31 protein-coding genes and 1 pseudogene (1 of these 32 running past the window's edge) are annotated in these 57,671 nt (G+C 58.6%); 19 read left to right on the plus strand and 13 right to left on the minus strand.

What is annotated here, in order from left to right:
• Positions 1 to 72: 72 nt before the first annotated feature.
• From F455_RS0109860 to F455_RS0109865, 3 genes are all read left to right on the plus strand, one after another.
• A complete protein-coding gene (locus F455_RS0109860; protein ID WP_245539981.1) occupies positions 73 to 11,172 on the plus strand; it encodes an IPT/TIG domain-containing protein in 11,100 nt (3,699 codons plus the stop codon).
• Positions 11,173 to 11,194: 22 nt separating this feature from the next.
• Positions 11,195 to 11,749 (plus strand): hypothetical protein, encoded by a 555-nt coding sequence (locus tag F455_RS22930; RefSeq protein ID WP_157578707.1) that lies wholly within the window; start codon positions 11,195 to 11,197, stop codon positions 11,747 to 11,749.
• Between the two features lie 137 nt (positions 11,750 to 11,886).
• On the plus strand, positions 11,887 to 12,291 hold the full coding sequence (locus tag F455_RS0109865) for a hypothetical protein (RefSeq protein WP_018973124.1): 405 nt from the start codon (positions 11,887 to 11,889) through the stop codon (positions 12,289 to 12,291).
• Between the two features lie 522 nt (positions 12,292 to 12,813).
• On the opposite strand, the gene F455_RS23450 is transcribed toward F455_RS0109865, so the two are convergent.
• Positions 12,814 to 13,110 carry a hypothetical protein gene (locus tag F455_RS23450; RefSeq protein WP_018973125.1) on the minus strand — a complete coding sequence of 99 codons (297 nt, stop codon included), beginning with the start codon at positions 13,108 to 13,110 and terminating at the stop codon, positions 12,814 to 12,816.
• On the opposite strand from F455_RS23450, the gene F455_RS22460 reads away from it, so the two are divergent.
• The 3 genes and pseudogenes from F455_RS22460 to prpD all read left to right on the plus strand — a co-directional run.
• Positions 13,103 to 23,143, plus strand: a complete 10,041-nt coding sequence (locus F455_RS22460) for an IPT/TIG domain-containing protein (protein ID WP_245539982.1) — start codon at positions 13,103 to 13,105, stop codon at positions 23,141 to 23,143. The genes F455_RS23450 and F455_RS22460 overlap by 8 nt on opposite strands.
• Before the next feature lie 8 nt (positions 23,144 to 23,151).
• On the plus strand, positions 23,152 to 23,598 hold the full coding sequence (locus F455_RS0109940; RefSeq protein WP_026293255.1) for a DUF4265 domain-containing protein: 447 nt from the start codon (positions 23,152 to 23,154) through the stop codon (positions 23,596 to 23,598).
• Positions 23,599 to 23,817: 219 nt separating this feature from the next.
• Positions 23,818 to 23,997 (plus strand): annotated as a pseudogene (gene prpD / locus F455_RS23585) (2-methylcitrate dehydratase); the annotation flags it as partial.
• A gap of 193 nt (positions 23,998 to 24,190) precedes the next feature.
• On the opposite strand, the gene F455_RS0109950 reads toward prpD, so the two are convergent.
• From F455_RS0109950 to F455_RS22470, 4 genes are all read right to left on the minus strand, one after another.
• A complete protein-coding gene (locus F455_RS0109950; RefSeq protein ID WP_026293256.1) occupies positions 24,191 to 25,351 on the minus strand; it encodes an IS30 family transposase in 1,161 nt (386 codons plus the stop codon).
• A 209-nt stretch (positions 25,352 to 25,560) separates the two neighbouring features.
• Positions 25,561 to 29,055 carry a patatin-like phospholipase domain-containing protein gene (locus F455_RS22935; RefSeq protein WP_211212308.1) on the minus strand — a complete coding sequence of 1,165 codons (3,495 nt, stop codon included), beginning with the start codon at positions 29,053 to 29,055 and terminating at the stop codon, positions 25,561 to 25,563.
• 181 nt (positions 29,056 to 29,236) lie between these two features.
• Positions 29,237 to 30,790 (minus strand): amidohydrolase family protein, encoded by a 1,554-nt coding sequence (locus F455_RS0109960; RefSeq protein WP_157578711.1) that lies wholly within the window; start codon positions 30,788 to 30,790, stop codon positions 29,237 to 29,239.
• 179 nt (positions 30,791 to 30,969) lie between these two features.
• The gene (locus tag F455_RS22470) at positions 30,970 to 32,634 is read right to left on the minus strand and encodes a S1 family peptidase (protein WP_157578713.1); all 1,665 of its coding nucleotides are present in this window, start codon (positions 32,632 to 32,634) and stop codon (positions 30,970 to 30,972) included.
• A 629-nt stretch (positions 32,635 to 33,263) separates the two neighbouring features.
• Between F455_RS22470 and F455_RS21585 the strand changes: the two genes are divergently transcribed.
• On the plus strand, positions 33,264 to 34,946 hold the full coding sequence (locus tag F455_RS21585) for an AAA family ATPase (protein WP_169337323.1): 1,683 nt from the start codon (positions 33,264 to 33,266) through the stop codon (positions 34,944 to 34,946).
• A 79-nt stretch (positions 34,947 to 35,025) separates the two neighbouring features.
• The gene (locus tag F455_RS22005) at positions 35,026 to 35,472 is read left to right on the plus strand and encodes a hypothetical protein (protein WP_157578715.1); all 447 of its coding nucleotides are present in this window, start codon (positions 35,026 to 35,028) and stop codon (positions 35,470 to 35,472) included.
• 228 nt (positions 35,473 to 35,700) lie between these two features.
• Here the strand turns inward: F455_RS22005 and F455_RS0109975 are convergent, their stop codons facing one another.
• The gene (locus tag F455_RS0109975) at positions 35,701 to 37,125 is read right to left on the minus strand and encodes a phospholipase effector Tle1 domain-containing protein (RefSeq protein ID WP_018973145.1); all 1,425 of its coding nucleotides are present in this window, start codon (positions 37,123 to 37,125) and stop codon (positions 35,701 to 35,703) included.
• A gap of 31 nt (positions 37,126 to 37,156) precedes the next feature.
• Complete coding sequence (locus F455_RS0109980) at positions 37,157 to 38,068, minus strand: helix-turn-helix transcriptional regulator (protein ID WP_018973146.1); 912 nt, start codon at positions 38,066 to 38,068, stop codon at positions 37,157 to 37,159.
• Between the two features lie 133 nt (positions 38,069 to 38,201).
• On the opposite strand from F455_RS0109980, the gene F455_RS0109985 reads away from it, so the two are divergent.
• The 6 genes from F455_RS0109985 to F455_RS23640 all read left to right on the plus strand — a co-directional run bounded on the left by F455_RS0109985 (position 38,202) and on the right by F455_RS23640 (position 44,860).
• On the plus strand, positions 38,202 to 39,368 hold the full coding sequence (locus F455_RS0109985) for an anti-phage 6A-MBL system MBL-fold protein (RefSeq protein ID WP_018973147.1): 1,167 nt from the start codon (positions 38,202 to 38,204) through the stop codon (positions 39,366 to 39,368).
• Between the two features lie 2 nt (positions 39,369 to 39,370).
• Complete coding sequence (locus F455_RS0109990) at positions 39,371 to 41,626, plus strand: anti-phage 6A-MBL system cap2_3 protein (protein ID WP_018973148.1); 2,256 nt, start codon at positions 39,371 to 39,373, stop codon at positions 41,624 to 41,626.
• Positions 41,627 to 41,628: 2 nt separating this feature from the next.
• Positions 41,629 to 42,219 carry a YkgJ family cysteine cluster protein gene (locus F455_RS22010; protein ID WP_018973149.1) on the plus strand — a complete coding sequence of 197 codons (591 nt, stop codon included), beginning with the start codon at positions 41,629 to 41,631 and terminating at the stop codon, positions 42,217 to 42,219.
• A gap of 125 nt (positions 42,220 to 42,344) precedes the next feature.
• Positions 42,345 to 43,121, plus strand: a complete 777-nt coding sequence (locus tag F455_RS0110000; protein ID WP_018973150.1) for a hypothetical protein — start codon at positions 42,345 to 42,347, stop codon at positions 43,119 to 43,121.
• A gap of 162 nt (positions 43,122 to 43,283) precedes the next feature.
• Positions 43,284 to 44,156: a hypothetical protein gene (locus F455_RS0110005; protein ID WP_018973151.1), complete on the plus strand. Its 873-nt coding sequence runs from the start codon at positions 43,284 to 43,286 to the stop codon at positions 44,154 to 44,156.
• Between the two features lie 437 nt (positions 44,157 to 44,593).
• On the plus strand, positions 44,594 to 44,860 hold the full coding sequence (locus tag F455_RS23640) for an HNH endonuclease (RefSeq protein WP_425413742.1): 267 nt from the start codon (positions 44,594 to 44,596) through the stop codon (positions 44,858 to 44,860).
• A gap of 213 nt (positions 44,861 to 45,073) precedes the next feature.
• Here F455_RS23640 and F455_RS0110010 read toward each other — a convergent pair whose 3' ends face one another.
• On the minus strand, positions 45,074 to 46,153 hold the full coding sequence (locus F455_RS0110010) for a site-specific integrase (protein ID WP_018973152.1): 1,080 nt from the start codon (positions 46,151 to 46,153) through the stop codon (positions 45,074 to 45,076).
• A 102-nt stretch (positions 46,154 to 46,255) separates the two neighbouring features.
• Here F455_RS0110010 and F455_RS22015 point away from each other — a divergent pair, with 102 nt between their 5' ends.
• Entirely contained in the window at positions 46,256 to 47,062 is an 807-nt protein-coding gene (locus F455_RS22015) for a DNA-binding protein (RefSeq protein ID WP_018973153.1), read from the plus strand.
• A gap of 344 nt (positions 47,063 to 47,406) precedes the next feature.
• On the opposite strand, the gene F455_RS0110020 is transcribed toward F455_RS22015, so the two are convergent.
• Both F455_RS0110020 and F455_RS0110025 read right to left on the minus strand, forming a co-directional pair.
• Positions 47,407 to 47,712 carry a Dabb family protein gene (locus tag F455_RS0110020; RefSeq protein WP_018973154.1) on the minus strand — a complete coding sequence of 102 codons (306 nt, stop codon included), beginning with the start codon at positions 47,710 to 47,712 and terminating at the stop codon, positions 47,407 to 47,409.
• Positions 47,713 to 47,853: 141 nt separating this feature from the next.
• Positions 47,854 to 48,825: a LysR family transcriptional regulator gene (locus F455_RS0110025; protein WP_018973155.1), complete on the minus strand. Its 972-nt coding sequence runs from the start codon at positions 48,823 to 48,825 to the stop codon at positions 47,854 to 47,856.
• 125 nt (positions 48,826 to 48,950) lie between these two features.
• Here F455_RS0110025 and F455_RS0110030 point away from each other — a divergent pair, with 125 nt between their 5' ends.
• The 4 genes from F455_RS0110030 to F455_RS0110045 all read left to right on the plus strand — a co-directional run bounded on the left by F455_RS0110030 (position 48,951) and on the right by F455_RS0110045 (position 52,332).
• Positions 48,951 to 49,652, plus strand: a complete 702-nt coding sequence (locus F455_RS0110030; RefSeq protein ID WP_026293259.1) for a pirin family protein — start codon at positions 48,951 to 48,953, stop codon at positions 49,650 to 49,652.
• Positions 49,653 to 49,817: 165 nt separating this feature from the next.
• Entirely contained in the window at positions 49,818 to 50,648 is an 831-nt protein-coding gene (locus F455_RS0110035) for an alpha/beta fold hydrolase (protein WP_018973157.1), read from the plus strand.
• Between the two features lie 96 nt (positions 50,649 to 50,744).
• The gene (locus F455_RS0110040; protein WP_018973158.1) at positions 50,745 to 50,930 is read left to right on the plus strand and encodes a hypothetical protein; all 186 of its coding nucleotides are present in this window, start codon (positions 50,745 to 50,747) and stop codon (positions 50,928 to 50,930) included.
• Positions 50,931 to 51,069: 139 nt separating this feature from the next.
• The gene (locus tag F455_RS0110045) at positions 51,070 to 52,332 is read left to right on the plus strand and encodes a BaiN/RdsA family NAD(P)/FAD-dependent oxidoreductase (RefSeq protein WP_018973159.1); all 1,263 of its coding nucleotides are present in this window, start codon (positions 51,070 to 51,072) and stop codon (positions 52,330 to 52,332) included.
• Positions 52,333 to 52,354: 22 nt separating this feature from the next.
• Here the strand turns inward: F455_RS0110045 and F455_RS0110050 are convergent, their stop codons facing one another.
• The 3 genes from F455_RS0110050 to F455_RS0110060 all read right to left on the minus strand — a co-directional run.
• Complete coding sequence (locus F455_RS0110050) at positions 52,355 to 54,019, minus strand: NAD(P)/FAD-dependent oxidoreductase (RefSeq protein ID WP_018973160.1); 1,665 nt, start codon at positions 54,017 to 54,019, stop codon at positions 52,355 to 52,357.
• Between the two features lie 178 nt (positions 54,020 to 54,197).
• Complete coding sequence (locus tag F455_RS0110055) at positions 54,198 to 55,220, minus strand: serine hydrolase (protein WP_018973161.1); 1,023 nt, start codon at positions 55,218 to 55,220, stop codon at positions 54,198 to 54,200.
• Positions 55,221 to 55,301: 81 nt separating this feature from the next.
• Positions 55,302 to 57,671: the 3' portion of a hypothetical protein gene (locus F455_RS0110060; RefSeq protein ID WP_157578717.1), read on the minus strand. 684 nt of this gene lie beyond the right edge of the window; only the last 2,370 of its 3,054 coding nucleotides appear in the window; its start codon lies off the right edge, out of view; the stop codon is at positions 55,302 to 55,304.

Below are 57,671 nucleotides of genomic sequence, written 5' to 3' on the forward strand. Positions count from 1 at the left end.
GCGTTTTCGGTCACTGTGCCGGTGCCGACGATCACGGGCTTCAGTCCATCGATCGGTCCGGTGGGCACGTCGGTGACCATCACGGGAACCAATTTCAGCGCGACCGCAGCCAACAATGTGGTGAAGTTCAATGGCACCGCAGCCGCGGTGACGGCGGCGAGCGCGACGAGTTTGACGGCCACGGTGCCGAGCGGAGCAACAAGCGGCAAGATCTCCGTTACGGTCAGCAGCTCGCAATCGGGTATCAACAGCCAGACAGCGACGAGCGCGGCCGACTACACAGTGGGTTATCCGCCAGTGACGATCAGCGGATTTTCGCCAACGAGCGGTCCATTCGGAACGACGGTCGTCGTCAGCGGCAGCAACTTCGGTGCGAGCCAAGGCATCGGCAACCTTCAGCTCAACGGCGTGATGATATCGCCAACGAGTTGGTCGGACACCTCGATCACCTTCACCGTGCCTGATGGCGCAACGGATGGACCGATCACGGTAGTCGCTGCGACCCGGCAAAGCGCCACCACTGCCACCCCATTCACGATCACCAATCCGCCGCCGGTGATCACGGGATTCACGCCGGTCAGCGGTCAAGTGGGCGATACGGTGACTATCACCGGCACCGGCTTCAGCTCGGCGAACCTTTCCAACATCGTGAAGTTCAACGGCATAGCGGCGATGGTGGTGGGGGCGAGCGCGACGAGCCTGACCGTGACGGTGCCGACCGCCGCAACAAGCGGCAAGCTGTCCGTGACCGTGAATGGCAAAACCGGCACGAGTGCGAGTGACTTCACCGTGGTTCCTACGCCGATCATCACCAGCATCACGCCTTCCAGCGGTCCGATGAATTCCGTTGTCACCATCGATGGTTACAACTTCGATCCCGTATTGGCGAACAATGCTGTTTCGATCAACGGCGTACAGCAGTCGTTGTTCTATGCCTCCCCGACCAAGCTGCGCTTTCAAATCGTGCACGGCACGACCACCGGGCCGATCGTAATCTACCGTGCAGGCCCGCCAGTGATTTCGGTTGTCGGCCCTACATTCACTCTCACGAATCCTCCGACGATCGCTCAGATTTCGCCGGTCAGCAGCCCAGCGATTACCCCAGTCGTAATTTACGGCGCGAACTTCGATGATTCGTCTACCGATGCGAATACCGTCACGTTCAACGGCATCGCTGCCCCCGTTACTCAGGCCAGCGCCACTCAATTAAGTGTATGGGTCCCGTCGCAGGCGACAACGGGTCAAGTCGTTATTACCAACAAGAACGGAACGAGCACTTCGGTCCCGGCGAGTAATGTCGCATCGGCACGCATGGGTGCATCAGCCTCTGCGTCGACGACTTTCGGCGCTGCATTCGGTACGAGCGGTGCGATCGACGGCGATATCGCTGGAACGTTGTGGAGCAACGGAGGAGGCTGGAGCGATGGCACATTCCAGTCATTCCCCGACTGGCTGCAGGTGAATTTCTCGACCGCACAGCGAATCAACGACGTCATCGTCTATACCTTGGGCGACAACTATTCGTCAGGCGTCGACCCCACCGATTCCACCGCGTTTACTCAGTATGGGCTGACCGCATTCGATGTCCAGGTGCTGCAGGATTCGACGTGGACCACGGTGGCGAGTATTACCGGCAACAATTTGGTGAAGCGGCGCGTGGTATTCATGCCGGTGACGACCACGGCGGTGCGTGTGGTCGGCAACGCAAGTGCGGATGGCAACTACAGCCGCATCGTCGAAGTCGAAGCGCATTACGATCCGAGCAACTTCATCGTCGGTCCCGTACCGACGGCCAGCATCACGGATTTCACCCCAAAGCAGGGAGGTCCGGGCACCCAAGTGACGATCACGGGCCAGTATTTTGGCAGCGATCCCCTGGGCATCGGCAATGTGCGTTTTTTCAATGGCCAGGCGGGAGGTCAACCCGCTCAGATTTTGAGTTGGAGCGACACGTCGATTGTCGCGGTTGTGCCATTGGGCTCGAGGGATGGTCCCATCAGCGTTGGAACCCCGTCTCGCGATCTGGCGACAAGTGCAGCGAGCTTCGACTACGTTCCCCCACCGGTGACGATCGATAGCTTGTCACCATCGCAAGGGCAAGTCGTATTCACGAACGTCACCATCAGCGGTTCGGGATTTAGTGCGGTCGCCAGTGAAAACAAAGTAACGTTCACCGGCGGGGTAGACGGTGAGATCATTCAAGCTGACTACGCCTCGTTGGTTGTCCGGGTGCCGGAAGGCGCGCAAACCGGCCCGATCATCGTGGCCGTGACCATCGACGGTGCGACGCAAACCGCAACGTCGCCTGCATTCACCGTCCTGCCGACGGTCTCGCTGGATGCGCAACTGGTAAGCCAATCGCCGTTCGGCCAGCCGGGAGGAGGAAGTCCTCCGACGTGGGATCCGGGTCTGAGAGTAGCACTTAGCGTGACGATGACGAATACCGGGCTGACGTCCTGGAGTCAGGCGCAAAACATTCGCTTAGGAGAGCTCGACGGCGCGGGTTGGGTACCCGGTGGACGGGTGAACCTTCCGAATTCGAATCCGGTCTCGATCGGAGACTCCGTGACGTTCACCGCTGTCATAGTGTTGCCCTCGACGCCGGGCACCTACGTTGCCAGTTGGCAAATGGTGCAGGATTCTCCCGACGGCTCGTCTGCGACCCGTTTCGGTCCTGTCGTATCGGGGTGGATTTACGTAGGGTCTCAGGCTCCTCAAAGGCCAACTTGCGTAACTCAATTGCTCCCATCGGAGGCCCCGTCGTCGGGAGATGCGAAGCTTCGTTGGGACGCTCCGGCCAGAGGCACGGCACCAGACAACTATCGCATTGCCATCAGTGAAGATGGTGCGGGGTGGCGCGTCATCGATGGCGTGCCGGCAACGTCGCTTAGCTGGTCCTCTACGTCCACTGGGCAACCTCACTACTATGCTGTGGCGGCCTGTGAGAAAACGCCCGGAATATGCAGTGATTATGTGCAGGCACAAACCCAAGTGCCTGGTTGCACTCCTCCAGCAGTTCCTCCCAATGCCCCCGCGTTGTTGACGGTCTTGCCGCCTGACAGTGGGTCGAGCGTGATCGGGTTGACTTGGGTTCCCAGCAGCACGGGTCCGCAGCCTTCGTACTATGTCCTGCAGGTATCAACTTCTCCGACCGGTCCCTGGACCGTGGCGAACAGCTACATATCGGCGACTGAGACCAGCACGACCTATACGGCGCAGGCGAGCGGGACGTACTATTTTGGCATTGCTGCATGCAATGACGTGGGGTGTAGCGACTACACACCCAGTGCTGCTGTCACAGTAACGGTGGCTGCTCCCACCAGTCCCGCGACTCCAACACCACCCACATTGGCCACCGCACCGTCTGCGGACACAGTGTCCGATAGCGTCGGATCGACGACAGGTCAGTTCGCCGTCGATGCCAGCGGCAACGCGAGCTATCACATCCCGATCTACACGCCACGCGGCGTCGGCGGACTTACGCCAGGATTGGCGATCTCCTATAACAGCGGCGGTGGCGAAGGCGCCTTGGGCGTCGGTTGGCAACTGGAAGGCGAGTCTTCGATCTCGATCTGCCGTAAGACGCAGGAACACGGCGATGGCCTCGGCGTGAGCGAGTTAGCGTACACGCAGCCCGCGAAGGCGGCGTACTGTTTGGACGGGCAGCGCCTGATCCTGATGTCCGGCAACAATGGCCAGGCCGGAGCGCTGTATCGCACGGAGAACGATCTCTTCGCGCGTGTGAAGATCGAGCTCGCCGATACGATAAACGGATCTTCGGCTTCGAATTACTCAGTGCCAACGACATGGCTCGTCCAGAACAAGGACGGGTCTTCGCATCGTTACGGCGGCACGGATACGGACTCCGCCAGTGGCTTGCACCTTGCGCAACTGGCGTGGAAGCGCTCGGTGGATAACGCGATCTTCACCAAATCCTGGTATCGCTACGAGATCAAGGACACCAACGGCAACGCGATTCGTTACAACTACGCGAACATGGCGACCGCGCAGGCCGCTTGGGTAGCCTTGAGTTCCGTGACGTACAGCGGCGGCACAATCACGTTCAGCAACCGGTTGCCCGCCAGTTCGGGAAACTGCAGCTTCGGTCAGCCGATCAGTTACCAGGGCGGCATCCCGGTGCAGCGCCGAACGATGCTCGGCGCAAACGCAATCCAGTCCGGAAGTGCCCCTGCGTATTGCGATGCCGCAAGTGCGGCAGGCGACATCACGGTCAGTAGCGGCGGCACGGTGCTGCGCAATTACAAGTTGACTTACCAGCATGCGGTCAACAATCCGATGCAGTTGCAACTGACTGGCGTCCAGGAGTGCGACAACTCCTCAACGCAAGTCTGCTACGCGCCGACAAAATTTGATTGGGCCGATGCAAGCGCATGGAGCGCCTCGGCGATCAATCCGGGTACCCCGCCGGTAATCAATGGCACCAGTCAGCGGAAATTCTTTTATCAGAACCCAAGCGGCATGCGCTTCGGCGACGTGAACGGCGACGGCCGCGCCGACGCCGTGTTCCTGATCGACTACGGTACCCACCGGCATATGGGGTTCCGCATCGGCTTCTCCGATCCATCGAAGGGATCGTATGACGGCATTGGTGGCGGCTTCTCCTCCTTTTTCGATGAAGACACCTCGTTCGGCAACATTCCGAACAGCAACTGTGCCAGCGATTCGGATTCCGGCACGCCGCGGAACAACTACACCTGTCCGCAGTTCTACAAGTTCCTCGACCCAGCCGGCAGTTTCCAGTTGCTGGATTTCAATGGTGACGGCAAGGACGACCTGATCCTGCTCGAGGCCACCAACGGCGACTACACCGACGATCCGCGGCCGGATCAATTCCGTTGGGTCGTCTGGTTGAGCGACGGCACCAAGTTCGCGTCCAAGATCTCTGGCATCAACGCCGTGCCGTTTACGAACTTCAATAACGGTGCATACCATTCCGTCGACAACGGCGCGAGCTGTCCCACTGCGCCTTGCGACATGCCGCTGGCCAAGGCGCTCAACTACGACGAGCATTCCCATTCCGGGCGAATGCATGTCGCCGACGTGGACGGCGACGGATTGCCCGACGCCTTCGTGCTCAACGATCAGAGCGCCTCGGTCTGGCTGCTCAAGCCCAATACCACAGGCCAGCAGTGCCAGGCCAAGATGCGCGATACGAATGGTACGGTGAACACCATCCAGGTCGCTTGCCCTTATCTGTTTCAGGGGCCGTACAACGTGGTCATCGATGTGCCGCAGGGTGCGGCGCCGTGTCCAATCGGCGACTTCACCGCGCAGGAACTGCGCGTGGCGGATTTCAACGGCGATGGCAGGGCAGACATCCTGCTCAAGCAGAACAGCGCCTGTGCTGCGCCGAACAATCCGTCGGCGAGCAATGAGTACTTGCAGATATTCACCGCGATCGGCATCGGGACGGACGGCGCTTACCATTTCGCGCCGGGCTACGCGTGGCCGACGTCGTTCACGGATCCGACCGGCTACAACCATCGCGAATTGTTTCAGATCGTGGACATCAACGGTGACGGCTTGCCCGATGTGGCTTTCTCGCGTGGTGGCAGTAACGATGCGGCCGTCGACGATTCTGGCGGATGGGTCTATCAGCTCAATACTGGCGACGGTAGCTTCACGTCGCCGGCTTGCACGGTTATCGACAGCACCGCCGTCGGCGGCTGTAAGTTCTTAAGTGGTCCCTACGAAGTCCAGTTTGGCGACTACGACGGCGACGGCAAAGCCGATTTGATCGTGCCGCAGTACCGTTGTAATGGCGGGGCACCGTTCTGTGCCAACCTCCTTGTCTACCTCTGGCAGGACAGCGCCAATGGCGGCCAGGGTGGCTTTTCCCAGCAACCCGTCATCACTCCATTCCTGTCGCCAGACATCGGTTCGGATACGAAGAGGCTGTTCTCCTATCTGGCCGACGTGGATGGCGACGGATACCCTGATCAGTTGTCGACCAATCCCACGGGTGATGATGCCAATGGACTGAGCAGCTACAGTTACCTGAACACTGGTTTGAACCACGGGGGCTGGCTGATCACGCGCTCGGCTTCGCATCACAAGCCACGCAACCTGATCACCTCGATCCAGTCCGGTCTGGGTGCGACAACGCAGTTGACCTACGGCCTGCTGACGTACTCTTCACTGTATTACCGCGAATACAGCAGCTACACGCTCGCCTCGGGTTATGGTGCGCCGGTGCAGGACACCTTTGCTCCGCGCTGGGTGGTGCAGTATGCCGAGAGCACGGCGCCGACCGAATTGGATTCAACCAAGCCACAGACCACGGGTCCCGGTGCGATGAGCACCATTCGTTACCGCTACGCGGGGCAGAAAATTCAGGGCGGCGGCCGCGGCTCGCTCGGATTCCACAAGGTCTACTCAACCGATGAGCAGACTGGCGTAACGACGGTCACGACGTACAACCAAGCCTATCCATTCACGGGTACGCCGATCGAAACGATGGCCTATCAAGACAGCCCCAGCGTCGATACGGATTGCGACGTTTCGGCCGGCGGCAATCCCGATGCTCAAGCGTGCATGAAATATGGCATACAGCCCGACGGCCTGTCGGGCAAGCCGATCCTGAGCGACAGCCGCGATACGTTCGCGGCCTACTGGCAGAACGGCAGCGACATCGCGCTTGCCACTGCGAGTACGGGCACGACGACCGGGCTGCCACTAACTACGCAGACTCCTCCGAAACCGCTTTTTGTGGCGCGTACCGGCTCGGCGCAGCTCAAGTACGGACTCGACAGTACGCTTCTCAGCGCCCAACAAAGCACGTTCACCTACACCGGCAACAACGGCATCGCCTATGGTGAACTGCAATCGAGCACAGTGACCGACTACGCGAGCGCAACGAGTGCGTTCGTTTTCTCCTCGCCGGTGCGCACGACGACAACCGCGCAGCAATATGGCCAGGACGATGAGAATAAGTGGTTCCTCGGCCGTCTCACGCAATCAACAACGACCGTGACAGGCAGCAACACCGACGGTGTCAGCAACGACACCATCTCGCGCACCTCGACCTTCGAGTACGACGCGACCACGGGCCAACTGATTGGTGAGCACCTGCAACAGGGCGCAGGCAAGTATCAGGAAGTCGACAAGTATCACTTCTACGACGGCTACGGTAACGAAATCGAAGTCGACACGTGCAGCAGCGTCGTCACCTGTTCCGCCTTGTCCACTGCCAAACTCTCGGCTTCGCTGGCAAGCTTCGTCTTCAAATCCGCCACCAACGATGCCTGGGTGCAGCGCTACGCGCGCTCGGACTTCAGCGCAACGAGTGCAACGGGTGGCGTCGATGGCGTCTACGCCAATGCAACCTACGCACCGTTCTCCGACGGCGGCAACGGCGCCAGCGAGGTGAAGACGCTGCAAGTCAACAGCCGTGACGCCTTTGGCACACCGAAGGACACCACCGACGCGCATGGCGTCGAAGTCAAAACCACGACGAATACGCTTGGCCGCACGTACTTCAGCGCCAGCAACACCGGCGCGGCGACGCAGACGATCTACCGTTGGTGCGACACCGGCCTGAACCCTTACGTCGCCGCCAACGTGTCGTTGGCAAACCAGGTGCCGTGCCCAAGCAACGCGGTGTACCGCGTACAGACCTACACCAGCATCGGCACGAGTGACGGCAGCAGCCGAAGCCCCGCCACGTGGACATACTACGACTCGCTCGGCCGCGTCGTGCTCAAGCTGCAGCAGGGTTTTGATGCGAGCCAGACGGTCGCGGTGGCGACGGCGTACGACAACCTCGGCCGCACCACGAAGACGACCGAGCCGTACTTCACCTACGATGCGACCTCCTCGCAGGTGGGACAGAACGCCGACACTACGTTGACGTCGAGTGGCGACTGCCTGGGCGCTCCGTTTTGCACGCGACAGTTCTACGACATCTTGGGAAGGGTGTTGCAGATCAATCATCCCAATGGTTCGGCGACGCGCACGACCTACACAGGGTTGAACGCCAAGGTGACTTCGCCCGCCAACGGTTCCAGCCAGATCGAGACGCGGCAGAAGACGCAGAATCACCTGGGCCAGGTGGTCACGGTCACCGACGCCAACGGCTCAACAGTGAGTAACGCCTACGATCCGTCCGGCAACGTGCTGTCGGTGACGCGCAGCGGTGGCGGCAGCAGCGCGATGAGCACGATGACCTACGACGTGCTCGGTCGCAAGACCGGCCTTATCGACCCGGACGCCGGCTCGTGGACCTACAGCTACAACGCACTGGGCGAACAGATCGCGAAGACGGGCTCGTCCGTCTGCACGACCACGCGCTACGACGGCCAAGGCCGCGCGTTCGTGCGCAACGACTACCCCAATGCCACCTGCAGCGGCACGGCGGAAACGACTGCGAGCTGGACCTACGATAGTAGCGCCGCGAAGGCCGGCCTTCTCCAGACCGCAACGGGCATCGACAACGGCCTCACCGAAATACAAACCCCATCCTATGACGGTTTCGGCCGCGTCAGCAGTGTGGCCACCACGCTGGGTGCGATGCACTACATGCAGAAGACGACGTACGACGAATACGGCCGCGGTTTCCAGGGGTTCTTCTCGGGCGACGGTATCGCAGAGACGGGCGAGCTGGCGGTGTACAACGCGCTGGGCTATCCGTACCAGACGCGCGACGGCGAGAACGGCACGCAAGGCACGATCTATCAGGAAGTATCCTCGATGGATGCGCGCGGCCACGTCACCGCCGAGCTGCGCGCGGACGGGCACCTGTCCACAAACCGCAGTTACGACAACGCCATGGGCTGGCTGACAAAGATCGCCAGTAGCCAGACCCTGGCGGCCTCGTCCAGCCCCGCCGCGATCCAGAACCTCGTCTACCAGTACGACGCGCTCGGCAACGTGGTGCTACGCAAGGATCAAAGTCCAAACACGAGTACGAATGAGTACGCGTGTTACGACAAGCTGCAGCGGCTGACGTGGCAAGGCAATACGGCCTTGGCCACGCCCACATCCGGCTGCCCGGTGAGTCCGACCAGTCCGACGCCCTTGCCGGCTTCGGTGGGCACCGCGCCGATCACGATGAGCGCGGATGCGCGTCAGGCGCTATATCCCGCTCCGCTGATGCCGGCCAGCGCCACGGCACTGGCCAACGGCGTAGGCACGCAAAACAGCTATGACGCATTCGGCAACATCACCTCGAATGGCCAGTTCGGCTATGTGTATCAGAACTACACTAATAGCGCCGTGTGCACGAGCTTGGGCGGCGTGAGCACCGCCGGCGTCGATGCAGTGACCCAAGCCAACGGCCTGACGTACTGCTACGACGCCCGAGGCAATCAGATCGCAAGCATCGACAGCGCGGGCAACGCACAGCGCACGGCAACATACACGAGCTACGACGCGCTACGCACGGCATCGTCGAATACGAGCGCGCACACCACGCGCTGGACCTACGGCATTGGCCGCGAGCGAGCGGTGCGTGAAGACGCCACCGACGCCGTGCCGACAGCCGCGGCATCGAGCGTGACGCACTTCCTTGGGAATGCCGAAATCAGCCTCAACCCAACGACGAAGAATGCGGCAATCCAGGTCAAGCGCTATCTCGGTGGGCTGATCCTCACCCAGACGATTGGTAGTAGCACGAGCGCGAACTATCTTTTCACGGACAACCTCGGCTCCACGCATCGCATCACCGATGCGAATGGCATTGCACTGAGTGGTGCCGGATCGTCGCAGGCGTACACGGCGTTCGGATCACGAGCTACTGCGAGCAACGGCATCTATGCAGCGCTGGACTTCAACGGCAGTGCGGATTTCGACACCAGTGCGACGCACCACGGCTATACCGGGCACGAGATGCTGGATGAGGTGGGCCTGATCCACATGAATGGGCGCGTGTACGACGCTGCGTTACAACGCTTCGTCCAAGCCGATCCGTTTGTGCAGGATGCGGGGAATCTGCAAAGCCTCAACCGGTACAGCTACGTTCTCAACAATCCGCTGGCGACGACCGATCCGACTGGATATTGGGGACATAGGCAGCAGGGGTATCTGCGTACGGCAGGAGCAATTGCGATCACGATTGCTAGCTACGGCTGGGCATCGAGTGTGGTGGGCGTGACCGAGGGTCAAACGTTCGCAGCGGCGTTCACTGCGGCCGGAAGCGGTACGCAAGTCGCGGCTGTGTCAATCATCGTGGCGGGCGGCGCCACGGCGGGTTACGTGCAAACCGGCAACGCCAGAGGGGCCGTACTGGGTGGGTTGGAGGCCGGCCTGGATTTTGGCATTGGCCAGGCGATCCCGTACGCAAGCAACATGGCAGGCAACGTCGCAGCGCACGCAGCGCTGGGCGGCGTTATGGCCGTGCTGCAAGGAGGCAAATTCGGACACGGGTTTATCAGTGCCGGATTGAGTGCGGAGATCAATCCGAATCTGCCACCAGCAGACATCGTTCCGGGCACGATTCGGGCGGCGGTCATTGGCGGTACGATCTCGGAAGTGACGGGTGGGAAGTTTGCCAATGGAGCGCTGAGTGCAGCGTTTGAGTTTGCATTCAATCAGATGATGTCAGGTCCGAGCAAGAACAACCTGTCGTATAGTCAAGATGGGCCGCCTCCTGATGCGGGAGTCACGACATTTGCGCTAGATGCCCAGCTCTCTACCGATGGTAGTGGTGGGTTCGAAGACGTTCCAACGGCGGCAGAAATATGCGCCGCTGCCCTAACCATTGCGAATAAGGGGCTAGATGCTGTAGCCAGAGCAAAAAACAAATGGGACGTACTCCTTAATGCAGCGTCCGGTACCTACGTGCCAGCGTCAATATTGGGTGCGATTGGGGTAAGAGAAAGTGGCTTTCAAACTATCAACGAAGTAGGAGGAGGGCATGGCATGGGGGTATTCCAAATGACTGATCAGCCTGGCGTTGGTGCCGCTCAGGCAAATGACTTGGCTTTTGCGGCAAGGTATGCCGCGCATGATCTGCTAGGTCCAAATTTGGAATTTTTATCCAAAAAATTCCCTGAGTTCACCTACGGCAACCTCATGCAGGCCACCGCCGCATCCTACAATATGAGTCCTTATAAAAAGGGGAATTTCTCTGGCAATCCCGAGAAGATAGACTCAGGAACTACCGGGAACAATTATGGAAGTAATATTATAGGTTTGATGGCGTGCTTCAGATAACCTCAGATTTCGTATTTCAATCATGAAAAAAAGCATCTTGAGACTAGCTGTATTTCTCTTTATGGGCATCACGTCAGCATCTGCATGCCAAGCTTCGTCAACAGAAAAGGTAGGCGGCTGTGATATTGAGAAATCTGTACGTAATTTTTTACGTCAGTATCTTATAGATGCTCCTCCCCAAGTCCGTCAGGGTGCATTGTTTGCCTTTTCATCTGTAAAATCGGAAAGTGGTTTCATACAAGAGGTGATAGTCTATGTAAGTGGAAAAGGCTGGTGCGGAAGTGGAGGATGCAATCTGATTATTCTTGCGCCCCAAAAAGACGGATACACCGTAATTGGCGAATCGGGAATTGTGAAGCTGCCGATAAGGCTGCTGAGCGAGAAAACGAATGGTCTCCCCAATATTGGTGTATGGGTTCAAGGTGGTGGTGTTTTAAATGGCTATGAGGTCGCTCTACCATTCGACGGGAAGCGTTACGCTAGCAACCCAACTATTCCTCCAGCTAAGCCAGTGCCCGCCAACTCTAAAGGACGCGTGCTCATTGAAAAAGATCAAGTAGGAAAGCCTGTGTATTAAACGAATCCCTGTCCGGGCGCGGAAAAGGATTCGTGCGAAAGGGCCAGGTCTTTATGAACAATCACAATTAGTATGCGAAAGACAACTGGCGCGGCATTACGGTCGTTGCGATAGACAGTCAGGTTTGGAAGGTTGCTATGAAAAAGTTCACCACAATTCGTCTCGCATTCCCGGTGTTGCTTGCTCTTTGCGCAGCGACGGCGCACGCCGATTCGAACAAGCCTGACAAACCCGATCCGCTCACCTTTACCGGCACGATCGGCATCGCCACCGTGGAAAACAACCAGCGAAACTCCAAGCACCCCTCCATGCTGGTGCTGACGATGCTCAACGCCAACGGTGATCGAATCAAGTTCTGTAACACCGCGCTAATGCCTTGGAATCTCGCCATCGCGACCACGAACGGCAAGGCGACCTCGTTCCAGAACGCCGTCGACCACGGTAAAGCCACGAAAACCAAGCTCATCGCCGTCGCCTCCGAAGACACCACCGACTCCGACGGCATGTACTGCGGTATCAAATCCCTTACTGCGGCGCCGTAGTGAAGTGTCGCATTGCAAGGGCATGGTGCGGCTTCTCTAGGAAATGAAAGAGGCAAAGGCGTATCTCGCATTCATGCCTATTGCCCCAGGTTTACAAATCGCGCTGAGAACGTGCAGTTGCCTGTTATGGGGGTTCGTCAGATGCACGCGCCTACTCGGATCCGACTACGACGCGCCACGTCCAACGGAAGTGTGGCGATGTTTTTCTTCCGACCTGAGATTCTATTAACTTGCAACAAAGTATTGACAACGTTAATTCTGATTCCCTACATTAACTGTTCATTCAGGAAATAATTTTTTGGGGTAATGCGATGGGAATGCAGCATGGACGCGCCCTCGCCGCAAAGGTGGTTCCCACGGATGTTGTTTATTCCCCTTCGGGGCAAGCCCCTTGCCCAAACCGCCGACACGATCGTCAGCTAGGTCACATTGGCCAACGAAGTCGTCGCCATGGTTTCCGGAATGCATCACGTGCGGACTATGACAAGCCCGCGACGTACTCGCTGCCGGATAGCGTGGTAGTCAAGAACCGCGCTCCTCGAATTCCAAATTCAAAACTGCCCGGGCCAATGACGCCCGAAGGGTCGTCATCGACGGCCTTTTTTGTCTGTCCAAAATAATCGAAAACAAGGAACCGCAGATGCTTAGTCGGATGATGGCGATGTCTGCAATGAAACGTGGAAGTGCCAAGGAGCGGGTAGCCGCGTGGCTGCGTTGGATGGGAGTGGCGATGCTCCTGATGTGCATGCCCGCCTGGGCAGCACCGACAATCACCAGCATCAGTCCGACCAGCGGCGTCGTCGGGACGACGGTGACCATCAATGGAGCCAATTACAGTGTGACGGCGGCCAATAACACGGTCACCTTCAACGGCACCGCGGCGACGGTCGCGACTGCTACGAACACCAAGCTCACCGCTGCGGTTCCGGCGGGTGCGACCAGCGGGGCGGTGAAGGTAACCGTGAACGGGGTGACCGCCACCGGCCCGACGTTCACCGTGCAAGTCCCCCAGCCGACGATTACTGGATTCAGTCCAACCAGCGGGCCGGCCGGCACGCCGGTGACGATCAGCGGCACCAATTTTTCGACCACGCTGGCGAACAACCGTGTGTATTTCACCGGCCATACCTCAGGGACTCAGGACCAGATAGCAACAGTCACGGCGGCAACAGCGACGAGTCTGACGGTCACCGTTCCGTCCGGCTATGCCGTCAGCGGCCTGCTAAAGGTCTCGGTGGTGGGCGTGGGCGCGGTCACAAGCTCAACTCCGTTCACTGTGACGGTGCCTGTGCCGACGATCACGAGCTTCAGTCCGACGTTTGGCCCGGAAGGCACGACGGTGACGATCGCGGGCACCAATTTCGACAGTAACACCCTCGCCAACAACGCGGTGACGTTCAACGGCACGGCGGCCACCGTGACGGCGGCGACATCGACAAGCCTGACGACGACGGTGCCGAGCGGAGCGACGAGCGGGATGATTGCCGTGACGGTGAGTAGCGCCTGGACCGACATCGCCAGCCAGACCGCCACGAGCGCGAGCAACTACACGGTCGGCTATCCGCCGGTGACGATCACAGGCTTCACGCCGACCAGCGGCCCGGTAGGAACCAGCGTGACGATCAACGGCACGAACTTCGGCGCGAGCAAAGGCAACGGCAGTCTCCAGCTCAACGGAAATGTTGTCAGCACGATAACGAGCTGGAGCGATACACAGATCGTCGCTACGATCCCGCCAAGTGGGACCAGCGGTCCGTTTTCTGTGGTAAGTGGTGTGTCGCTTCAGACTGGGACGAGCAGCGGCTCGTTCACGGTGACGCCGAATGCACCGACGATCACCGGCATCAGCCCGACCAGCGGTGTAGTTGGAGCCACAGTCACGATCACGGGCACGAATTTCAGCACGACGGCGGCCAACAATCAGGTGTCGTTCAACGGCACGGCGGCGACGGTCACGTCGGCGACGTCAACCAGCTTGACGACGACAGTGCCGTCTGGAGCGACTACTGGTGCGGTGCAAGTAACTGTGAACGGGATGACGGCAACCGGTCCGAATTTCAGCGTGCTTGCCCCCTCACCGACGATCGCGGGTTTTAGTCCTGCCAGCGGACCGCCCGGTACGACCGTCGTGATCAGCGGCACCAATTTTTCGCCCACGTCGGCGAATGACCGGGTGTATTTCACCGGCCATATCTCGGGAACTCAGGATCAAGTGGCAACAATCACGGCAGCGACGGCAACGAGCCTGACCGTCACCGTCCCGGCGAATGTGATCAGCGGTCCGCTGAAAGTTTCCGTCACGGGGGCGGCAGCATCGGTGACGAGCTCATCGTCCTTCACCGTAACCGTGCCGATGCCGACGATTTCGAGCTTCAGTCCGCAGATTGGGCCGGTGGGCACCACGGTGACGATCACCGGAACCAATTTCGACGACACGACCCTGGCCAACAACGCGGTGACGTTCAACGGCACGGCGGCCACCGTGACGGCGGCGACGTCGATAAGCCTCACGACGACCGTGCCGAGCGGAGCGACGAGCGGCAAGATCGCGGTAACGGTGAGCAGCGCGTGGGCGGGTGTCTCCAGCCAGACCGCCACAAGTTCGAGCGACTACACGGTGGGCTATCCGCCGGTGACGATCACAGGGTTCACGCCGACCAACGGTCCGGTAGGAACCAGCGTGACGATCAACGGTACGAACTTCGGTGCCAGCAAAGGCATCGGCAATCTCCAGCTCAACGGAAATGTTGTCAGCACGATAACGAGTTGGAGCGATACGCAAATCGTCGCGACGATCCCGCCAAGTGGAAGCAGTGGTCCGTTTTCTGTGGTAAGTGGCGTGTCGCTTCAGACCGGGACGAGCAGCGGCTCGTTCACGGTGACGCCGAGTCCACCGACGATCACCGACATCAGCCCGACCAGTGGTGTAGTGGGAGCTACAGTCACAATCACGGGCACGAATTTCAGCACGACGGCGGCCAACAATCAGGTGTCGTTCAACGGCACGGCGGCAACGGTCACGTCGGCGACGTCAACCACCTTGACGACGACGGTGCCGTCCGGAGCGACGACGGGCGCAGTAACGGCGCTGGTAAATGGAATGACGGCGACCGGACCGAGCTTTACCGTACAAGCTCCCGCGCCGACGATCAGCGGATTCAGTCCAACCAGCGGGCCGGCCGGCACGACGGTAGTGATCAGCGGCAACAATTTCTCGCCCACGCTGGCGAACGACCGGGTGTATTTCACCGGCCATATCTCGGGGACTCAAGACCAGATAGCAACAATCACGGCGGCGACAGCGACGAGTCTGACAGTCATGGTTCCCTCCGGCTATGCCGTCAGCGGTCTGCTAAAGGTCTCCGTGCCGGGCGTGGGCGCGATCACGAGCTCAACTCCGTTCACGGTGACGGTGCCGGTGCCGACGATCACGGGCTTCAGTCCGCAGATTGGTCCGGAAGGCACGACGGTGACCATCGCGGGCACCAATTTCGACGGCAACACCCTCGCCAACAACGCGGTGACGTTCAATGGCACAGCTGCCACCGTGACGGCCGCGACATCGACCAGCCTGACGACGACGGTGCCGAGCGGAGCGACGGACGGCAAGATTGCCGTGACAGTGAGCAGCGCCTGGACCGACATCGCCAGCCAGACCGCCACGAGTTCGGACGACTACACGGTGGGCTATCCGCCGATGACGATCACAGACTTCGCGCCTCCGAGCGGTCCGCAGGGGACGAAGGTGACGATCAACGGCACGAACTTCGGCGCCAGCAAAGGCATCGGCAGTCTCCAGCTCAACGGGAATGTTGTCGGCATGATAACGAGCTGGAGCGACACGCAGATCGTCGCGACGATCCCGCCAAGTGGAACCAGTGGTCCGTTTTCTGTGGTAAGCGGTGTAACGCTTCAAAGCGTCACAGGCAGCGATTCCTTCTTGGTCACGCCACCGTGTGCGCTGTCAGATGTCGGCACGATCAACTGGGCGGCGGCGATCAACGGCGGCGTCGCGAGCAGTTCTAGCAGCCTGCCGAACTACCCGGCATCAACGATAAACGACTGCGGTCTGGACAGCGTCAATTGGGGACACAACGGTGGCTGGAACGACGCTACGTTGAACACGTTCCCCGACTGGGTCAGTGTGGCATTCGACACGCCCAAGACGATCAGCCGGGTTGCGTTGTACACGCTGCAGGACGCTTATGCGACCGGAGGCATCCCGACGGATTCGTCCACATTCACCCAGTACGGCATCACCAGTTTCGATGTGCAGACCTGGAGTGGTTCGGCCTGGAACACGGCTGCTTCGGTGACGGGAAACAACCTGGTCAAACGGGTGGTGAACATTGCACCGGTCACGACGAGCCAAGTGCGGGTGGTTGTCAACGATGCCCTCGCTGGCAATTCGCGCATCGTCGAATTGCAGGCGTGGGCGGGGGCGGATGTTCTGCCTGGCGCTCCGGTGCTTCAAATCAGCAAGGCTCGGGCAAACGGTGAGGTCTACATTTATTACATCGGTCCCGACACGACAGCGGGCCCGGTCGATTACTACAAGCTTTCCCGAGGGCCGAGCGCATCCGGGCCTTGGACTTCGCTCAATGCGAACATCGCTCCGGAAAGTGCCTCCTACGACGATATCGTGACGAGTACAGGCTCGTATTTTTACCAGGCGCAAGCGTGCAATTCGACCGGATGCGGTCCGACAACCACCAAGAAGGTTGACGTCACGATTACGCCATGCACGAGTTTGACCGTTACGCCGATAAACTTGTACTTCGGTCCCTATAGCGCGGGAGCGGCAAGCGTCAGCGTGCAAGCACCTTCCGATTGCGATTGGACCGCCGTCGCCACCAGTACCGACGACTGGCTGAGCATTACATCAGTCGCATCGGGAACAGGTAACGGTTCCATTACCGCGGCACCGATAAGCGACAACCCACTGAACCAATCGCGCTTCGCGGCAATCACGGTCTACGGTGGGATTTTGCAAGCCACGGTGGATGTGACGCAGTTCATGGCCGTGACGCCCATTGCTCCGACTAAGGTTCAAGTGAGCCAGGCGGATTCTGCGGTGTCAAACGTGCTCGTCGAATGGACGCCGGCTGAGGTTGGTCCACATACCAGTTTCTTCCGCCTGGCATACAAGCCGAGCACAGGTGGGGATTGGAATGTCCTGTCGGACAATCTCCCGTTGACACCCACGAGCAAGACTGTGCCGGTGAGCGCAGGCTCGTATATCTTTGGCGTGGCGGCGTGCAGTACGATCACGAATTGCAGCGCCTACACAACCTCGCCGTTCACCGTGACGGGGTCCCTTTCCCTTTGCGCCGGGTTGACCGTTAGTCCGAACCAATTGAATTTTGCCGCCAGCGACGCAGCGGCGCAAAACGTCGCTGTTACTGCTCCGCCGAATTGCGCTTGGAGCGTCAGCGGCTCCGACGTCAATGGGCCCACTTCATGGCTAACGGCGACTCCGGCTAGCGGCACAGGCAAAGGCTACGTCACCATTGCGCCGAGGGGCGACAACATTAGTTCGAACCCCCTCGCGGCGACGCTGAGTTTCAGCGGCAATGGAGTGACAGCCGCGGTAGGGGTTTTGCAAGCGGGCGCGCCAGTAACTGCTAACGGTGCGCCTGCAACACCGACGAGCGTTCTTACGCCAGCGACTACGGACGATCCGCTTTTCGTGGTGACTTGGACCCCCAATACCACTGGCCCGGCGCCCACCTACTACCAGCTCTACCAAGGCTCTTCTGCAAACGGGCCATGGCTGTTGATCGATGGCAATATTCCGACGACGCAAAGCAGCTATCTAGTTGAGTACTGGGATTCGGTCAATCCCCTCTATTTCAATCTCGTGGCTTGCAATGCTGTCGGATGCACGACAAGCGGAGCAAGCGGGGCAAGCGCGACAAGCAGACTGGTCGCAACCGCGGCGGCTACGAATAGCTCAAACACTTTCAACTTAGTTGGTACGGTAAGTAGCTCTGTATCCGTGGCCGGACAGATCATTTCGAGCCCGGGAGGAACTGTCTACCTTAGCAGCGGTAGTGGTGCATCTACCTCAGGTGCAGGAGGGCTGGAACAACTCTATGTCACGCAACTAAAGCCGACCTTCGGTATCGAACCACTTGGTGAGAATGCTTTTGGTGAACAAGTTGATCCGGTGTCAGGCAAGCTGAGCTTTCTGCAGAAAGATGTAGATTTCCGCGGTATCGGTCCAGACATCAAGATTTATCGCGGATTCGAGTTGGCAGACGCCAGCATGCCCTACACGAATACGGTAGCTTTCGCCGACTGGACGTTGGAACTACCTCGAATCACAGCCGCTATACCCGCGGGTACCTATTGGGGTGCGGAGCCAGCAGCGACTAACAATCTTCAATGGACGTACTACTGGCAGCGTTGCAGTCAATTCGAAGATGCCTCCAATATTTCGCAGGCGACAAGATTCCTGAACAAAGCCATCGCAACATGGCAGGGCGTTCAGATCGTAATTCCCGGCTCAGGTACTCAAGAAGTCATGTTGCGTGCCTCCGAAAACAATCTGCAACCCGACGCCGATGCGGCTTTAGGTCCAACGGGTGAAGCAATTACCTTTCCGCTCGTGACAACGGATCACTGGCAAATTAGTTGTTTGGCGAGCACGTCGAACGGGGCACCAGGCGAAGCTTTCTACGCCGTTTCCCCAGATGGCACAAAATACTGGTTCGATAACTTCGTCAACGGATTTTCCAGCGGAACTTATCGAGCTTCTTTGCTCGTGAGCAAAATTCAAGACCGGTTCGGCAACACCATCCAATTTACCTATTCCACACAGAACGGCAGCGCCTCGGACAATCCGATCTACAGTCTTCCGACGGAAATCAAGTCATCAGATGGCAGAGACGTCCTGATTAGCTATCAAACGACTTCTGAGGGTTGGAGTTTCGTCAAGTCGATCACTCTACAATCGTCGTCGACAAACCCGAGAACCTACAGCTATTCCTACAATACGACGTATCCGTATCGCCTGACCAAGGCGGCGTTACCCGATGCTTCGCAGTGGAGTTTTGATTTATCTGCGCTGGAAACTATTTGCGTAAATGGACGCCAATTACAGGCCTGGCCGGGTGGGAACTGCCTGACGAATGGAAGCGTTGACAACCGCATTTTCACGGGCTCCATCCAAGCGCCGTCAGGGTTAACCGGTACATTCAACGTCGAAAAACTCATTCGTGCCCACTATGGACAGATTACCCAATTCAACCCTACGGTAACGGCAACGTTTAGCGGCCTCTTTTTCGATCAGAACGCATCGGCATCCCACCGCAGACAGCGATTGTGGGAAATGCCGTCACTGGTAAGCAAGACGTACTCTGGCTCTGGGATTTCGGCCCAAACTTGGGGCTACGGCTATGCGCCCAGCCAACCGGAAGTGGTCGGCTGGTCGCAATCCTATGTGATCGGCTCAGACACCAGTTACAACGTCAACGGCATCACCATCCCGAATTTCACTGTGAGTCCGACGACCACGGTAACGACAACGTATCCGGACAATACGCAAAGCGTCGCCACGTTTGACAACCACTGGAATACCGTCACCGACGGCGATTTGCTGAGCGTCAGCAAGCTGGATGCTTCCGGCCATGTGGTTTCTACCTCCAGTTACGGATATGCGTCGCCGGATACCGGGCCATTCCCAAGCCAGGTCGGCAAGGATCCCGTCCTTTCTGCCAACTGGCAGAAGAATCAAATTTTGCACCCTCGACAAAGCGTTCAAACTCAACAGGACAACGATACGTATCATTGGAATGCCAACTCGTTCGATACGTACGGGCGGCCTGCCGGGACGACTCGAAGCAATTCGGTGGGTAGTGCGATATCCGAAACAACCGGCTACTACAACGACACCGCTCATTGGGTAGTCGGGCAGACTTCGTCGATCACCAATACCGCAACCAACGAGGTTGAACATAGCTACACCTATGATTCCGCCAGTGCGCTGCTCCTCAGCCGATCCAATTTCGGCAAACTGATCATGAGTTACGGTTGGGATACCCAAGGTTCGTTGCAGTCGTTCACGGACCCCAACAACAACACAACGAATCTGTCGAACTACAAGCTGGGTGTTCCTCAGCTTGTGCAGTTCCCAGACACCACGTCAATCAGCGACGTCGTCGACGACTTTGGCCAAGTCACGAGCGTGACTGATCAAGTTGGGGCCACGACAAAGTACCACTACGATGGGGTGGGTCGAGTCATTGGCATCGACTATCCGACCGGTGACACCATTGCCTGGAACGCGACAACCATCACTTATCAGACGTTGACTGATGGAAGTAGCAATCCGTATTGGCAGCGCACCGAAACGCGCGGCAACTCGTCAAAAATCACTTCGTACGATGCGCGCTGGCAGCCGATTCTGACCGTCGCCTCGGATACGACGAACCCGAATGGGGCGATCAGCCAGGCGATGGCCTACGACTGGCGCGGTTTGCTCACGTTCAAGTCCTACCCGCAGAATGATCCCTCGACGCCGCTCACGACAGGCCAGTCGACCGAGTACGACGCGCTCGGTCGCGTGGTGAAGCAGAAGCAGGACTCCGAACTCGGTGTGCTGACTACGAACACCGCCTATTTAAGCGGCGTGACCAGAAAGGTCACTGACCCGAATGCCAACGTCACCCTAATCTCCTATCAGGCTTACGACACGCCGAGTTACGACGCACCGCTCAGCATCACGCTGCCCGAAAGCGTCACCCAGACTATCGCGCGCGACCCCTACGGCAATCCGTTGTCGATCACACAGAGTGGCCCGATACCCGGGCAGGTGGCTCCTGTTACCGTTACACGGAGTTTTGCCTACGACGCCTACAAGCGCCTGTGCCGTCAGGACGATCCGGAGCGGGGTAGCGAACTGCGCGGCTACGATGCGGCGAATAACCTGGCGTGGAGCGCACAGGGCCAAAATGCCGCCGCGCTTGCGCCCGATGCCAACGGCTGCATTGCTAAGACCAGCGTGCCCGCGACCGCTTTGGTTACGCGCGCGTATGACGAAATGAACCGGGTTAAATCCATCGCCTACCCGAGCGGCACCGACAACGCGAGTTTCACGTACGACGGCCGTGGTGCGACTCAGACCGCAACTTCAGGCGTGACCATTTGGACCAACGTCTACAAAAAGCTCGGCGTACTCGAAAGCGAAACTCTCGCCGTCGACGGCAAGAGCTTTGCACTGGGCTACGAATACGACGCGAACGGCCACCCGAGCGGCATGACCTATCCGGGCGGCCAAAGCATCGACTACGCACCCGACGCCCTGGGTCGACCAACCCAGGCCGGCAGTTTCGCAAGCGCCGTCGGCTATTTCGCCGATGGCAAGGCGAGCAGCTTCACCTACGGCAACGGCATTGCCTATGCCGCGAACCAGAACGCCCGGCAGATCCTGAGCGGGCTGAGCTACAAGAATGGCAGCACCCTGTTTGATGAGGCCTATACGTTCGACAAGAACGCCAACATAACGGCGGTAATCGATCAAAGCTCCAACGCGCAACGCAGCAAGACCCTGGTCTACGATGGCCTCGACCGCCTCATCCGCGCGGGAGCAGCGCTGATGTGGAGCAACGAGTGCTACCAGTACGATGGCGTCAACAACCTACGCGCGATGACAACGGGCAGTACCGATGCCGCATGCACGAGTGGCGGACAGACACAAAGCTATGCCTACGACGGCAGCAATCGTCTGGGCACTTTCACCGACGCGAGCGGCAATAACACTTACGGCTATGATGTGCGCGGCAACGTTACCCAGAATCGCGATGGCGCCATCCTGTCGTTCGACCTAGCCAACCGGTTGATCGGCTACCAAAAGAGTAGTGCGCAGAACAGCTATCTCTACGACGCAAACGGGCGAAGAGTCAAAACGGTAAACGCTGGCGGCACGACGTACTCAGTGTATTCGAGTGCCGGCAAGCTGATGACCGAGCAAAGCCCAGCGGGCAGCACGGACTATGTCTACCTCAACGCGCAACTAATCGCTAAGCAGAGCCCGAACGGCACGACGTACCTGCATACCGACCATCTTGGTAGTCCGGTAGTGCAGAGCGACGCGCTGGGCAATGCCGCAAATCAGGTTGAGTACAAGCCATTTGGCACAGCTTGGTTTGGCGGAGCTACGTCCGGCATCGGCTTCACGGGGCACTACAACGACAGCGATACCGGGCTGACATACATGCAGGCGCGATATTACGATCCGATCGCGGCTCGATTCTTGAGTGTGGATCCGTTGGGGCAGAAAGCAGGATTCAACGTCTATGCCTATGTCTCGAATAATCCGTTGACGAGAACGGATCTGGATGGGCGGGAATCGCCGTGCGTTACAATGGGTTCGTCATGCGTGAATGAAGCTGGCGTAATGAGTAGCCTCAAAGCGGCTTGGGAGTCGCCAGTTGTCGGCACGGTTGTTTCGCCGATAGGGGCTGCGCAAGGAATTGCGGAAGCCTACGAAGCGCCGACGGTCTTGAATGTCACTGTAGCTGTGGTTGGGGCCGTGCCTGAAATTGGCGGCGTAGTTGCGAAAGCTATTAAAAATGTCGCTAAGTATGTACCAGGTGGTAAATTCTCAAAGGCGACGAAAGAGCTCGCGGCTGAGCGCGCTGGAAGAGCTTGCGAGTATTGCGGTAGGAAGACAACCCCCGCCCAAAAATCAGAGCGCGGAGTTTCACCACCGAAGAGTGAAGCACAAACTGATCATATCGATCCCCGATCGAAAGGTGGAACCAATTCACCCGACAACGCAGCTCATGCATGCCGAGAGTGTAATCAAAACATGTCTGATACTCTAAAGCCGAATCCGCGCGACGAATGAACTGTGCCATGACGATAGAACACAGAAAAATTATTTTTGAGCTTGAGCAAGACGCGGATGGCTATCCGCCAGTAAAACGCGAAGGTCTATGGGCAAAGCCACTGCTAAATGGAAATTTTGTTATCGACAACATTCCGTTCTATGTGGCAGGGATCAGCGCTGAGGATGAAATTGAGGCCGAGCGTATCGATGGAGAATTGCTTTTTAAGAAGCTATTGAAGCCTTCTGGAATTTCAACGTTCCGTCTTATTCTCACTGATCCCACGATCAACGCGACGGTACGAGCGCAGCTGGAGACTCTAGGATGCAAGTCTGAGTACAATGAGAGCATGGGGCTCGTTGCTGTCGAGATACCGAGCACTACCCCAATTCATCCATTTCTCGCCTACATTGCCGCGAAGAAAGAGGAAGGTGAGCTGGATTTTGAAGAGAGTGCGTTGAGACACAAGCTATAAAGATCATAGACACTCGCAGATCCGTGACGATTTCGTTTGGAACCGTATCGATCGCCCGGCCAGCGTCGAGGCGTGTGCAGACGGAAACGGTGACGGAGTGGAGAGCGGAGACCACAACGAATGCGAAGCCATTACCTTGAGCTCGCTTGATCGGAAGGCGCGGTTCGAGTGTCTTCGGTCATCACTAAGGCAGAGTAAGAACTCTCCTACGTCGAATATCCGATTGGCCACAAGCGCCGGCGCAAGGAAGGCATTCCGCTGCTTGAAGCGAAGTTTCGCACCAACCTTGCGCGGCGCTTTCCGATGAAGCAGCAACAGGCGATTCTCGACGTATCGCTCGACCAATCGAGACTCGAAGACATTCCCGTCAACGAATATGTCGATCTATACGTGATTTGAAGTTCAGGTCGAACGACAGATTCGTAGAGGGGGGTATCTATGCGCACAGAGCGTGGATCGTCGTCGCTACGGCCACTCGCTCGTCGCGAGCGCCAGTGACCCATATGCATCGCAGACACCCGGTGCGCGTCCCTGCCAGCGGCCGCTCATAGGTGTCGAACTTGAGCGGCGAGACCGCAATTGGACTGCGGATTCAACCGATCGACGCAACAGATTGGCGATATCGTTCTATAGGTGTTTCATAGCCTAACGTCTTCCTAGGGCGCTCGTTGAGTTGCCTGGCAACGGCGTTGAGCCTGGCTTGCGAGATCCCAGACAGATCAATGCCCTTAGGGAAGTATTGCCTCAGTAACCCGTTGGTGTTCTCGTTCGTGCCCCGTTGCCAGGGATGCTGCGGATCACAGAAGTAGACCTGGATGTCCGTTGCCAATGTGAAGCGATGGTGCGCGGCCATCTCCTTGCCTCGGTCCCACGTCAACGATCGATACAGCTCCTTCGGTAAACGCCGCGCGTTCCTGATCAGCGCGTTGACGACCGTTTCGGTATCCTTGCTGTCGATCTTCACTAGCATCACGTAGCGCGTTTGCCGTTCCACTAGAGTGGCGATCTGGCTGTTCTTGCTGCCGAACAGCAGGTCTCCCTCCCAGTGGCCCGTTACGGCCCGGTCCTCCACTGTGGCTGGACGCTCGTTGATGGATACCGTTCCGATGATCCGGCCGTGGTCGTCCGTCTTCTGCGTATGGTGACGGGAGCGACGCATGGCACGAGTACGACGCAAGTGCGCAAGAAGCTCTTTCTTCAGAGCACCGCGTGACTGGATGTAAAGCGTGCGGTAGATCGTCTCGTGTGACACCTGACAACTCGTGTCGCCTGGATAGGTACGTCTGAGCCAGCCAGCAATCTGCTCCGGTGACCATTGTTGCTGCAGTTTGCTTGCAACTCGGTAGGCCATGGCTCGATGTAGCGCTAGCTTACAGGTCTTGGGGCGACATGCTCGATCCCAAGCGGCCTGATCGGCCTGGCTGGCCCGGTAGCCTTCTCGTCCCTCGTTTCGACGGATCTCGCGACTGACGGTGGAAGGCGCTCGTCCCAGTGAAGCCGCAACCGAACGGATTGATTGCCCGCACACCATTGCGCGTGAGATCTCTTCGCGCTCGCTCAGACTCAGTGCTCGCGGAGAGCGGCGCCGGGGAGTTGGGCGGATCCCGCCTGACTCCGCCAAGATCCTACTCACAGATGAGTGGTTGCGATCGAACAACTGTGCGATCTGCTGCAGCGACTCCCCTTGCCGCCATCGATCCCGCATCAAGGCCTTCTGGCTGTCCGTGTATTGGATCCGAGTTCTGTATCTCATCCGCAACACTCCCACTGCCTAAGCAGTATTCAGTGTGTTGCATTGATCAATTGAATCCACGGCCGTTTGCGGACATTGGTTAGGGGGCAGGGCGATTAGCGAACCTTGTCGCTGATAGGAAAGGTCGGTCGCCGACCCCAAGTAATCTGCCGACTCTATCTGCAAGAAATGCGCGGCGTGCTCTCTGCATATGATGCTCTTCGTCGAGCCTAGTCATGAATTGCTTCGGGGACAACCTTCCGCACACTCGACACCTGATTAACCTGGAGCTCTGTCCACACGCTTGGAGCCGGCCACGCCCTGATAACCCCAATATCTGCATCGCGCAGCAGGTCTTTGCGTGCATCCTCGAAAAGCCTGACGACGGTCGCCCCCTCGAAATCCATCAGAAACGGTTGGTTATGGCAAGTATCCGCGTCATTGGGCGGGGCAATCGATGCTACCAAAATACCAGTAGTAGCAGTGTTGTCTGGAATCTGAGAACGGTCCCAAAGGTAACTAAACAGTAGGCGAATTGTTTGCATCATGGTACTCACGTGAGATGCGCCTTTGCATTTTGGCGTTGCTTCGATACTCAAAATCGCCTCGGCCCCCAGACGGCGCGCGACCGATCTGGGCTCATTTGCCGTATACCCGCCGTCGACCAAAGAAACCTGAGACCCGCACTCAGAATTCGCTTGGAGGAATAACGAAGTCGGCGGAAAAATTGGGAAAGGCGACCCGGAAGCTGTAGCCTCGCAGATTAGCCGATCAATTTTCGTAAGATTGTTCGACAAGCCGCATTTTGCCAAATTTTTATTGTTTGGATGTCCCAATGCTCCGGTTTCATAGAGCCAAGGGACTCGAAGTTTCGATTCGGATGTGATGTGACTGTCGGTCTGATCCGCCAAGATGAGAAGCTGATCTTCGATCCCACAGATCGTCTGCTTTGGCGAAGCGTCGGCCGGTTTGGCTATCACGGACGTTACGAAAGCGAGTTGCGCATCTATCCGGGGCGGAGACTCAATCAATGCATGCTCGGTTGCCGAGCGAATCTGTTTGAATGCCTTATCTCCGCCGTAGAGTGATTGTACAGCTAGCGTTACCCACAAAAACCAGCCCATTGCGGTTGTTACTAACAAAATCGACGCGGGGCGCCACGGCAGCCGCCAAACGCGAATCTCAACGTCGAGTTCCTCGTAGTGTGTTTGGAGCCATTTCTGCCACTTGTGCGATTTTTCGCCGTGTCGAAGTGCACTCAAAAGCGAAGCGAATATCAAACCCACAAACAGAGCGAAGGCCGTCAATGCGACCCAAAATGAAATCGACAACTCAAATTGCGAGACCAACCCTGCTCGCGATGCAGCAGCGACCAATAAGGCCGGAAGAAGCGTCCCGACCAAAGCTATTCCGACAAGAACAAGTTGGGGTTTAACATCGCCGACGCGGATATGCAGCTTCTGCGTGTCGTCATGCTGAAACCCCGCTGCCAAAAGCAGAGAAGCAAGCACGCCAATTCCAGCGCAAACGAAGGGGTCAACGAGACCGTCAGCGAAGTGCGCTAGGGTGCCAACTACAAGAGCTACGAGAATCAGACGATTGACAATCAATTTGGCTCGTGCTTTGAAGCCGGGCAACCTGCGAGCGCTCAGTATCAGCCACTCCGCCAGTACTACAAAATATACTGAGCAGAGCGCGGCCACTGCCCCGTGAAACCAGATAGGCGGAGTGCCATTGAACGATTTACAAACGCTTGCCAGCAAGGTACATGACCATGTTCTATTCCAATGAAACAGCCCGTACCAAATGGCGCCTATCGCCAACGACAAAATCATAAGTGTGCGCAAGTGACTCCGGAGTGCCCAAATCTCTTCCTTTTCGACATGTTCTTCTTTGACAGCACCTGGGCTTATCCCTCGCTGCATTAGTGCAAGACAACCGTAGCTGAGCAAAAGCAGCAAAACGAAAACTTGACCGTTGTGCGGTGCAAGCGACGGAGGATCCTCCAGGCCGACGCATATGGGGACGAGAATAACGACAGCTGCGACCAATCCTGCAACTAAGCTACTTGTATCTCGTGAAGACATTTCTCCCTGCGGCGGAACAAAAATGCGCAAAACAAAAAGCACTAATCCAAAGGTATAAACGAAGCTGAAATATCTCAGGACGCTAGACCAATTGAAAACATTTAGCTCATTTACTTTCGATTCGTCAATACATTCGGCACTCCCCTGTTTCGTCGATTTGACGAGGACGTTAGTCAACCTTCCCACTGAACAGTTTCTAATGTCAGCGACTGCCGTTTCTCTCGACTTCCATGGCAAAGATCTGGCGTAGCCTAACCATGTTAGAAGTCCGTTCAACGACCCCCCGGAGGTTCCGATTATTGGCGAGACAATTACTGAGCGATTGTCTGGCCTTTGATCGCGCGATAGCGCGTTTGTAAGTCGACCGTTGCTATATAGGTAGTCCAGGACGACGGACTGAAAGACACTCTTTACTCCACCACCGCTTAACGAGAGCGCTAGCGGTGGCGCCGTCGGTCCATCTTGTTGGTCTCGAAGGACCGCGATTAGATTGTCTATTTTGAAACTGTAGGCGCCCTCGTCGTACCAGTTGGCCATCCGGTAGTCTAGACCGGGCTCATTCCTTAGCGATTTGATTGCGTCTTCAAAATTGTTCCGAACTCTATCTGTATCATTTCCCTTCGGTCTAATTACTCCGCTGTACTCATGTTTCCCGAGATACTCTCTAGCAAGCTTATCTTCCGGGACGAACTTGAGCGTTCCTAGACTTTCCGTCCAGACAAGTAGTCGATCATTAGGTGCCATGGCGCCTGGCTGGCCCGGCTGGGCGGGGGGCAAGTACTCTTCTAGTTCGCCGTCGCCGACATCCGAGGGGTTTTCGTGAAATGCTGAGAACTGAACGGTAACCTCTGGTTCTCCGATTTCTTTTTGACCGCTTCCCGTTGGTCTCCTAAAGCGGAACGATCGAATGATTTTGTCCCAAAATTCGCGCCGTAAATTCACTCGTTGCTTGCACACAGCTTCAAGTTCGTCGCAGGGCTGGTACGCGTTGTGAGCAGAATCGTAGTACTGCTGAGCGGCAATCAAGGGGAAGACGAATCGAGAACCTGAAAGGTGCGACGGCGAGGCAAACAGTTCGGCTGACGCGCTTACATCGCTACTGTCTAATTGCTCGAAAATTTCGTTTAACGTTTTTTTCTTTCCTGAACCGTCTTGCCGAACAACGACGGCCGGTACCGTACCGTCTTGAGACCAATGACCGACCCCAGATTCATCAAGGGGTGGGGCGAACTCTGCGACAGGCACGATCTTGGAGTTGCGCCTGAGAGAATAGTCTGAGACAGCTGAAACGATCGCTCCTTCGACCTCTCGACGCCTGAGCCAATCGGTCACCTGCCAATGGTTCCCTGGAACGAGTTGCACGCGCACATTGAGGTTGCGTGCCATTGAGCTGAGCCAAGCCAAGTAGCCACATGCTTGGGCAGGGTTCTTGAAATTTGACTGGCCGACTTCGCAAGGTGCCTCGGACGGCTCCATGATATAGGCGATTCGGAAAATCCCCGGCCGCGGAGCTGCGCTCTCGTGCTCCTGTGCGCTGGCAGAGATCGCTGCTTGGCTCTCTATTGCGCACGAAGATGTGTACGCCATCAGCGCTATCGAAAGAAAGAATACGAATGAACGACCTCGCCATAAACTCATGACTTAGCTTCCCCTGATATATCGACATGATTCGCGGAAATGTCGGATTACCGCAGAGCTCAATTTCTTTGTCCAGCGATTGTCGAGAACGACTATGGCCTACATAGCGTCGACGCACATCGAGACCCTGTCAATTTGATGAAGCGTGCGATCGTCGCGAACGGAACTTGACGACACGCGGCTATTGGTTTAGCCAAGCAGGCACCTCTTCAGGCGCTAAACCCAAACGCGCGATGATCCTGTCGTGCTGAAATCCCGTGCGTGTCAGGCCAAAGCACTCTAACGCGTTCCTGTAAAACAGGCCTTCAGGCGTAAGCGTGGTGTCATTGCTGGTGGCTAGCGCAATCTCCTGTGGGAAGATTTTCCAGTCCTGCTCTTGCGAGAGCATGACCCAATCGCTGCCGTACATGAGCCGATCACGTAAGCCAGGGTACGCGCTCTCGGCCGATTTGAGTCGATTGCGAAGATCTGTGCACAAGGGGCTGCCCTGCAATAGACACTCACGCGCCGCAGACCAATACGCGAGGTCGCCGTAAAGCCGGTTGTTAGGCGCCTTGGCCATGAGCTTTGCAAAATCGGTCGGCCACTGCGAACCCATCTCCGCGATATCGCCGCCGAAATGACCCAGATTAACCAAGGGAGAACTAGGCTGGCCGGCGTAACGAGCTAGAAGTGCGCTCCAACCCCTAACGCCGCCAAAACTGTCAGAAGCTGTGTCACGCCCTAAGCTCGCGTTCGTATGTGCCATCACTGGGACATTGTTCTTTGTGCACCAATCAAAGAGCTGCGCAAGCTTGGCGTCAAGCTGAGTGAGATCGGGTCGTGCGTATTTCGTCTTCACCGGCGTGTTCGAATTTCCGTACGCAAAGAAACCCATAGGAGGGTAAATCTTCACGCCGATGAAGCCGTACTCCTCGATGGCGGAGACGACAAGGCTGAACGAGGCACCGTTATCTTTGATGTCAGTCCACGGGTTGTAACTGATAAGTGGCAGCATGTAGCCGCCGGAAAGATGCGAGAGTAGCGACTGGATCTTCATCTGATCTCGCCGCGCGGAATGGCAGCTGCAATCAAACCAATAGTCGAAATCCACCAGCGCTCCAAAGGCGGCATCGATACCGAACGCGTTATCGCTGGACGAATATGCCTGCGAATAAAGGCGCAAGTTCATCCATCGCTCCTGCAACATGTATCCAGCGAATCGAAGTAGTCCTTTTGCCTTCCCATCCGGCGCAGATTTGGTGTTATTCGCGCTTCGAGCCGTTACGCGAATTCCGGATTGCATGGCGTCGAGAATCGATTCGGGCGAAAGTTCAGGTGTGGAATTGGGGGAAGCACTGCGTTCCTGGTCATTTTGAGCCGCGCGCTTGAAGGCGGCGTCCGCCCGTTGGCGCACCATCTCGTTGTAGAGACGGTTCGCGATATCTTGCTGCCGAGCATCGATCTCGTTGTCGAGCGCCTTCTGCATGTCCGTGGCGCTGAAATCCTGAGGAGAGCCCGCTTTCTTGAGCAATGTCGCATACTCGTCTTGCGCGGTTGAAGCGGTCCCGGCTAGGCTGTCCAGCACTCCCGACAACGCAATCGCGAATGAGCGCGATGGTTCATCCATCGCATGAGCGACAGACTCTGATACAAATCCCGCCACGTTTACGTCCGACGCGTTGAAAAAATGAGCGTGCACATCGATGGCGAACGTGGGCTTGCTCGCGCTCCGCACGATGCGTTCTGGGCGCAAGAATCTGCGCAGTGGTGAAGGAAAGGGGGCGTCCGGTAGAACTGGCGATGGTGGTGAGCGGACCGCGCAACAGCTCCCCAGGCCGACCAGTGGTAACGCGCTCAAGGCGCACAGGAATTCACGACGCCGTCTGTCAAGCCGGTCATTGCGCATGTTGCTTCCCCTGACTAGTAAGGTTTCTAAAACATCGAAGCTACAATTTGATACTCCTGATTTGGCACACCGCTCAAAGTGAGCTGCCAGGGACCTGCGGCTGGGTTTTCTACAGCACAGCTAGCAACAGAGTCGTCGATTGCGAGCTGACAGGCAGGTTGTGCACCCGTCGCCCCGACGGAGAACCCAGTCGTCGTGCCTTGACGAGACGTATTCATAGCCACGATAAGGCGCTTGACGTTCGGGGCTAAGGTGAAATTGCTCGTCCAAGTCGACGACGCGGCGGATAGCGTGCGGCCCGTAACGCTCATCACAAAACGAGGCGAGTTGTCGATGACTGGGACAAGCGCAGTCGAGCTGACGGTTGTAGTCGGCAATGCTTTTTGAGCATTTACCGTAATCTCGTCGAGCCAAGGCATATAGGCATAGACCTCGGTATCCATCGCGGCGTCACCCGGTTCGCAGATGATTCCCGTCGACGTGATACCAGCCAAAAACCAGTTACCATCGTGTTGGATGAGAAGGGGTCCGCCGGAGTCGCCACTACAGGTAGTTGCGTCCAAAGCATTGAGGGGCTGCACAGCAAAGGTCCAACAGATGAGGCTTAGGTTCTGATAATCATTGCCGCAAGTGCCGGTTGTGAGATTGCCGTAGAACTTCATGCCAGCAGCTTTAACAATCGAGAGCGCTTGGTCTGCAGAGCCATCTAATCCCGAGTGATAGCCAAAACCCACGATGCGTGCAGCGCTTCCCGCGGGCAACACGGCGGTGCGATTAAGAGGAATGGGCGTGACTCCCGCGACGGCATCTTTGAGAATCAACGCCGCTATGTCATAGCGTGGCGCCTGGGTGAACGAAGGAAACGGAACTGCATGATCGATTTCGTGAATTCCGCCGTGCTGCAAGTAAACAGCGACCGGATGGTCTTGCAAGCAATGCGCAGCTGTGACGACAACATTGACGGCGATAAGAGAGCCTGAGCACTCGACTACCCGTCCGCCATTGGGGCCGTTGTAGAGCACAGCAACTGTGGCCGGATAGTCGACAGTAGCCGCGCCGCGACCTGTTATAAACTCCTGCAATGAGACTGAGCCCACGGTCCCTGGAGTTGTGAATGGATCGTTGAGCGACGAATCGTCACCGGCGATGACGACAACCATCTCATTCGGAATCGACACATGTTCAAGTAGAGCCAACGCCTGGCTTGCGGGGGCCTCCTGAATCGTTTTCTTCAGTGCCGTGAGTTGGGCACTATAATTCGAAATGTTTGCGGACCTAGTCTTTACACTGTCGATGATGGTCGCGCGTGCGCGATCGGCCTGTCCCGTGCTCCAGGGAACTGCCTCGGCGTTAGCGATGAGAGGACCCAGCGACGAATACCGCGCGTCTGTCTTAAAGTAATCCTTTACTACAGATGCAAGCTGGGTGCGATCAGCGGAGCGTGCACGATTGACGACAAGGGTTGAACGCGCTGATTCCTTGTTTAGGCGCGCGACAATTGCGTCGATGCGAGCCGAAATCCGGTCCCGGATATCGACATTCGCGGCACGGATCGGCGGTCTAGGCGTGCCACGTGCAGTGGCCGTGCCATGAATTGGCGCTGTAGGGGGATCGGCCTTTAGGCAAGCTGAAGGTACCCACAGCGCAAGAAGGCTCGCGCTCATTGCGGTAAGCAATTGCGTGCGGTCCATGAGGCCCTCGGACTTCACTTCAGCGAGATACTTGGGCTTTCCCCTGCGCTCAGGACAGCACTACAAGCGCGCAATTAAGATGTTGAGCCCGCGATTCGACAGTTGTCAATGACCAATTCTCCGCATTGCCAACGATATCGCCATAAATGCCGATTCTAATGACCGCAACCTAGCGCGCGCGCCGAAGTTCCTGGTGCGGAGATCGACCGCCTTCGTTGCATTTGCACAATCAGGTCCTTTCAAACTTGCTCGGCGAACCTAAGAGACCTAGCAGTCGCGATGTATGGCGACCCGTCCCGCTTCACGGTAGCGAGCAACACAACGCTGCCGCTTTTTTCTCGTGCCGCGGGGTGACGGAATCGGCCTGCATTCACGTGTGCTTCGGCGGTTGCAGTGAGTGCGGTGATTAGTGAACCTTATCGCGGGTAGGGAAGAGCAGGTCTCGACCCGAAGCATACGTTGGGAAAAGCATTTGTTGCTGCTAGCGTGCACACGGTATGCTCCAAATCGCACCGCAGCAACGCAGCCGCGTCCCGGAGGGGAGGATGGGCACCGCAAGACAGGACTTTGAGCGCTTCGTGCGCTGGTTAAACGAGCCAGGGCGTTTAGCACCCGAGAGTGCGCGCAGAATGGCCAACCTGACGCTGGCGAACTTCGATGTTGTGGCCGCTACGGCTAGGCAACACAACAATCGTTCGCAACTCTTGGCGCGCTTAGCCCGCCAACATCTCGCGGCCACAAGCGCGGACCTTCCGGAGCTCCCCGACGCGGCCGCCCAAGGGAAGTGGCCATGGCTTCGGCTACGCTCCCTAACCCTGGGACCGTTCCGCGGCTTTCGCGAGCCGCAGGCCTTCGATCTGAGCAAGCGAATCGTCCTCTGCTACGGCCCAAACGGCAGCGGAAAGAGCAGTTTGTGCGAGGCGCTCGAATACGCGCTCCATGGAGCCGTCGAAGAGGCAGGCTCGAAGCGGATCGAGCAACGCGATTACCTGGCCAACATCCACGCCGGCCGCTTCGCCAATCCCACCCTCACAGCCACCGACGCCGAGGGCGGCGAAGTCCAGGTCGTCGCCGACGAGGACGCGTTCCGCTTCTTCTTCATCGAGAAGAATCGGATCGACAACTTCTCGCGGATCGCCGCGACGCCCCCCGGACGCAAGACCGACCTGATCGCAACTCTGTTCGGAATGGATCAGTTCAACGACTTCGCCTCGCACTTCAACGAATCGATGGACGCTGCGCTCACGCTCGCCGCTGAGATGCAGATACAGCTCGCCGGTCGCAGGCAAGCGCTGCGGATCGACGAGCTGACGCGCGACGGCGAGGCGGGACAGCTCCGTACCCTAGACGAAGCCGCAGCCGACTACGCCGCGGGCGTCGCCGAGAACCTCACCTATGACAAGCTTAAGCTGTTGGTGCTCGGAAACGCGGAGACGCCCAGCCGTCTGCAGGAGCTCGACACAAAACTACGCGCGCTGATGCCGGCAGTCACGAACATCTCGCGTCGGATCATCGCCGAGCTCTTCGCCAACGCGGACGCCTGCGTTGTGAGCCTGGCAACCTCACAGCGCGGCCTCGACGAACGACGCAGTCAAGTCTCTTTCCGACAGCTCTTCGTCGCGGTGCATGCGCTACGCGCGCAGCACGAAGATCGCTGCCCGGCATGCCTGACGCCAATCGCCGACGTGGCGAGCAACCCGTTCGAGCGGGCGGACGCAGGCTTGCGCGAGCTTGAAGAGCTCGCGAGACTCGAAGCCGAACACGATCGCCTGCAGCGTGCGGTAGTCGAGGCAAGTCGCTCCTTGCGAGCTAGCCTACACAATCTTGAAGAGCTCTTGGCGAGTGAGGGCCAGGCGGACTCGCTGATCGGAGCCTACCTACGAGCCCTACCTCGCAACCCCGACGCTCCCGGTTGGTGGATCGCTGTGTACTCCCCGGAGGCCGACGAGACCGGCGCGACGCCGTCGCTCGAGCAGATTTTTGGCGTAGCCGATCAAGCCGCCGAGCGCGACGAGCGCACGCGCGAGGCATTGCGATTGCGCGACGAAGATCTAGCCGAGCAGGCACGGCTGAATGACGCCCGTGTCTGGATGGCAGAGCACGATGTTCGCCGTCGCCAGGTTATGGAAAACGCCGCGCAGGCCCGAGCCCGCATCACGCAGTGGGAAGAAGCTAACGCCGACCTGATCAGGCGCGCAGGCGAAGAAGAGCAGGCCAACATGCACGATCGGCCCATCAAGGAGGCCTACGACAGCTTCTACGGCTTGCTTGATCGTCACCTGCCACAGCCCAGAGTTCGTCAAGGATGTTGAGAACCACTTGCCGCGGGATCTCCGAGACGACTGTCACCAATACGTCCTGCTGCACCACCGCGGCGACTATCAACCACGCGTGAACCCGCCGGGCACTCAAAATTATCTGGCGCGCGCAAGGGAAGCCATCGACGGACGCTTCAACGCTCGCGACGCGCTCTCATTCGCGCGTAAGTCACTGGAGATGCTCGCCCACAAAGCTTGGAAGTGGCTCGAATCGCATCGGGTGGGCAACATTTCGGTGCAAATCGAAGGGCCCGGCAAGGAGCCACAGCTATATGGACTGTGCACGGCGTTGCGCAGGAAGCTAATGGACGCACGCACTTTCGCCCACGACAGTAAAGCGCCGCTGCTTGAGAACCTGAACACGATTCTAGGCATCCCGGAGGATAACCTGGTCTGGACCCTCCTCAACAAGGGCACGCACGAAGAGCCAAACCGGGATGATTTCGACATGGCTCATGTCGAGACTGTCCTCGCCGTCCTCAACAACGTTGATGTGTTGGAGCTCCGACCAAACCGTTGATCGCGCCGGACGGTGGCATAAGCGGCTGCTCGCAAACTCGGCAATCGTCGCCTACGTGGGTTAGCCAAGTTGGGCTAGAGATGTCTGCTTATGGGCCGTCTGCAGACACTGGGCAAGCGGGGCAGGGCGATTAGCTATTCTTATCGCGGGTAGGGAGGGGCAGTAGGCTGGTTTGACCGCTACAAAAAAAATGTACCGGAAACAAGATCACTCCGTCCCGGTCGCTCATCACGATCCTTGGTAATACTGGTCCACTCCAGGATGCGTGCGCAGTGGTTCGGGTCGATAGGGCCGCCAGGTACCGCACTGTAAAACGCGCGCCAGTGCAAAGCGCTCATAGACCGTCGGGTGCAACTCCCCCTCGTCAGCGACCACGCGCGCTTGCGTCGGCCAGGACAGTTTCCACGGCAACCAAGAAGGATACTTCTCGCGCAGGCTTTCGACTTCGGAGTGCTGCATGCCAGCCGGATCGGGAAAGGTATGCAGCCGGGTTTCGTCCACAATCACTGGATCCGGCAACGCGGTGGCTTGCTCCTTCATCCAGCGCAGTGAGATATCCGACAGTCGGGACTCTTCCTCGGGATAGCTGCCCCCGACGTCGGAATGGTTACCCGCAAACCAAACCTGGGCGAGCTGGATTGGCTCACCGGGGTTGACTGCGCGCTGCGCGAAATGCGATGAGCCCCACTGGACGCGTGGAAAGTCCTTGCGTGTCTCGTCAATCGACATCGCATGCCGAATGTAGTTGATACGCTGATCGAGATAACCATCGTAGTTTTTCTTGGACCAGCGTGCGAAATGAAAATGAAAGTTGCCCTTATTTGGAAAGCCTCGAATGTATTTGAAGGTCGACAAAAAAAACATCGCACTGGCGATGACAGCCTGAGCGCCTAAGACTACTCCGAAACTTGGAAGGAAGCCGAAACCCCAAAAGACCTTCCCGATCCAGCCGATTGCAGCGGCTAACGCGGCGCAGAATGCAATCCAAAGCATGATGATGATGACCTGTTGGAATGCCGAGATCCCTAGCGCTGCCACTGCATCAAAAACACCGATGAAATAGGGAAAGACATCTCCACGGTTTGGATCGTCGCCTGCCTTGTATTTCTTGCGAAAGCGACGCGCTTGCTCTTCGCGCTCGGGCTCATATTGCTTCCGCGGTTTGCCCGCACCGTGATCGTAGACTCTCGTCACCGCCTCAACTGCGATGGCCCGCAACGCACGTCCGGAGCGCGGTAGCGGATTTCCTTTTCCATCCTGAGTCGGCACGCCGCAGAGATTGAGCACGCCGGCGACATTGCGCGCGGTGTAGGCACCGCGACTGAACCCGAAGAGATAAATGCGATCGCCCGGCTCATACACGCGAAGAATCGCTTCGTAGCAGTCGGCGACATTCTTGGAGATGCCCAACCCCGCGGCGGCCCCTGCTAAGGTGCGAATGCGATCCCACCAGCCGAAGTGGATACCCTTTTTTTCAGATGCAGTGCCTAAGCCCTGGTGATAAAACGCCAGTTGATGCGCAGGATCGATGGGACTCTCCGGGCCAATGCGTGTCGCGCGAAACAGCTTGTAGACATTGCTGATCTCCTGATCGGGTTTTAGACCGCCTGCCTGGCCGGTCCCATCCGCAAAAATCAAAATGTTCTTGGCCATTGGTCCTTGCCCCTGGTAATCGTGATGATCGCTACGACGTGGAAAAACGTGCTTGGGAATGTTCACTAGCGCTTCTGAGTTGCTTCAAGAAGGGGACAAGCTCGTCACGATTTATCAGGACGATCTGCTGCTCCTCCGGTGGTTTGTCCACCGGAGTGTCTAGTCCAAGCCGGCGCAAGAGATAGTAGGCGAGTGCTTGGCGCGTCTTCACAACCAGTCGGTCATTGGTCATGCCATAGTCAAGTGCCAGGATGCGTTTGCGATTGTCATCTAGCGCGGGATTAGGGCCGATGATCACGGACAGCTCACGCTCCCACTCGTCGTCGGGCGGCGGTTCCGACATCGGCGCCACCGCGGTTGCCAAATTGAGAATCCTGGCAAACACGAAATCGCGAAAATCCTTTCGAAGATAGCAGTAGGCGCGCACATGCCAGCGATAGCCGTCGTAGGCCAAGGCCCGCGGACTGATCACGCGCACGGTCGGATCCGGCCGCGTCATGGTTTGGTAGTGGATGCTAAGTACGCCGCGATCGTGAATTGCATGCAACACCGTTCGAAGGGCTCCGGGTGACACCATTCGCGTTGGATGGCGTACGACGTCCGCGTCCGGGACCCAGCCCAGAAAACTAATGTCCGGCGAAATCATGCTGGTACTCAGCGCATACAACTCGGCCAGATACCGGCCGCTGCTGCCGTCGGTTAGAACTGGCCGAAACTCCGAACTAGCCAGATAGGACTTTTCGGTGCGGTCGTAGACCATATTGCCGGGGGCTAGGGCCTGGTATTCCGACAGGTCTAACGATGCTTGGGGAACGGAAATCTTGAAGAACTCAGTGATTTCCTTGCGGTTGATCCGGCCGAGCCAGCATAGGCGAGAGTCGATAAATTCAAGGCGTCTTGCCTGCCCCCAGCGCCCGCGCTTAGTGTCATCCGAAGCTAACATATTGATTTAAAAGTATTTATAAAAATGATAACATCGCGCACAATGAATATACCCATCTATTGAATCATGGTATTATACCTCTACCGCTCCGTGACCGGTAGTAAGCCACGGCTCCATTCGCAGGTGCCCCTTCTTGAACGCCAATCTCACCTTCTTCCCCGTCGACAATGGCGACATGACCCTCGTCCGCCTGGCCGATTCCGTGACCACCACCATCCTGATCGACGTGAACATCCGTGTGGCTGCGGACGATCCTGAGGACACCACCCGCGACGTGGCCGCCGACTTACGGGCGCGGTTGCCGCGAGACGAAAAGGGGCGCCCGTACGTCGACGCCTTTCTCCTGAGCCATCCGGATAAAGATCACTGCACCGGATTTGAAAAGCACTTCCACCTAGGGCCGCTTGCGGACTACGCCGATGACAAAAAGCCCGATGCGCAAAAGCGCATCGTGATCCGCGAAATCTGGTCTTCGCCGATAGTGTTCCGGCGTGCCTGCAAGACACACCCGCTCTGCTCGGACGCCCAAGCGTTCAACAAGGAAGCTAAGCGTCGCGTCCAGCGCTTCCGTGACTGCAGCGTAGGCGATGCTGATCGCATCCTCATCCTGGGCGAGGACGAAAACGGCAAGACCGATGACCTCACTGCGATCCTTGTCCGGACCGGCGATACTTTCCAGCAGGTCAACGGGTGCCACAACTCGTACTTCAGCGCGCAGTTGCTCGCACCGCGACCGCAGCAAAGCGAGGAAGACGAGGCTGTGCTATCGAAGAACCATTCAAGCACGATCTTGAACATGAAGATTGCAAGCTCCCTCGCACATCTGGACAGCTGCCGCTTCCTGACCGCCGGCGATGCCGAGGTGGCCATCTGGGAGCGGCTTTGGACTCGCTACAAAGATACCCCCGATGTACTCGCCTACGATGTCCTTCAGGCGCCGCACCACTGTTCGTGGCACACGTTGTCCAACGACAGTTGGTCCCAGCTCAAGGAAAAGGTCAAGGTCTCGGCGGATGCTCGGTCCGCGCTCGCGCAGGCCCGCACTGGCGCACTGATCATCGCCAGTTGCAAGCCCATCAAGGACGATGACGCCGATCCGCCATGCATCCGCGCTCAGCGCGAATACAAGTCGATCCTGACCGGCGTCGGCGGGCTGTTCTTCTGCACCGGCGAAACGCCCAACACCTGGGCGCCTGAGCCCCTGGAGATCGAGATCACAGCCGCCGGGGCGAAGAAGAAGGCCGCGCGGACCTCGGCGGCGGCGGCGGTGGCTGCCGTCGCAGCACCGCGCGCAGGTTAGCTGTGGAACAGAATGTCTGGGGAAGCGTCGTACCGGCCATCACCGACGATCCCGAGAACGCACACCTGAAGGAGTTGCTTCGGGCGTGTGAGGCACACCCTGACTTCGAGGTCGTCGAGTTCCTCCGAATCGAGGGTGATCCCAACTTCCTCGCCATTGTCGTCGATGCCGGCGACGGCACGGTCGCACCGGCCAACAGCGCAGGCATCCACCGACGCGAGCGGCTCGCGCTGACGTTTAGGCCCGACTGCGAGATGCCGGTGGAGGTTCGTGCGCTGCGCAAGGACTTCCCGGCCACCCTGCACCAAAACGCGGTGGGGCCGGGGCAGCCACGTTCCCTGTGCCTATACGAGCTGTCTTGGTCGACAGTCGAACGTGGCTGGACGCCGCAGACGCACCTTCGCCAAGTCCTTCGTTGGTTGGAAAAGACTGCCGACGGTACCTTGCACGCCGCCGACCAGGCGCTCGAGCAGTTGTTCTACACGACAGGGGAGCAGGTCGTGGTCCCGGCGGAGCTGTCGCGGGCCAAAGCAGAGGACGTCGTCGCCTTGCGCCTGACACGAGTTGTGCAGGCGGGACGGCGCGCGACGATGATTGTTGAGCGCGCTGCCGTCGCGGCCAGTGCACTGCCCGATTTTGACCTACTACAGATCACCGTTGCACCCATCGCCCACCTCCCGATCCAGTCGCCCCCGCATACGTTGGGCGAGATCCAGGAGCGGCTCCAAGCCATGGGTACGTCCTTGTTTCCGGGGTTGCTCGACGCAATGCGCTCGCGAGGACTGTCTGGCATTGCGCTTGCCCCGAGCCATCCCCCTCGACGCGTCCTGTTGCTGGCGAGTATTCCGCGTTTGATCGATGGACAGGTGCTGCGTACCGACGTTCGAGGATTCATCTTGGAAATTGATCTCGCACGCTTGGGTTTGGCCTTGGGCGTGCTGCAACAATTGGACTCCGCCAAGCCGGCGTTCTCCTTTCAGTATTTGCCACCAGACAAGCCACCGTCGGAACCGCAGGACGATCGCTGGAGGGACTACACGCTTTATCCGGTCGACGTTCGGTTTAGCCCCGACCGTGCGATGGCGCGGTGGATGTCCGGAGTTTCGGAAGCCGACGCAATGTTTCATGGCGTGCTGGCGGGCACAGGTGCCTTGGGTTCGGTATTGGCCGAGCTTTGGAGTCGCGAAGGCTGGGGGCACTGGGACCTCGTCGATCACGACACGCTCGATCCTCACAACCCGATCCGGCACATTGCCTCGTTTCGCGAAGTAGGCCAGTTCAAGGCCGAGCTGGTGCGCCAGCGTATCGACTCGCTGCTCGATACGCCCTTAACCGATGCCACGGCTATCGTCGCCCGCGCCAATGCGCTTGGCAACGCGGAACTGGATGCAGCCATCAAGCGGGCTAGCTTGCTGGTAGACGCCACTACCACTGTCGACGTCCCTCGTGACTTGGCCGAGCGCGACGGTCCGCGGATTGCTTCGGCCTTTTTCACCCCCTCGGGTTTGAGCGCCGTGCTCTTGCTCGAAGATGCCCAGCGAGCGATCCGCGTATCTAGTCTAGAGGCCCAATACTATCGGGCTCTGCTGAAGGAGCCATGGGGTCGCGCACATCTGGAAGCCAGTCAACTGGTTCGCACAGGTGCCGGCTGCCGAGATCGCTCACTCATCTTGTCGAACGAGCTGGTCCAGTTGCACGCCGCGCAACTGGCTCGGCGCATTCGGCGCGGTGTGGCCGTGCAGAGTGCACAGATCTGCGTCTGGACACTTAACGACGACACCGGTGCCATCACTTGTAACCACGTTGCGCCGGCGGCGACCTGTTCAATGCACCTGGGGAACTGGCAGGTGCGCTGGGACGAAGAGCTCGAGCACCAACTTGAGCGGGCTCGGCGTGCGGCCTTTCCCGCCGAAACCGGTGGCGTGCTCGTGGGCGTGGTCGACCAGAAACTCCGGACGATCCACTTAGTGGATGGCTGGACGGCGCCGCTCGACAGCCAAGCAGACGAATCCGGATTCACCCGCGGCAAGCTCAACGTCCTGGAAACGTTGGAGGAGTGCCAGCGGCTGACGCAGCGAATGGTCAGCTACGTGGGCGAGTGGCATTCACATCCCCGGGGCCTTTCCAACACCCCGAGCGTCTTGGACGCCGCCTTGTTGGCCACCCTGACGATGCAATTAAGTGCAGACGGCATCCCGGCGGTGATGGCGATCGCCGGCGAAAACGGCTTGGGCATCTCACTCGGTGAGATGCGCTAGCTATGACTACCCCGATCGATGCAGATCCCATCGCCGCGCGCGCCATAGCCCAGCGGAACTTTGACCGATTGCTCAACGAGCTCTCGCCAGACATCGTGGCACGGGAAGATGGCTTGGCCGAAGAGATAGCGGGGCTATCCGGGTCCGCCGCCAGCCGACTTCGTGCGCTTTACGCCGCGTTGGCCCAAATCAGCGATGCTGTCGCGCCCTTTGTCGCATGCCATGCAGGCTGTACCAGTTGCTGCCATTACAACGTCAGTGTCTTTCCGCTAGAGGCGCAGTTCATCGAAGCGTGGACCGGCCATCGCCGCTTGGCCAGAACCAAACCGGCAGGGGATTTTCGCGGGCAGGCGTGTCCCTTTCTGAAGCAGGGCCGCTGCAGCATCTACGCGCATCGTCCTGTGGCTTGTCGCCAGCATTTCGCGCTAACCGCCACGGCGCACTGGTGCGCACCGGAACGATGCAGCCAAGAAACTTTTCCCCTGGTGCAGTTTTCTTCGGCCGCGGACGCTTTCGTCGACATCATCCAACAGGACGGTCGTAACACGCCTCTGGACATGCGGCAGTGGTTCGGGTCCGAGCCGATCGATTAGCGAAAGAAGTAGATGTGGAGTCTGGTAGATTTGACCGTCACTTCCAACGAACGCTAATCACAATGGCGCAGCACTTTAAAAAAAGCGATGAGATATCCAACCCTATGGTACAGACCTAAATTTTCATGACAACGATATTCGAGCTCATCAACGACCCCTACGAACGCAAGGCGCGGGTCATCCCTGGTCTATTGGTCGCATTGCCGCTGCTCGTTCCACTCCTGTGCGTCTACGGTGCGAGGCACCCCGCATTGACTGGCGTTATCGGCTTGCTCGCGGGCTGTGGCGCCATTTACGCGCTTGCCAGCATCGCACGGGGTCGTGGTAAGAAGTTGGAAGAGAAACTGGTCAATGAGTGGGGTGGGCTACCCACAACCATTGCTTTGCGCCATCGCGACAAATTTTTGGATAGCATCAGCAAGCAGCGCTATCACGCCGCCTTCACAGCCAAGTTAGGTATCGCCATGCCTACTGCTGAGGATGAAGCTGCCGATCCCAGCAAGGCTGACGACACCTACGTCGGGGCAACGAAGCGACTGCGGGAGCTCACGCGCTCCAACAAACAGCTCCTATTGAAAGAAAATATCGCGTACGGATTTCACCGCAACATGCTGGCGATGAAGCTGATCGGTATCGTGTCATGCCTCTTGGGTATCGTCTATGGACTACTGATCGCAAAAATCCTGCAGGTGAATCCACCTCAGTTTGTTCCAGTGCATTTCGCGGATCCAGGCCTAGCTGCCGGTTTGACACTTCTGATTTCATTCGCTCTGCTCGTCGCCTGGCTCTTCTACTTCGAAAAGGGGGCAGTTAAGCGTATGGGGTTCGTTTATGCGGAACGTTTATTCGAATGCTTGTCATCTTTGCCGTCCTCGATTTCGCGAAAGCGTGTATCGACGTAAGGTCACACCCGCCGGCAGCCGTGAGTTCTTACTCAAACTGTTGGCCAGGCAGATATCTTCAAGCTACAGACCGCTCCGAGTACCGCATAACTGAAACGTCTTTTCGAGATCCTATCTTCCAATAGGAGGTGGAAACACCAATGAGCGGCAGAGGAATTCGGCATGCCCCCAGTGGAAAAAGAGCAGGACGGGGCGAGTGAGCTTCCTACGGAAGAGCACCGCGGAATGCCCATTTACGAGGACTCTCGGGTTCGCTCGATCGTAGATTCCCTAGACGAACAACTGTCCGAAGGGTGGTATCCGGCCAACGCAATGGCCCTAAAGCTATGGCACTGTCTGGAGGCGCTTCGCGACATCGAAGTTGCTCTTGAAAGCGCGGCAGTGCAGAAGAATGCGACCAAACGAAAGCGCCAGCTCAAACAGTTCTCAGTTCAACTTCATACGTTTGCTGGCTCGGTCGTACGCCTTTGCGATCAGATTGTGGGCGATCCCGATGCTCGGCAATGGCTGAAGCCCGGGATCACGGCCGAGGTCGCAGAGATAAAAAGTGAATTCAGCGAACTCGTGCCCATTGACCACAAGGGTGACTTATCCCTCATTCGCAATCGCATGGGCGGCCATATAGACAGGGAGCTTTCGCCAGAGGGCGCGCGTGACATTCTTTCGCGACAGGCACTGTCCCATTTTGGCCGGTGGCTGCACGTCTGCATACACGCGCTTTTGGACCTGATGAAGCTCAACGTTTTCGCTTGGTCGGTGCACAGCGAATCAGATGATGTTGTCAGATTCATGAATTGCGAACCGTTCTTGGTCACATTCCGAACGGGAGGGGGGCAGATTCAGGAGATACATGCAGTGCACTTTTCCAAGCGCTCGCCAAGGATGGCAGTGGTTGATTTGATCGAGGTGGTGATCGAGCATTCGCAGTGGATGTTCCGGCGCGGGGAGCGGCGGATACGGTCGTTGAAAATCGACAAAGATACGAATTGGAATACGTTCCGTGGCAGCCTGGCGAGCTGGTCAACAAATATATGAGTCGCCGCGCACCTTGTTCGCCAGCTAGCACAGCAGATGAACGTAGCATTTGCTCAGGCCAAGGCCAATTTAGAATTTTTCTCTTCCGGTATGCCTGACGCGCGTGGGGCTTCTGAGGCGCGATTAGTATGTAGGACGTGGTGTCCGAATTCCCCGCGACGTTGTGTAGGAATTCTCTGACATGGTTGGTGCGTGACAATGACGGCTCGGCGAGGGATACTGTTGGCGTCGAGACTCATTCGGGCTCGTCTCTGAAAGCGCTATTCAGCGCGGTATCCGTGATGCACCTGTAGGGCGATCGGATCTTCTCTCTTTCCTTTGAGATTGGATCAATGCCCGCATCACTTAAAAAGCAGCGCAGCCACGCATACCGCAACCAAGAGGCCCGTTGCATCTACTGCAACGCGGCGACTTGGGACAAGGATCCCTCTGAGTTTATGGCCAGATACGGCCTCACATTCGAGCGGGCGAAACGATTTCAGTGCACCGCGGAGCATCTGCGTGCTCGGTGCGATGGGGGCGGTAATGATCGTTCCAACATCGCGGCCGCCTGCCTTACTTGCAATCAACGGCGACACCGATTCATACCGGCGCCCAATCCCGAACGCTATGCGAAAATTGTTCGTGCCGCCGTCGAACAACGACAGTGGCACCGTCTATGGGTATTCGACGTAGGCATTTTGCCGCAAATGCGACCTACTTGAAGTCGTGCAGTTCGATGGCTGAATGGCTACTGGGCCACCGTCGTGGGGCAGGGGCAGAATTTTGGCTCGTCACAAATAGCACGAAATCCGAGACCACCCCGAGGAGCCGAACTGAACTTGCAGAATATTTATGAAGGACAATGGCTTACTTCATCCGGGATGTTGGTGCGGTCACGATGCGATCGTCTGCGCGCGCACCACGCAGCGAATTCTTCACTTCAACAGTCGCGCTGCCGGATTGTCTTCAGCTTGACCTGCTTGAAAATACCCCACGACACTCGCGACCGATCGATGCTCGGTCATAGCCATCACTGCCGGCAACGGCACCCCTTGCTTACCGGCCTCGGTAACGAAACCCGATCGCAGGCTGTGCCCGCCAAAATTCCCCTCTAACCCCGCCATCCGCGCACGCCGCTGCACGATCTGGCCCACGGAAGCAGGGGAGAGCGCCGGACCGACCCGGTTCTTCCAGATCCGTCGAAACATCGCCCCCTCGACGACACCGGCAGCCTCCAGCCACTCCGTCAACGCCCGCGCGCTGCGCCCAATGATCGGCTTATCGGGCGTCGAGTTGGCCGTCACACCAGCCTGCTGCGTCTTGCTGTGCTCCAACCTATATATGTACGTCTCTTCGCCAGTACGGCGCAGATCGCGCATATCGGCCGCGGCGATTTCGCTACGGCGGCGGCCGCCGCTAGCAAAGCCAAAGCAGAGCAGGGCAGTGTCGCGCAGCCCTTCGAGGCCATCGTCGCAGATCGCCAGCATCGCCTCGAGTTCCGGTCGGGTGATGGCCGTCTTCTTGGTCGGCCGCTCGCCACGCTTGACCGAAGCGCGACGGGCGCGGCTGAGCAAGGTGCGCACGCTCGGCAGTTCGCACGGATTGGGCCGCCGCTTGAGCTTGTGCGCGGTCGACAGCACCGCAACGCGGTGGGCCACGCTGGAGAGCTTCAGCGGCCCGATTTTGGCTTTGAGGCCGGCCGCAACGAGTGCCGCGTCGATGTCGGCTGGCAGTTCGCTGACCAGGCCGGTCTTGTTGCGCCGCTGGATATGGTCGACCAGGAACTGGATCACCGTGGCCTCGCTGACGGGCAACGTCAGTTCGATCCCGAACCGTGCGCGATGCCAACCGGCCCAATAGCGCAGGGCGCTCGCGTAGCTGCGTGTGGTATTCGCGGCGGCCGCTTCCGCCAACAATTCGCGCACCGCGTGGGCCGCTTGCTCGGCCAATTGCTCCGGTAGCAGCAATTGGGCAGCCGGCGAGGCAAGTGTCGGAAGGGATTTTTTTTCTTTCATATAACGTAGTTTATACTACGAAATAGTACCCATACTAACGATAATCATCACTTATCGTTAGTACAAAAGCAAAAGAGTAGGGCGTCGACATCGGAGGCAGAAATGGCACGGGGAGTCACCCAGGATCAGGTCACGCGCGCCGCGGATGCGCTGCTGGCGCGCGGCGAGCGGCCGACCATCGAAAAAGTCCGGGCCGAGCTCGGCACCGGCTCGCCGAACACGCTGTTGCGGCTGCTCGATGTGTGGTGGGCGGAATTGGCCGGGCGCTTGGCGGCGCAGGCGCGGGCACAGTTGCCAAGCATTCCAGATGCCGTGCAACGCGCCATGATGACGCTATGGAGTGAGGCGGTGGTTGTGACCCGACAGGAAGCTGAAACCCGCTTGGAAGAACGCGAGCGAGGGCTCCAGGAGCGGGAAACCGCGCTGCAGGCTCAGCTTGAGCAGGCAACGGCTCAGGAGACAGCTCAGCAGGAGACCCTCATACTCGTCCGGCACGAGTGCGAGGCCGCGAAGGCAGACCTAGTAAATGAGCGGCGTCGGATCGACGATTTACAGCAGTCCCTGGCCGCCGCCCTTCGCTCGCTCACTGAGGCTCAGGCGACGGTTGCCGCGTTGCGCTTAGCCGGCGAGGAGGCGCAGAAGGCGTTTAGAGTGGATCGGGAACGTGCTGAAGCTACCGAGCAGCGTTGGCTACGTGAGGTCGATCGGGCTCGTGAAGAAGCAAAATCCGCTCAGCAGGATGCCCGGGCTGCATACACGAAGGTCGCCAGCGAGACAAAGCGCCGCGTGAAGCTGGAAGAGGATCTTGCTCACCAGAAGCGCATAATGAAGCAGCGCCTGGCCGAGCTGGAACGCCAGCAAAAGTCACGAAAGAAGAGTAAGAATTCCGCTTCACGGAAGCCCGGCTAATCTTAACTGATGGGTTTGGGAAGGAAATTGGTCAATGTGGTCTGCGCAAGTCAGATAGCTGCATATCCATGAGTGCTTCGCCGAAACGATGGGCATGTCTTACTGCGTGGATTGGTCATTTGGAGTGCGTAGTCAGGCCAGCTAAGAATGCGCAGACCAGCTACGAATGCGCAGACCAAATTTTCCATCAATAAACGTGCCAGCCGGTTCTTGCGTCGTCTATTGATCGTGAATGTATATTATGTCAAATAGAAGACGGCAATGATTTCACTACCTTTTGTAGTATCCCCGAATCACGGGAACCAACTTTTACGGGCAACATGCTTTGGGAGACCGCCTACTCTCTACGCCGCGATGTCGTAGACAACGACGCGTTCCCAGAGCGACTGGCAAGCGGAAACGAACCTTGCGTGGTGCTCGCACTTGGTTTGATAGAACTCGTGGTCCTCCAGGGACTTGAAGTGCAACGAGGTCGCGAAGTCGAACGAATGATCCACGACGGAGCGATGTTCCGTCTGCGCAGGAGGGCCGACGAACCCGCTTTGGAGATACGGAATCGTGGCTAGGCGACGCACTTCGGTGGCGAACACGTTCCGTTCGGACGCACTGAGATCTTTGCGTAGCCAAAACAACGCGCTGTGGATAAGCATGGTGCGAGTTCTCGGTTGATGGCAAGACGAGTGTATCGCGACGCCTAACACCTGAGGCAAGCAGCTGTTCCAGATAAGAAGCACGTTGGGCCAGACCTACCCCGGCGGAGCCTGATCCCACTCGAATTTCGACGACGAGAGTCAGCGGGATTTCACATCAATCGAGCCAATCGTGTTGGGCTTGCCCCGCAAATTGTCCCGTTCCCACGGTGGCGTGTGCTCGAAATCTGCGACCAATGTATCTATCAGCGCACGCACAGCCCGGCTGACGTAACGTGTCTGGGGATAAACCGCATAGATTGTGTCGGCTGTCAGCGGTGACTCGGGCAACAGCTCGATCAGTTTGTGATCACGCAGTGCTGGTGCGGCAATGAACATCGGCAGCGCGGCAATTCCCAGGCCGGCGATCGCCGCATCGCGCATGCTCTCGCCGTTGTTGAGATGCACTCGGCCACGTACGACGATCTGTCGCGGCGCCTCACCTTCCTCCTGCGGTACGAACTGCCAGTAAGGCGCAACCGAGGCACTGCCGTAGCAAATGCAATCGTGCTGCCGGATGTCCTCAATCGTCTCGGGCACGCCGTTACGTTGCGCGTATTCCGGGCTGCAGACGAGCACTCGTCTGCTTGCCGCGATGCGTCGTGCCATCAGCGAGGAGTCGTACAAGCGGCCGATACGCACGCCGAGATCGTAGCCGCCGGAAAGGATGTCGACGTAGCGGTCGTCGAGATCCAAGCTCAGATCGAGCGCCGGATGTTCGCGCATGAAGGCGTACAGCAGCGGCCCCAGATACGCGGTGCCGAATGTCATCGGCGCGGCGATGCGCAGGCTGCCGACGATCTGGCCCGATTCCTCGCCGGACACGTCGTCTACGGCCTGTTGCATGCGCGCGAGCACATCGCGCATGTGCTCGTAGAAGCGCTGGCCCGCGTCGGTGAGTGCGACACCGCGCGGAGAGCGATGCAGCAGCTTCACGTGCAGCTCGCTCTCCAACCTGGCAACGCGCGCGCTTAGTTGCGATTTCGACACGTTGAGCCGGCTTGCGGCAGCGTTGATGCCGCCGTTTTCAACCACCTGGATATAAGCGCGGATGTCGCTGAAGTCGTAGTCCATGACCTATTGAATCACGAAAGCTTGGGTGTTCGGCAATCGCAAACACCGAGTTCGTAATTGCCCGGCTAGGCGCTCTGTGACACTCGGCATAGAGTGCACTCCATCGAATGCCTTTGGAACACATCATGCACATCACCCGACTTTCGCAAGACCGCGGCCTCGCCGATTTCGGCTGGCTCAAGAGCCGTCACACATTCTCCTTCGGCGATTATTTCGACGCCGAGCACATGGGCTTCGGCCCGCTGCGCGTGATCAACGAGGACCGTGTCGAACCGGGCAAAGGTTTCGGCGCGCATCCGCATCGCGACATGGAAATCCTTTCCTGGGTGCTCGACGGCACGCTCGAACACAAGGACAGCATGGGCACCGGCGCGCAGATCCAGCCCGGCGAGCTGCAGCGCATGACCGCCGGCACCGGCGTCGTGCATTCGGAGTTCAACGCATCGCAGACCGATCCCGTGCACTTTCTGCAGATATGGGTCATCCCCGAGGAGCGTGGCCTCAAGCCCAGCTACGAACAGCATCGCTTCGCGGCGGCCGACCTCGCCAACCAGTGGCACCTGATCGCCTCGCGCAACCCGCGCGACGGCGCGCTCAAGATCCATCAGGACGTCGACCTTTACGCGACGCGCCTCGCCGCCGCACACGAACTGATCTTTGCGCCTGCCAAGGGACGCAAGCTTTGGCTGCAGGTAGCGCGTGGGTCGGTCGTGGTCAACGGCGAAACGCTGGAGACTGGTGACGCTGCAGCATGGGCCGACTCGGAAAGACTCGTCGTGCTTGCCCACGAAAACGCTGAATTGCTGTTGTTCGACATGACGCCTTGACCCATTTTCTCCGCTCAAGCGGTGGAATCGCAGGCATCATTGCGCGAACGCAGTGCGCAACGCCGAAGCACAGCAAGCGGACACGCGTCATACTGAACGGCGGCATGGCGCGCATATCAAGTAAGAATCCGTCGCGTTTCATTCCCCTCCCCTCTAGGAATCTTCATGAGCACGATTACCACCAAAGATGGCACCGAAATCTTCTACAAGGATTGGGGCAAGGGTCAGCCCGTCGTTTTCTCTCACGGCTGGCCGCTCTCCGGCGACGCATGGGACGTGCAGATGCTCTATCTCTCCAGCCGTGGCTACCGCACCATCGCGCACGACCGCCGCGGCCACGGCCGCTCGGCGCAGCCATGGAACGGCAACGACATGGATACCTACGCAGACGATCTGGCCGAACTGATCGAGAAGCTCGACTTGAAGAACGTCGTTCTCGTCGGTCACTCGACCGGCGGTGGCGAAGTAGCGCACTACATCGGCCGCCACGGCACTTCGCGTGTGGCCAAAGTCGCGCTTGTCGGCGCAGTGCCGCCGCAAATGCTGAAGACCGCGGTGAATCCGGGCGGCCTGCCGATCGAGGTATTCGATGGCATCCGCGCGGGCCTCGTCGCCGACCGCTCACAGTTCCACAAGGATCTCGCCGCTGGCCCGTTCTACGGCTTCAATCGCGCGGACGCCAAGAAGTCCCAGGGCCTGATCGATTCGTTCTGGCTGCAAGGCATGGCGGGCGGCCTCAAGGGCCAGTACGACTGCATCAAGCAGTTTTCGGAAGTCGACTACACGGAGGATCTGAAGAAGATCGATGTGCCGACGCTCGTCGTCCACGGCGACGACGATCAGGTCGTTCCCATCGATAATTCGGGCAAGCTCTCGGCCAAGATCGTCAAGAACGCGACGCTCAAGATCTATGCAGGCGCGCCGCACGGTCTGGCAAGTACGCATGCGGATCAGCTCAACGCCGATTTGCTTGCCTTCATCGAGGGCAAGCTCTAAAGAAGATCCATCTGATCTCGCTTTCGCCGATGTCTTGGTCGGCGTGATCCATGGGTCGTTCAATGTGCGACCGCCGGCGCTCCGTCGGCGGTCGCCTTGATCGGGTCGACCGGCATCTTGTGTGCGAGTGGCGAGCATATAGTTCCACTGGCCTGGCACCGGCTGAAAACCTCGGAGTCTCCATCCAATCTCGCCGCCGGCACACTGACGTTCGCCGCAGGCTTCGTCGACACCTCCGCATTCATCGCCCTGTTCGGCTTGTTCACCGCCCAGGACCGATAGCTGCCCTGCCTACTTGACCAGTGGCTGCAAACGACTCGATAACTGCCCTTTCCTACCCACGATAAGCTCCGCTAATCTCGGTCGTCTATGGCAGCTAAGGCACGCGCTCGCTGTCCGCGAAACTCTGATCCTCGTCTGAATGACCATCTCGTCGACTCATACAGTTCAAAAGTCCTTCCATGACGCGATCGTTCTCGGCGCCGGTGCAGCCGGCATGTTTTGCGCGGCGAAGATCGCGCAGAGCGGCAAGCGCGTCGCCGTGCTCGATCACGCAGCCACCCTGGGCGAGAAAATCCGTATCTCCGGCGGCGGTCGCTGCAACTTCACCAATCGCGATGCGAAGCCGGAAAATTTCATTTCGGAAAATCCCGGCTATTGCCGCTCGGCTCTCGCCCGCTACACACCGCAGGACTTCATCAAGCAGATCGAAAGCCACGGCATCAGTTGGCACGAGAAGCACAAGGGGCAGTTGTTTTGCGACGGCTCCGCCCAACAAATCGTGCGCATGCTGCATGGCGAATGCGCCACCGGCGGCGTGGAAATTCTCAACCCGGTCAAGCTTCATAATCTGCGACGCAGCGACTTCGGCAAGGCACGTTATGCCTTGGATACCAGCTACGGTCCTTTGCACTGCAACGATCTCGTCGTTGCCACCGGCGGCCTGTCGATCCCGAAAATCGGTGCCAGCGATTTGGGCTATCGCATCGCCAGGCAATTCGACATCCCCGTCGTACCGCCCTGCCCGGCTCTGGTGCCGCTGACTTTCGAGCCGGAAGTCTGGGCGCCTTTTGCAAAATTGGCCGGCGTGGCGCTGCAGGTCGTCGTGCGTTTGCCGCGCGGCGAAGGCGGCAGAGGCAATACGCCCGAGTTCACCGAGGACTTGTTGTTCACCCATCGCGGCTTGTCCGGTCCAGGGATTCTGCAAATATCGAGTTACTGGCAGCCGGGAAAAACCATTGCGATCGATCTCGCCCATACCGAGCCGTTGGATGCCGCGTTGATCGAACGCAAAACGCAGGACAAACGTGCTTTGCACAACGTGCTTGCGGACTACATGCCGCAGCGTCTTGCCGATCATTTCGGTGCGCAAGTCGTAGCCTTGCATGCCGGCAAGAAGCTGCCCGACCTGCCGGACAGCGTGTTGCACAAGCTCGGCCAGAGCCTCAATGACTGGCGCATCGAGCCGAACGGCAGTGAAGGCTATCGCAAGGCGGAAGTAACGCGGGGCGGAGTCGACACACGCGCACTCTCCTCGAAAACGATGGAGGCCACGGCACTCGCCGGTTTGTATTTCATCGGCGAGGTAGTCGACGTCACGGGATGGCTGGGTGGCTACAACTTCCAGTGGGCCTGGGCGAGCGCGGTTGCGGCGGCGAAAGCGATCGGCGAAAGCGGCGTTTGATTGCAACAGCGAGTCGGTTGGGTCAGGAGCCTGCGCGAGTACGACCGGCGCTGATGCTCAGCGCCACCGCCTCGGCCACTCTGATGCCGTCGACGCCTGCCGAAAGTATGCCGCCGGCATAACCGGCGCCTTCGCCGGCCGGATAGAGTCCGCGGGTATTGAGGCTTTGCAGGCTGTCGTCTCGCTTGATGCGAATCGGCGAAGAGGTGCGTGTTTCCACGCCGGTCAGCACCGCGTCGTGCTGATCGAAACCGCGCAGCTGCTTGGCGAATGCCGGCAGCGCCTCGCGAATTGCCGCGACGGCATAGTCGGGCAAGGCGCTGTCCAGGTTGCCCAAACTCACCCCCGGCTGGAATGAGGGCACCACCTGGCCAAGCTCTTTGGAAGCGCGCCCGGCGATGAAGTCGCCGACCAATTGCGCGGGTGCGTTGTAGTTCTCGCCGCCCAACGCGTAGGCATGGCTTTCCAAAGCGCGTTGCAATGCGATCCCGGCGAGCGGGCTGCCGCTGGCGTCGAACGCGGCGAAATCGGCGGGCTCGATGCCGACCACGATCGCCGCGTTGGCATTGCGTTCGTTGCGCGAATATTGGCTCATGCCGTTGGTGACCACTCGTCCCGGCTCCGAGGTGGCCGCCACCACGGTGCCGCCGGGGCACATGCAGAAACTGTAGACCGAGCGACCGCGGCCGGCATGATTGCCTTTGCAGTGATGCACGAGCCGGTAGTCCGCGGCGCCGAGGATCGGATGGCCGGCCTGCGGGCCGAAGCGGGCCTGATCGATCAGCGATTGCGGATGCTCGACACGAAATCCGATCGAGAACGGTTTCGCCTCGACGAATACGCCGCGCCGATACAGCATGTCGAAGGTATCGCGCGCGCTGTGACCGAGCGCGAGCACGACGTGGTCGGCGCGGATCTCACTGCCGTCGGCGAGGGTCACGCCGCGCAGTTGGCGCTGGCCGTCGGCCGCGGTCTCGATGTGGATATCGTCGACGCGCTGGCCGAAACGGATTTCGCCGCCGAGCGCCTCGATCTCCTTGCGCATGTTCTCGATCATGCTGACCAAGCGGAACGTGCCGATATGCGGCTTGGCGACATAGAGAATTTCTTCGGGCGCGCCGGCCTTGGCGAATTCGACCAATACTTTGCGCCCGTGATGCTGCGGGTCGCGAATCTGGCTGTACAGCTTGCCGTCCGAGAACGTGCCGGCACCGCCTTCGCCGAACTGCACGTTGGACTCCGGATGCAGAATGCGCTTGCGCCATAGATCCCAGGTGTCGCGCGTGCGTTCGCGCACCGCTCTGCCGCGCTCGAGCACGATCGGCCGAAAACCCATCTGTGCCAGCACCAGCGCCGCGAACAATCCGCACGGACCGAAGCCGATCACCAGCGGTCGTAACGGCAGTTGTGCCGGCGCCTGGGCAACCATGCGATAGCGGGTATCGGGCGCCACGCCGACATGCGCATCGTCTTTGCAGCGCGCAAGAATTGCGGTCTCGTCGCGCAGGGTCACATCGAGCGCGTAGATGAGCATGATCGCGCCGCGCTTGCGCGCGTCATAGCTGCGCTTGGCGACCTGCAGCGACAGCAGCTCCGCGTCTGCGATCGCCAGTTTGTCCAGCACTGCCTGGCGCAGCGCAGGCTCGGTATGTTCCAGCGGCAGTTTGATATCGGTCAAGCGCAGCATCGATCAGCATCCTTCGCGCCACGCCGTTGCCGGCGCGGCAGGGCTCGAGTTAGGAGCCAGAACCGAGAATTATCGCGGATTCGCGCGCCCGGTGGATGCCGGCCATGGAAAAGTACCCTTCCCCTGCCCGATCGCTGTCAAAACACGGCGCTTCGCTCGAATCAGGACTGCTGTCAGCTCAGGACAGGAATTCCCTCACGCGCGTGAGCGACTCGTTGATGGCGGCAAATAACTTCTGCACCGTAGTTGAGTCATCCGCCTCCGGTGCATACCAGTTCAATATGAAGGCAAAGTACGCCCAGCGACCAGCTACGTTTATTCCCCCGGCGAAAGCGCGCACGTGAAATCCGGGTGCGTCCGCATTGCCGCTTTTGGCGTAGACACTAACCCCAAGCGGAAGCGGGATGAGATAGATGTAGTCGCACAACGTGAGGATCCGCCGGAACTCCTGCAAGGTCTCGCCACGCTGAAAGAATTGACCCTGCAACGCCTGCGAATAGTAGGTGACGAAATCCTCTGCCGTGGAGGCAAGCGTCTGCACATTGTTCAAAAACGGATTCGCAACCTGCCCCGCACTGGCTAGTTCCAACAGCTCGTCCCAGGTGATCGTCTTGTAATTCTGTGCACCGAACAGATAGCCGGCAAAGGCCCGGGTGCTGTCCGGCACCGACGTCTGCGTTAGCCCGGCCGATTCAATCAGATCGCGGATGTTGTCCACACCGGCCAGGTTGAAAATCATGTCGGTCGCGGTGTTGTCACTGCGCATGATCATCGCTTCCAGCGCCGTTCGCTCGGAGACGATGCCGCTCAGATTGGGTGGATTGAATATGGGGCTGCCCAACGACCAAACATTCGCATCCAGCTGCAGTTCCTTTGTCTCGAGTGCGTGGCCGATGCCAAGAGAGTCCGGTAGGAGCTCCGCCTGCCGCAGCGCCTCGCAAAGCGCAAATGTCTTGATCGAACTGGCGGCGAACAACACCCTGTCTGCGTTTATCTGAACACTGAACCCGGGTCTGCCCCGCTGCGAAGGGGCATAGATCTTGAATCCAAGATCACCCGGCAGGTCGTTGAAGAGCTTGGCGATGTCGTACTTCGAGACAGGGACATATCGCGCGGCCGTGTCCGTCGCTTGCACAGGAAGCGAGGCGGAGATCGCCGTCGCCGCTGCCGTCCTCAAGAAATCTCGTCTGAAACGGATCATGTCGCCCTTCCTTTTTTTGCGGATTCCGGCGCAAGGTCCATTGCAGTCGTACTCCGTTGAGATAAGTGTATGCCATGCAGGTCAGCGTACCGGCGCGGCAGCCATGACCAACGGCAACTTCCAATTCTCGATCCGTGTCCCCTGCCCCGCATTGAGATGGCTGGTCAAGTAATACAGTCGCTGGATCTCGTCGCTCTGCCCCGGTCCCACCTTGGCATCCGCGAACCGCTGCTGCAGATAAAACGGCGGAATGCTCTGGCTGTAGAGCGTGGCGCGCACGCGTGCGATACGTGCAATTTCGCCGGGTGGCAAACGGACTTCGTAACGCACTTCATCGCTGCCAGTTAGCGTCGGATCGGTGTAGTGCGGGTCATGCGCCGCTTCACCTTCCACTTCGCCGAGCAGTCGGATGTAGGGCGATGGGCTGTCCAGGAACAGCTTCGGATCAAAGCCGCGCGGGCGCAACCGGTTATCCTTGACCGTTTGCACACGCCGCAGGAACGACGTGGTCAGAAATCCCTCCGAATCCTTGATCAGCTCTTGGTAGATCTGCACCTGATTGCTGTGCGTGATGCGTTGGTAGTGCGGCTGGTAGTCACGCTGCGCAACACCATTTTCTGTCGGCAAGCGGTGATCGCTCAACCCATCGAGCAGGAAGCCCAGCGCGTCGGTACGGCCCGACGCCCAGATCGGCCGGCCTCTGGAATCTTCGGCGATGAACTCGATGAACAGGCGGCGAAAACCCACGCCAGAGGGCAGGAAATGGCCGGTCTTGTTGGTCACATGCACGGTGGCCGTGAACCGGTCGTCGGTTCGATGAACATCCTTGATGGCGATGTCCGCAGATTCATGTCGCGCCATGCGCAGCATCGACTCTGCTGCGGTAATCAGGGCCGGCTGCGTCGTGGTGGCGCCCATGTAGTCGATCTGGCGCACGCCGAGCAGCAGCGGGAATTGCTGGAACATCTCGTTGAGGAACACGTTGAGGCCATGCAGCGAATGGCGCGCGTAATCCTCGCGCGCTTTCAAGGTAATCGCTTCATCGGGCAAGCGGTGCGTGGTCGGCGCGAAATCTTCCGACTCGATATTGGCGATCTTCGTGCCGGCCAGGCTCATCGATTTGTAGTGGCCGGGCATATGGCAGTCTTGGCAGGACTGGAACGTCGCGCCGCGCGCGAACACGCTGTTGGTCCATTCCAGATGCGTGGTCTGTTCGTAGGTACTCGTAACGGAGCCGCCTCCCGGCACATGCACCGAATGCGGCCGGCCGTCGTTGTCCAGCACCGGCAAAAGGATGTTGTGGCAGCTGCCGCACAGATCCGAACTCTTGATCTGCTCGCCATGTTCGGGCGTGACGCCGAGCGCGTGTTTCATCGGATCAACGATCACGTCGTCAAACGGGCCGAACAGCTTGTCGTCCGGACCGGCGACCCAGTTGCCGGTAAAACCGGACTCCTTCCCGAGTGCGGTCTTGTCGATGCGATGGCAGACGGTGCAGGAAATGCCATCGCGAGCGAGGTTGCCGTAGCCGTGAGGATCATCGGAGGCCTGGTAGCGCGTGACCATCCCGAGCCGGAACGGATCGCCGAAAGGTACCTCTGGCGGCGGCGCCACGGCGAATAGATCCTTGCAGCGTGCGTCGGCTTTCTGCGTATCGATCGCGAGCTGGCGCTGGCCCATTGCGCCGTGACAATGCAGGCAAGTGTTTTCGACGCATTCGGTGAGCTTGGGCAGACGGTTGGTCTCACTCTGCAACTGCGAGAAAAATACTGGATCGCGCCCCGCCAGTCCCATCGGCGAAGCGCGCCATTCGCCGTACATGGATACGTTGACGGAGTTGCCGGTCTCAGGATCGTCGATCAGCATGTTCGGCGCGGCATCGTTGGACACCGTTGCATCATGGCAACCCTGGCATTGATCGGATGTCAGGAAAAGCCCGGGCTTGAGCGCGCCTGCGCTGCGGTGGTCGAAGCTCTCTGCCGGCAGGTGGAAACGCCAGGCGGCGGCGAAATCATCCGGCCCGAGCGCGCCGAACGAAGCGGCGAATCGAGGTGCCGGGTGCGGCAATGGCTGGCTGAAGGCCCAGGCCTGGCGCTGCGCATCGCGCAGCATGGTCTCGCCCGCGCGCGTATTGTGAGCGTCGATATGCTCGGCGCCGGCGCGATCGTCAAAGCCACGACCGCGCAGACTCAGCATGCCAAGCTGACCGATTGTGCTAACGGGCGTCACCGGCGCGCTGAAATGTTTATAGAGCAATCCGGACGTCAGCACATTGTCGAGCGAGGCGAAGGTCATCTCTTTCTCGGCCGAGGCATGACAGTTCATGCAGTACGCGCCGAACAGGCTGTAGGGAGTGACCACGTCAGCCAGTTTTTGGCCCGACGGCTTGCCTGGTTGTTCGCAGGCCGTGTTGGTGAACAGGTCGCCCGTGGGATACCAGCATGGATCGTT

This window comes from Rudaea cellulosilytica DSM 22992, from assembly GCF_000378125.1.
In the GTDB taxonomy this organism is placed as follows: Bacteria; Pseudomonadota; Gammaproteobacteria; order Xanthomonadales; family Rhodanobacteraceae; genus Rudaea; species Rudaea cellulosilytica.

What these genes read in the sequence shown, in the direction of transcription:
- F455_RS22470 (WP_157578713.1), bottom strand. Translation starts at nt 32,634, where the DNA reads ATGGACCGCACGCAATTGCTTACCGCAATGAGCGCGAGCCTTCTTGCG.
- F455_RS0110010 (WP_018973152.1), bottom strand. Translation starts at nt 46,153, where the DNA reads ATGAAAGAAAAAAAATCCCTTCCGACACTTGCCTCGCCGGCTGCCCAA.
- F455_RS21585 (WP_169337323.1), top strand. Translation starts at nt 33,264, where the DNA reads ATGGCCAACCTGACGCTGGCGAACTTCGATGTTGTGGCCGCTACGGCT.
- F455_RS23450 (WP_018973125.1), bottom strand. Translation starts at nt 13,110, where the DNA reads ATGGTCACCGTCGTCCCGACGACGCCGCTGGTCGGACTGATGCTGGTG.
- F455_RS22015 (WP_018973153.1), top strand. Translation starts at nt 46,256, where the DNA reads ATGGCACGGGGAGTCACCCAGGATCAGGTCACGCGCGCCGCGGATGCG.
- F455_RS0109975 (WP_018973145.1), bottom strand. Translation starts at nt 37,125, where the DNA reads ATGGCCAAGAACATTTTGATTTTTGCGGATGGGACCGGCCAGGCAGGC.
- F455_RS22930 (WP_157578707.1), top strand. Translation starts at nt 11,195, where the DNA reads ATGAAAAAAAGCATCTTGAGACTAGCTGTATTTCTCTTTATGGGCATC.
- F455_RS0109940 (WP_026293255.1), top strand. Translation starts at nt 23,152, where the DNA reads ATGACGATAGAACACAGAAAAATTATTTTTGAGCTTGAGCAAGACGCG.
- F455_RS0110035 (WP_018973157.1), top strand. Translation starts at nt 49,818, where the DNA reads ATGAGCACGATTACCACCAAAGATGGCACCGAAATCTTCTACAAGGAT.
- F455_RS0110020 (WP_018973154.1), bottom strand. Translation starts at nt 47,712, where the DNA reads ATGCTTATCCACAGCGCGTTGTTTTGGCTACGCAAAGATCTCAGTGCG.
- F455_RS0109865 (WP_018973124.1), top strand. Translation starts at nt 11,887, where the DNA reads ATGAAAAAGTTCACCACAATTCGTCTCGCATTCCCGGTGTTGCTTGCT.
- F455_RS0109950 (WP_026293256.1), bottom strand. Translation starts at nt 25,351, where the DNA reads ATGAGATACAGAACTCGGATCCAATACACGGACAGCCAGAAGGCCTTG.
- F455_RS0110025 (WP_018973155.1), bottom strand. Translation starts at nt 48,825, where the DNA reads ATGGACTACGACTTCAGCGACATCCGCGCTTATATCCAGGTGGTTGAA.
- F455_RS22010 (WP_018973149.1), top strand. Translation starts at nt 41,629, where the DNA reads ATGACTACCCCGATCGATGCAGATCCCATCGCCGCGCGCGCCATAGCC.
- F455_RS0109980 (WP_018973146.1), bottom strand. Translation starts at nt 38,068, where the DNA reads ATGTTAGCTTCGGATGACACTAAGCGCGGGCGCTGGGGGCAGGCAAGA.
- F455_RS22935 (WP_211212308.1), bottom strand. Translation starts at nt 29,055, where the DNA reads ATGAGTTTATGGCGAGGTCGTTCATTCGTATTCTTTCTTTCGATAGCG.
- F455_RS0110050 (WP_018973160.1), bottom strand. Translation starts at nt 54,019, where the DNA reads ATGCTGCGCTTGACCGATATCAAACTGCCGCTGGAACATACCGAGCCT.
- F455_RS0110000 (WP_018973150.1), top strand. Translation starts at nt 42,345, where the DNA reads ATGACAACGATATTCGAGCTCATCAACGACCCCTACGAACGCAAGGCG.
- F455_RS0110045 (WP_018973159.1), top strand. Translation starts at nt 51,070, where the DNA reads ATGACCATCTCGTCGACTCATACAGTTCAAAAGTCCTTCCATGACGCG.
- F455_RS0110055 (WP_018973161.1), bottom strand. Translation starts at nt 55,220, where the DNA reads ATGATCCGTTTCAGACGAGATTTCTTGAGGACGGCAGCGGCGACGGCG.
- F455_RS0110030 (WP_026293259.1), top strand. Translation starts at nt 48,951, where the DNA reads ATGCACATCACCCGACTTTCGCAAGACCGCGGCCTCGCCGATTTCGGC.
- F455_RS23640 (WP_425413742.1), top strand. Translation starts at nt 44,594, where the DNA reads ATGGCCAGATACGGCCTCACATTCGAGCGGGCGAAACGATTTCAGTGC.
- F455_RS0110005 (WP_018973151.1), top strand. Translation starts at nt 43,284, where the DNA reads ATGCCCCCAGTGGAAAAAGAGCAGGACGGGGCGAGTGAGCTTCCTACG.